General features: G+C 56.3%; 42 protein-coding genes (2 of these 42 cut by a window edge). 20 read left to right on the top strand and 22 right to left on the bottom strand.

Annotated features, from left to right (window positions below):
* From DYY88_RS20570 to map, 4 genes are all read right to left on the bottom strand, one after another.
* On the bottom strand, positions 1 to 2,305 hold the 5' portion of the coding sequence (locus DYY88_RS20570; RefSeq protein ID WP_039727245.1) for an EAL domain-containing protein. 599 nt of this gene lie to the left of the window's left edge; only the first 2,305 of its 2,904 coding nucleotides appear in the window; its start codon is at positions 2,303 to 2,305; the stop codon falls past the left edge of the window.
* The gene (locus DYY88_RS20565) at positions 2,305 to 3,723 is read right to left on the bottom strand and encodes an extracellular solute-binding protein (protein ID WP_052288449.1); all 1,419 of its coding nucleotides are present in this window, start codon (positions 3,721 to 3,723) and stop codon (positions 2,305 to 2,307) included. Before DYY88_RS20565 ends, DYY88_RS20570 begins: the two co-directional genes overlap by 1 nt.
* 187 nt (positions 3,724 to 3,910) lie before the next feature.
* Positions 3,911 to 4,330 carry a RusA family crossover junction endodeoxyribonuclease gene (locus tag DYY88_RS20560; RefSeq protein WP_039727240.1) on the bottom strand — a complete coding sequence of 140 codons (420 nt, stop codon included), beginning with the start codon at positions 4,328 to 4,330 and terminating at the stop codon, positions 3,911 to 3,913.
* Between the two features lie 239 nt (positions 4,331 to 4,569).
* The gene (gene map, locus DYY88_RS20555) at positions 4,570 to 5,364 is read right to left on the bottom strand and encodes a type I methionyl aminopeptidase (protein ID WP_039727233.1); all 795 of its coding nucleotides are present in this window, start codon (positions 5,362 to 5,364) and stop codon (positions 4,570 to 4,572) included.
* A 146-nt stretch (positions 5,365 to 5,510) separates the two neighbouring features.
* On the opposite strand from map, the gene DYY88_RS20550 reads away from it, so the two are divergent.
* Positions 5,511 to 5,876, top strand: coding sequence for a hypothetical protein (locus DYY88_RS20550; RefSeq protein WP_039727231.1), 366 nt, complete (start codon positions 5,511 to 5,513; stop codon positions 5,874 to 5,876).
* Positions 5,877 to 6,061: 185 nt separating this feature from the next.
* On the opposite strand, the gene DYY88_RS20545 is transcribed toward DYY88_RS20550, so the two are convergent.
* Positions 6,062 to 8,167, bottom strand: coding sequence for an EAL domain-containing response regulator (locus DYY88_RS20545; RefSeq protein WP_039727230.1), 2,106 nt, complete (start codon positions 8,165 to 8,167; stop codon positions 6,062 to 6,064).
* 9 nt (positions 8,168 to 8,176) lie between these two features.
* Positions 8,177 to 10,006: a PAS domain S-box protein gene (locus tag DYY88_RS20540; protein ID WP_052288448.1), complete on the bottom strand. Its 1,830-nt coding sequence runs from the start codon at positions 10,004 to 10,006 to the stop codon at positions 8,177 to 8,179.
* A 251-nt stretch (positions 10,007 to 10,257) separates the two neighbouring features.
* On the opposite strand from DYY88_RS20540, the gene DYY88_RS20535 reads away from it, so the two are divergent.
* From DYY88_RS20535 to mnmE, 4 genes are all read left to right on the top strand, one after another.
* Entirely contained in the window at positions 10,258 to 11,184 is a 927-nt protein-coding gene (locus DYY88_RS20535) for an ABC transporter ATP-binding protein (RefSeq protein WP_039729943.1), read from the top strand.
* Positions 11,185 to 11,259: 75 nt separating this feature from the next.
* Positions 11,260 to 11,475: a hypothetical protein gene (locus DYY88_RS20530; protein WP_039727229.1), complete on the top strand. Its 216-nt coding sequence runs from the start codon at positions 11,260 to 11,262 to the stop codon at positions 11,473 to 11,475.
* The gene (locus DYY88_RS20525; RefSeq protein WP_039727227.1) at positions 11,472 to 11,804 is read left to right on the top strand and encodes a type II toxin-antitoxin system PemK/MazF family toxin; all 333 of its coding nucleotides are present in this window, start codon (positions 11,472 to 11,474) and stop codon (positions 11,802 to 11,804) included. Before DYY88_RS20530 ends, DYY88_RS20525 begins: the two co-directional genes overlap by 4 nt.
* A 155-nt stretch (positions 11,805 to 11,959) precedes the next feature.
* Positions 11,960 to 13,345 carry a tRNA uridine-5-carboxymethylaminomethyl(34) synthesis GTPase MnmE gene (gene mnmE, locus DYY88_RS20520; protein ID WP_039727225.1) on the top strand — a complete coding sequence of 462 codons (1,386 nt, stop codon included), beginning with the start codon at positions 11,960 to 11,962 and terminating at the stop codon, positions 13,343 to 13,345.
* A 436-nt stretch (positions 13,346 to 13,781) separates the two neighbouring features.
* On the opposite strand, the gene moaA is transcribed toward mnmE, so the two are convergent.
* Entirely contained in the window at positions 13,782 to 14,768 is a 987-nt protein-coding gene (gene moaA / locus DYY88_RS20515) for a GTP 3',8-cyclase MoaA (protein WP_039727224.1), read from the bottom strand.
* A 92-nt stretch (positions 14,769 to 14,860) separates the two neighbouring features.
* Between moaA and cbiD the strand changes: the two genes are divergently transcribed.
* A complete protein-coding gene (cbiD, locus tag DYY88_RS20510; RefSeq protein WP_039727223.1) occupies positions 14,861 to 16,009 on the top strand; it encodes a cobalt-precorrin-5B (C(1))-methyltransferase CbiD in 1,149 nt (382 codons plus the stop codon).
* Between the two features lie 206 nt (positions 16,010 to 16,215).
* Entirely contained in the window at positions 16,216 to 17,829 is a 1,614-nt protein-coding gene (gene guaA, locus DYY88_RS20505) for a glutamine-hydrolyzing GMP synthase (protein WP_039727222.1), read from the top strand.
* Positions 17,830 to 17,993: 164 nt separating this feature from the next.
* Here guaA and DYY88_RS24555 read toward each other — a convergent pair whose 3' ends face one another.
* The 7 genes from DYY88_RS24555 to DYY88_RS24325 all read right to left on the bottom strand — a co-directional run bounded on the left by DYY88_RS24555 (position 17,994) and on the right by DYY88_RS24325 (position 27,322).
* Positions 17,994 to 18,698, bottom strand: a complete 705-nt coding sequence (locus DYY88_RS24555) for a PEP-CTERM sorting domain-containing protein (RefSeq protein ID WP_201279010.1) — start codon at positions 18,696 to 18,698, stop codon at positions 17,994 to 17,996.
* 669 nt (positions 18,699 to 19,367) lie between these two features.
* A complete protein-coding gene (gene clpP / locus DYY88_RS20495) occupies positions 19,368 to 19,973 on the bottom strand; it encodes an ATP-dependent Clp endopeptidase proteolytic subunit ClpP (protein ID WP_039729942.1) in 606 nt (201 codons plus the stop codon).
* Between the two features lie 156 nt (positions 19,974 to 20,129).
* Entirely contained in the window at positions 20,130 to 20,327 is a 198-nt protein-coding gene (locus DYY88_RS20490; RefSeq protein WP_039727219.1) for a hypothetical protein, read from the bottom strand.
* A 227-nt stretch (positions 20,328 to 20,554) separates the two neighbouring features.
* Positions 20,555 to 22,579, bottom strand: coding sequence for an HAD family hydrolase (locus tag DYY88_RS20485; RefSeq protein ID WP_039727217.1), 2,025 nt, complete (start codon positions 22,577 to 22,579; stop codon positions 20,555 to 20,557).
* Between the two features lie 772 nt (positions 22,580 to 23,351).
* Positions 23,352 to 24,683 carry a serine hydrolase gene (locus tag DYY88_RS20480; RefSeq protein WP_039727215.1) on the bottom strand — a complete coding sequence of 444 codons (1,332 nt, stop codon included), beginning with the start codon at positions 24,681 to 24,683 and terminating at the stop codon, positions 23,352 to 23,354.
* Positions 24,684 to 24,794: 111 nt separating this feature from the next.
* Positions 24,795 to 27,122: a hybrid sensor histidine kinase/response regulator gene (locus DYY88_RS20475; RefSeq protein WP_052288447.1), complete on the bottom strand. Its 2,328-nt coding sequence runs from the start codon at positions 27,120 to 27,122 to the stop codon at positions 24,795 to 24,797.
* 44 nt (positions 27,123 to 27,166) lie between these two features.
* Entirely contained in the window at positions 27,167 to 27,322 is a 156-nt protein-coding gene (locus tag DYY88_RS24325) for a hypothetical protein (protein ID WP_160299559.1), read from the bottom strand.
* 132 nt (positions 27,323 to 27,454) lie between these two features.
* On the opposite strand from DYY88_RS24325, the gene cobN reads away from it, so the two are divergent.
* Both cobN and DYY88_RS20465 read left to right on the top strand, forming a co-directional pair.
* Complete coding sequence (gene cobN / locus DYY88_RS20470; RefSeq protein WP_039727213.1) at positions 27,455 to 31,324, top strand: cobaltochelatase subunit CobN; 3,870 nt, start codon at positions 27,455 to 27,457, stop codon at positions 31,322 to 31,324.
* An 82-nt stretch (positions 31,325 to 31,406) separates the two neighbouring features.
* Positions 31,407 to 31,760, top strand: coding sequence for an ArsR/SmtB family transcription factor (locus DYY88_RS20465; RefSeq protein ID WP_039727211.1), 354 nt, complete (start codon positions 31,407 to 31,409; stop codon positions 31,758 to 31,760).
* 323 nt (positions 31,761 to 32,083) lie between these two features.
* On the opposite strand, the gene DYY88_RS20460 is transcribed toward DYY88_RS20465, so the two are convergent.
* From DYY88_RS20460 to proS, 3 genes are all read right to left on the bottom strand, one after another.
* Positions 32,084 to 32,776 carry a GerMN domain-containing protein gene (locus DYY88_RS20460; RefSeq protein ID WP_039727209.1) on the bottom strand — a complete coding sequence of 231 codons (693 nt, stop codon included), beginning with the start codon at positions 32,774 to 32,776 and terminating at the stop codon, positions 32,084 to 32,086.
* Positions 32,777 to 32,909: 133 nt separating this feature from the next.
* Positions 32,910 to 33,713: an LmeA family phospholipid-binding protein gene (locus DYY88_RS20455; RefSeq protein WP_039727207.1), complete on the bottom strand. Its 804-nt coding sequence runs from the start codon at positions 33,711 to 33,713 to the stop codon at positions 32,910 to 32,912.
* A 197-nt stretch (positions 33,714 to 33,910) separates the two neighbouring features.
* The gene (gene proS / locus DYY88_RS20450) at positions 33,911 to 35,716 is read right to left on the bottom strand and encodes a proline--tRNA ligase (protein ID WP_039727205.1); all 1,806 of its coding nucleotides are present in this window, start codon (positions 35,714 to 35,716) and stop codon (positions 33,911 to 33,913) included.
* Positions 35,717 to 35,803: 87 nt separating this feature from the next.
* On the opposite strand from proS, the gene DYY88_RS24320 reads away from it, so the two are divergent.
* The 5 genes from DYY88_RS24320 (at position 35,804) to DYY88_RS20430 (ending at position 47,134) form a co-directional block, all read left to right on the top strand.
* Positions 35,804 to 35,944 (top strand): hypothetical protein, encoded by a 141-nt coding sequence (locus DYY88_RS24320; RefSeq protein WP_160299558.1) that lies wholly within the window; start codon positions 35,804 to 35,806, stop codon positions 35,942 to 35,944.
* A gap of 238 nt (positions 35,945 to 36,182) precedes the next feature.
* Positions 36,183 to 41,531 (top strand): AAA family ATPase, encoded by a 5,349-nt coding sequence (locus DYY88_RS20445; RefSeq protein ID WP_039727204.1) that lies wholly within the window; start codon positions 36,183 to 36,185, stop codon positions 41,529 to 41,531.
* Between the two features lie 196 nt (positions 41,532 to 41,727).
* Positions 41,728 to 43,803, top strand: coding sequence for a carotenoid oxygenase family protein (locus DYY88_RS20440; protein WP_039727201.1), 2,076 nt, complete (start codon positions 41,728 to 41,730; stop codon positions 43,801 to 43,803).
* A 62-nt stretch (positions 43,804 to 43,865) separates the two neighbouring features.
* On the top strand, positions 43,866 to 45,260 hold the full coding sequence (locus tag DYY88_RS20435; RefSeq protein ID WP_039727200.1) for an FAD-dependent oxidoreductase: 1,395 nt from the start codon (positions 43,866 to 43,868) through the stop codon (positions 45,258 to 45,260).
* Between the two features lie 377 nt (positions 45,261 to 45,637).
* Positions 45,638 to 47,134 (top strand): glycosyltransferase family 39 protein, encoded by a 1,497-nt coding sequence (locus tag DYY88_RS20430; RefSeq protein ID WP_160299556.1) that lies wholly within the window; start codon positions 45,638 to 45,640, stop codon positions 47,132 to 47,134.
* A gap of 45 nt (positions 47,135 to 47,179) precedes the next feature.
* Here DYY88_RS20430 and DYY88_RS20425 read toward each other — a convergent pair whose 3' ends face one another.
* Positions 47,180 to 47,974, bottom strand: coding sequence for an HAD family hydrolase (locus DYY88_RS20425; protein WP_039727199.1), 795 nt, complete (start codon positions 47,972 to 47,974; stop codon positions 47,180 to 47,182).
* 478 nt (positions 47,975 to 48,452) lie between these two features.
* Here DYY88_RS20425 and cysE point away from each other — a divergent pair, with 478 nt between their 5' ends.
* From cysE to DYY88_RS20400, 6 genes are all read left to right on the top strand, one after another.
* A complete protein-coding gene (gene cysE / locus DYY88_RS20420) occupies positions 48,453 to 49,187 on the top strand; it encodes a serine O-acetyltransferase (RefSeq protein ID WP_039727197.1) in 735 nt (244 codons plus the stop codon).
* Positions 49,180 to 49,452 carry an Asr1405/Asl0597 family protein gene (locus DYY88_RS20415; RefSeq protein ID WP_039727195.1) on the top strand — a complete coding sequence of 91 codons (273 nt, stop codon included), beginning with the start codon at positions 49,180 to 49,182 and terminating at the stop codon, positions 49,450 to 49,452. Before cysE ends, DYY88_RS20415 begins: the two co-directional genes overlap by 8 nt.
* A 70-nt stretch (positions 49,453 to 49,522) precedes the next feature.
* Positions 49,523 to 49,669, top strand: coding sequence for a hypothetical protein (locus DYY88_RS24315; RefSeq protein WP_160299555.1), 147 nt, complete (start codon positions 49,523 to 49,525; stop codon positions 49,667 to 49,669).
* Positions 49,670 to 49,729: 60 nt separating this feature from the next.
* Positions 49,730 to 50,878, top strand: coding sequence for a homocitrate synthase (gene nifV / locus DYY88_RS20410; protein WP_039727194.1), 1,149 nt, complete (start codon positions 49,730 to 49,732; stop codon positions 50,876 to 50,878).
* Between the two features lie 286 nt (positions 50,879 to 51,164).
* Positions 51,165 to 51,368 carry a putative nitrogen fixation protein NifT gene (nifT, locus tag DYY88_RS20405; RefSeq protein ID WP_039727193.1) on the top strand — a complete coding sequence of 68 codons (204 nt, stop codon included), beginning with the start codon at positions 51,165 to 51,167 and terminating at the stop codon, positions 51,366 to 51,368.
* Positions 51,369 to 51,543: 175 nt separating this feature from the next.
* The gene (locus DYY88_RS20400; RefSeq protein WP_039727190.1) at positions 51,544 to 52,158 is read left to right on the top strand and encodes a (2Fe-2S) ferredoxin domain-containing protein; all 615 of its coding nucleotides are present in this window, start codon (positions 51,544 to 51,546) and stop codon (positions 52,156 to 52,158) included.
* Between the two features lie 346 nt (positions 52,159 to 52,504).
* On the opposite strand, the gene argJ is transcribed toward DYY88_RS20400, so the two are convergent.
* The 4 genes from argJ to zds form a co-directional block, all read right to left on the bottom strand.
* Complete coding sequence (argJ, locus tag DYY88_RS20395) at positions 52,505 to 53,746, bottom strand: bifunctional ornithine acetyltransferase/N-acetylglutamate synthase (RefSeq protein WP_039727188.1); 1,242 nt, start codon at positions 53,744 to 53,746, stop codon at positions 52,505 to 52,507.
* Between the two features lie 1,337 nt (positions 53,747 to 55,083).
* On the bottom strand, positions 55,084 to 56,946 hold the full coding sequence (locus tag DYY88_RS20390) for a DNA methyltransferase (protein WP_039727186.1): 1,863 nt from the start codon (positions 56,944 to 56,946) through the stop codon (positions 55,084 to 55,086).
* 3 nt (positions 56,947 to 56,949) lie between these two features.
* Entirely contained in the window at positions 56,950 to 57,381 is a 432-nt protein-coding gene (locus DYY88_RS20385; RefSeq protein WP_367889314.1) for an SRPBCC family protein, read from the bottom strand.
* 30 nt (positions 57,382 to 57,411) lie between these two features.
* On the bottom strand, positions 57,412 to 57,671 hold the final stretch of the coding sequence (gene zds / locus DYY88_RS20380) for a 9,9'-di-cis-zeta-carotene desaturase (protein ID WP_039727183.1). It continues 1,177 nt past the right edge of the window; only the last 260 of its 1,437 coding nucleotides appear in the window; its start codon lies off the right edge, out of view — the gene reads right to left on this strand; the stop codon is at positions 57,412 to 57,414.

Here is a 57,671-nt window from a genome sequence, read left to right as displayed (position 1 = left end):
TAATCAACCCCGTCTCTTCAGCCAGGGGAATGAACTGATCGGGCGACACTAAGCCCCGGTCGGGATGCTGCCAACGCACGAGCGACTCGAACCCGATGATCTTGCCCGACGCGAGATCAACAATGGGCTGATAGCGCAGACAAAAGGCCTGGTCGGCGATCGCCCGCCGCAAATCGGTTTCCAAATTCAACAGCTGCATGGCCCGAGCGTGCATTTCAGGATTAAAAATTTCGTAGCCCGATTCGCCTTTGGCCTTGGCCCGATACATCGCATTATCCGCGTCCCGCAAGATATCGTGCCCTCGTTGATAGGTGTTGTTGCTGAGGGCAATGCCAATACTCGCAGAGGTAAACATCGTGTAGCCTCGCAGCGTCATGGGCCGTTGCAGCTGCGTTTGAATGCGTTCGACCACGTGGATGACTTCTTGCACACTTTGCACTTGCTCTAGCAAAATCACGAATTCATCGCCGCCTAACCGCGCCACGGTGTCAACATTGCGCACTTGTGCCAACAAAATTTTGGCCACTTTGATCAACAGTTGGTCGCCGATCGCGTGGCCCAAGCTGTCGTTAATGACTTTAAAGCGGTTGAGGTCGATAAACAGCACAGCACACTGCTGGTCTGGCTGGCGACGGTTTTGCTGCAGGGCATGTTCGAGCCGTTCGACCAACAACGTGCGATTGGGGAGGTTGGTCAAAACATCATGCAGGGCGCGGTGGCGCAGCTTCTCTTCGTTGTGCTTGCGCTCGGTGATGTCACTAAACGTCACCACCACCTGCTGGAGGGTCAATTGGTCGTCCAGCACTGGAAACGCATTGACCAAGACCCAGACAGTTTGCACAGGGTCGCCTTGTTGAATGCCGACAACATAGTTGTGCAGCGGTTGTTGGGTGCTGATGACCTGATTAACCGGGTATTGATCAACGGTCAGGGGAGCTTCCAATTCGTCAATCAAAGGCCAAGCGAGGTGCGACGCCCCCCGACCGAGCAGCTGGTCGGCAGCAATGCCCAACAGTTGGGCGGCCATTTGGTTGCACAACACAATGTGGGTATCACGGTCATGCACCACCACGCCCGCTTGCAAATGTTCGAGGAGCGATCGGTAGTTATTTTCGCTATCTCGCAGTTGTTTGAGGGTTTGTTCTAAGGACTGAGTTTTTTCTTCGAGCGATTGATTCGAGGTCTCCAGGGCCACGGTTCTTTCCGCAATGCGGGTTTCAAGATCAACGAGGGTATGGCGGAGTTGCGCCACCATCTGGTTAAACGTCGCCGCGACGATCGCAAACTCATCTTGGCTAGCGAGCTGTAGCTGGGTATTTAAATCTCCAGCACTCACCCGTTCTGCCGCTGTTTTGAGCGCGGTGATGGGCCGCAAAATGCGACTACTCAACCACAGGCTGGCCCAGACGGTCAGTCCCAATGCCGTGAGCGCGGTGGCGAGGAGGGCGGCGTTGCTTTGACGGGCGGTTTTGGCCAGCTCTAGGCGGGCTTGTTGAGCGCGGGTCTGGGTGATGGCTTCAATTTCATGAATGATGCGATCGATATCGCGGTTGATGCTGTCGGCGACAATGGTGTTGACTTCAATTTGCTGTTCTAGCAGCAGTGCGGTGTTTAAGTCGGCCAGGTAGTCTTCGACTTCGCGGGAAAGATCAGGGGCGGCAGTGGGTGAGTAGGCGGTTGCCAGTTGCTCCAGTTCATTGCGTACATCGGTGAGATATTGAGCATCCCCCGAGTTGAAATAGGCTTGTTCTTTTGCGGCAATCATCCAGAGCGTCGTTTGCCAATCGCGATCGGCATTGTTGTTGGTGGCGGCGATCGTCGCAAATAGCTGCTGCAGGCGATCTTCCAAAGCGTAGTCTTGAGCGCTCGTTTGAATCTGGAGCGTGGTGGTTTTAAAGGCCGACTCGTAATTCAAAAACAGGGATTGCAGCAATGCCAGTTCAGGAGCCAGGTCAGAGTCTGGCCCCTCTAACTGGGTCAGTTCGGCCAGATTGGCGCGGGCCGCGCTCAAGGCTGCCTGGTTTTCTGATACGAGGGTTTGGGCGTCGGTGGGGGCGGTGCGGTCTTTCCAACTGTTGAGGTAGACCTCTTCGGTGTGCCGAGCGGTCAAAAAATTGCGCTGGAGTTCTAGACTCAGCTCACGCACTCGCGCTGACCGTTCGAGCAGGGTTTGGCTGGTGTTGCGCAGTTGGGCCAAGCTGCGATAGCCGATCGCCGAACTGGTGAAGCTGACCAGCAAAATCGCCCCAAAGCCAAACAGCAGTTGTGACCGAATTGTCTTTAACCACCGCAACGACACCAACATCAAGCCTCCTGAGCGATGAGTTGCTCTACCCGGGCTTGCAGTTGGGCGGCGGCGGCGGATCCGTCCGTACCTTGATAAATCGCTTGAATGGTGTCAGCGATCGCCAGGGCAATTTCGTTCCAGCGGGGATGTAAAACGGCGGTGGGGCGGGAGGTTTGCATTGCTTTTTGCACACATAGCGCGTATTCAATGTTCATCGCTGCCGTGTAAGGAGACGCATTAATCCAAGAAGAAAAGCGCGGGGCTCCGCCAGTGTTGACGGAGATGAGCGGTTCCATTTGGGGGCTGGTAGCCCATTGCACAAACAGCCAGGCAGCCTCTGGCTGGCTCGATTGCTGAGCGATGCCAAGCCCCCACAGCCAGTGCCCGGTCAGACTCGCCGACTGCACGCGGGGCAGTCGCGTATAGCCCACGTTGCCCGCGATCGCGGAATCCGGTTGCTCATACCCTGGCCCAAACAGACTGGCATCAATATAAAAGGCGGCCTGCCCGTTTTGAAACAACTGCGTCGCCTCCGGCCAGTCAATCGCCTGAATGTTGGGCGGCCCCGCCTGCATGAGCTGGGCGTAGGCCGTGAGTCCCGCCACAATTTTGGGGTCGGTAAAGCGGGGGCGTTGCCAGTCGCGATCGAACCACACGTTGTAGGGCAGCGGCGTGGCTGGACTGCCCCAGCTATTCAGCACTAGCCCCGTCACAGTGTCAATAATCGTGTCTGAGCGCACCCCCCGCATCACCGCCCCAAACACCTCGCCTTGGCCGCGTTGATTGATGGTTTGGGCCGCGCTAATCAGGTCTGGCATCGTTTGCGGCACCCTCCCATCTAGATACTGGTTCACCAGCTGTTGGTTATAAAACAGGATGTACGACTCAAAGGTGATGGGAATGCCAAACAGCTGCTGTGACTCCGCCTCTGGGGGATACATAGCCGCCAGCCGAAAGCCTTCGGGAAAGTCAAACAGGTTGTAGCTGGGCTCAGTGAGTCGCACATCGTTCAGCAAAGGCGTCAGCGGTTGCAGCAGCGACCCTTGCCACAGCCGATAAGCGGTGGAATCCATCGGTAAGAAAAAGACATCGATCGCAATCGTCTCATCTTGTAGTGCCGTTTCCATCACCTGAAAGTAGTCCGGCTCAGGCACGATAGTGAGGTTGGTTTGGATGCCGGTTTGGGCTTCAAAATTCGCTAAGTAAGGCTGTAATCCCGCCGTCCACGGATGCCTGTTTAATAACAGATGGAGCGTTTGTCCTTCACAGCAACGCCAGTCAAAGGCGTCGTTGGCTGGCGCGATCGCATCGTCAGGCTTGGGGGCACCGGACTGCTGACAGTTGGCGAGCAGTTGGGCCGCTCCCGCCGCCGCGAGGACAGTTTGTAAAAAGCGGCGGCGCGATCGCTCAAAACACCACGGTGAAGATCGACTCATAAACCTTCCCTAAGCATCATCCCGATCTAGAAGAATGCCTATTAGCATGCCCATTGACACCAGGGATCTTGGATTGTGCTTATCAAACTTATTGTTTTTCCCGGTGGGCGGCGCTTTGCAGCTCTGGGATGGAACTGCCCAGCCCCAATTTAGCAACCACTTACCAGATTTGTTGGCCATCTTTGGCTTACAGCAAGCTGTCTGGATGCCTCAAACAGTCCACTTTGACGTGTAAAAACTCGTCGCCTTGGCAAAAACCCTCAGCCAGGGCCACCGATATGCCTTTGACACGAAAGGAGCCGTTGAGGTTACGTCGCCGCGTATCCAGTTCAGCAATTTGATAGTCGTCTTGATAAATCACGCCATTGAGGGCGTCTAACACGGGTTTAATGGTGCGCTCGCTGTCGAGATCGGGGTCGGGTTGTCCCACGGGCTGATCGTAAAAATGAGTGATCTGGAGAAATAATTTTGTCGTTAAGGGGGGGCGATCGCCCCAACGAGCCCGCGCCGTCGCGGCCACATGACCGCGCCAGAGTTTCAGCGCTTTTTTGTCCTTCGCGCGGTGGGGCACCGGTCGACCAATAATGACGAAATCAAAAGGCAGCACAACCCCAATCCCGGGTGATCATCCCCGCCGCTCTCAGCGCCGTCGTTCCTTGAACCGCAATCGCTCAGGGGGACGATGCCCTTAAACAGGATGCGACAGGATCGGTGGATCCGTCAGGGGCACCGTCCCCTCTATGCGCCAACGTGGTTTGTGATGCAGGAGTCGCGATCGTAGCTAGCCCTCATTCACCATGGCCGATAAAGTAGGCAACCGACTCTGAACAGACTGTTGCGAGGCGTTTATGCCGGTACTTTGCTTTCAGCTTGGGTCAAAACCTCGACGCCAGTTTCGGTAACGGCGACGGTGTGCTCAAACTGGGCAGAAAGTTTGCGATCGGCAGTCACGGCAGTCCAGCCATCGGCCAATACCTCGACTTCGTAGGTGCCCACGTTAATCATCGGCTCAATGGTGAACACCATGCCTTTACGCAGTTTCTTGCCTTTCCCTGCTGTGCCATAGTGGGGAATTTGAGGCGCAGTGTGGAAGATGCGATGGACGCCGTGACCCACAAAATCGCGAACGACCGAAAAGCCTTCCGCTTCCGCATATTCTTGAATGGCCGCGCCGATATCGCCGATGCGTGCCCCCGGCTTTACCGCCCGAATGCCGCGCCACATCGACTCCTCTGTCACCTCCACCAGCTTTTTGGCCAGGGGGGAAGGGGTGCCGACAAAAAAGGTGCGAGAGGTGTCGCCATGGTAGCCATCCACAATCGGCGTGACATCGATATTCATAATGTCGCCATCGCGCAACACCTGATCCGCACTGGGGATGCCGTGACACACCACTTCGTTGATGCTGGTGCAGATGGAGCGGGGAAACGGGTCAACCGCGCCAGGATAACCAAGGGGCGCGCTCTTGGCGCCGTGCTCTTGGGTCCAGGCTTCAGCCGCATCATTCAATTCTTGGGTGCTTACCCCTGGTTTCACCATGGGTTCTAGGTAGTCCAGCAGTTGTGCGGCGAGGCGGCCAGCCTGACGCATTTTTTCAATTTCCCGACGCGATAGCAGCGTAATGACCTCTTGCTGTTCCACAGTGATTCTTTGGGTGTTTGGACAACGACATTCGTTTTCTACTGTAACGTTGCCCGGTCAAATTGGGCAGGGTGGCGGCTCTTGACAACCGGGCGGAATTCGCTACCCTTCTGTTGTCAGAGTGGGTTTGAGTAGCGATCGCGTTTATGGCTCTTTGGTTGCTGTGCTGCATTTTGCTCTTCATCACGTCACGGGGCTATGACTGGCTGAGTCAGCAAAGCTGGTTTGGGACGCCCGAGCTTTCGTTGCCGTGGCTGGTTTTGGGCGGCTTGGGATTGGCGATCGCCTCTAACTACAAAGCTTGGCAATCCCTGACCACCCCCAAGACGGCGGCTACCGTCCCTGGCGATCCTCTTGTCCCACCAACCCGCCCAACGCCTCCCACCCCGACCGATGCGCCACTGTCGGCTCCGCCGCGGTTAGCTCCGCCACTGTCATCGAGTCCAGCCAAGCGCTCCGCTTCAATTTCCTTTGAGGTAACCACAACCAAAGCGGGCCCGTCAAAAACATAGTTGTCAGCCCGCTGGGTTTGAATCTTGAGGCGCTTTAAAGCGTTCTCTAGAAATCAATTTCCCATCGTCGGTGAGTATCGAGGAACGAGACCAACCGGCTGGAATCCTTGATGCTGTTGGGTTCCCTGACGTCAACGCAACCGACGCTGCACCTTCTTGCAGGTAATTGCTTTTTCAGAGATCTCCTAATCGCGATGGGTCGCCGTCGCCGGATCGGTGTCTAACCACGCGGGGATCTGATCGGCCGGGAGCGGTGGCGCAAACAAATAACCTTGGCCCTGTTGGCAACCCAGATCCATGAGCAAGCGGCGTTGGGCATGGTTTTCGATGCCCTCGGCAATAACGGCTTTGTTGAGCGTGTGGCACAGCCCCACGATCGCCCGCACGATTGCCAGTTTGTTGGGGTCGCTATCCATGCCAGCGACAAAAGACCGATCAATTTTCACCCCATCAATGGGCAAACGATGCAAATAGCTGAGGGATGAATACCCCGTGCCAAAGTCATCCAGACAAATTTGCATCCCCCAGGCTTGAAAGCGCTGAAAGAGTTCGGTAGCGCGATCGATATTTTTAATGAACACGCTTTCTGTGACTTCAAGCCGGAGATGCTGGCGAACGCTGCCGAGCGTCTGCAACACAGTCTCTAACTCATTCAGAGAGGCATTTTGGTTGATTTGCTGGCTCGACAGATTGATGCTGATTTTGAGCGGCGGCGCATTTTCAGGTTGTAACTGTTGCCAGGCTTGCAGTTGGCGACTGGCGGTTTGCAACACCCACTGATCAATCGGCGCAATGAGTCCCAATTCTTCAGCGAGGGGAATGAACTCATCCGGGGGCACCAGGCCACTGCCTGGTTTTTGCCAGCGAATCAGGGCCTCAGCGGACACAAGTTGGCGCGTCGCTAAGTCCACAATGGGCTGATAGTAAACCTGAAAATCGGCCTGGGCGATCGCCCGTCTCAGTTCTTGCTCCTGCTGGATACGGTCTTTGGCCTGGTGATGAATGCTGCTGTCAAACAACTCGCAACCGTTACCGCCGCTCGCTTTAGCCTGGTACATCGCGATATCGGCATCGCGCAACAAATCAGACGCATTCGTGTAAGTCGGCGTGCTTAACACAATGCCGAGACTGCTGGTAACTTGCAAGGTATGAGCGGTGAGCGGCAGCGGTTGACTAATCGTGTGAATAATGCGCTGAGCCGTTTTTAAGGCGACATTAGGGTCGGTCACATCTTCGAGCAAAATGGCAAACTCGTCGCCGCCCAGCCGGGCCACCGTATCGACCGATCGCAGTTGCTCTAGCAGGCGGGGCGCCACCGCCACCAAGACTTGATCGCCCACCGTATGGCCAAAGGTGTCGTTGATAAACTTAAAACGATCAATGTCTAACAGCATGACCGCAAAGCCGAAGGTCGGCGATCGCTGGGCCCGCTCAATGGCTAGTTGCAGGCGATCGAATAATAAGGCTCGATTGGGCAACTGGGTTAGCGAATCGTGCATGGCATTATGTTCTAACTGCGCCTGTAGCTGATGCTGTTCGCTCATATCGCGAAACACCACCACAGCGCCTTGAATCTGGCCTTGTGACGTCTGAATCGGTCCAGTACTGGGAATCACAGGGATCGTGTCGCCAGCGCGATTGGCGAGAAACATGCTGGTATCGGCGTTGACTATCGTGCCCCGTTTTAGCGCCTGCATCACCGGATTTTCCACTAATTCTTGGGAAAATTCATGCACCAGGCGTAAGACTTCTTCGGGGGACTTCCCGATTGCCTCAGCCTCTGACCAGCCCGTCAATGCTTCCGCCACGGGATTGAGAAACTTAATCAACCCCTCGGCATCGGTCGCTGCCACCCCTTCGCTGATACTGGTGAGAACCCCTAACAACCATTGCTGATTGTCTTTGAGCAGTTGATCAAACTGGTGTTTGTGGAAGGCGATTTCTAAATTAGCTTTGAGTTCCCTCGGCTCAAAGGGTTTGAGCACATAACCAAACGGCAGGGTGGTGCGGGCTCTCGTGAGGGTCGCTTCGTCGGCGTAGGCGGTGAGATACACGATGGGAATCTCTAACGTCTCGACAATCTGCTGGGCGGCATCAATACCGTCGAGCCCCTGACCCAGGTGAATATCCATCAAGACAATATCCGGCTGCAGGGCGATCGCTTGGTGAATGGCGTCTTCTCCTGAGGTGGCGATCGTTGGCACGTCATAACCCAGCTTGATTAAGGTCGCCTGCAAATCCATCGCAATGACGACTTCGTCTTCGACGACAAGAACAGTACAGCGTGGCATGGGTCACCCTTATGGTTGTGGAAAAGAGAGCTCAAATTCGGTGCCGAGAGAGGAGGGAACAATCTGAATTTCACCGCGCAGCTGCTTAGCTAAATTCCTGACCAGTTGGAGGCCCAAAGAAGATATCTGTTGTAGATCAAAGCCCGGGGATAAACCAATCCCGTTATCTCTAATCGTCAGGACAATGCGTCGGGCATCCGAACTCTTTGACTCAATGGACAAGATCCCGGGTTGGCCCTGGGGATACGCATATTTTAGTGAATTGGTAATGAGCTCGTTGAGGATTAAGCCGCAAGGAATTGCGGTCTCAATGTCTAGACAACAGTGAGCAATCTTAATGTCAAGAGAAACTTTACTGACTTCAAAGCGATAGGTTTCGAGCAGACTTTTGGCCAAACTGGTCACATAGTCAGAGAGCTCGATATGAGCTAAATCACTCGATTGATAGAGTTTTTCGTGAACCAGTGACATGGCAATAATGCGATTCTGACTCTCCCGCAGGGCCGCCTTGGCATGGGCATCGTCTAAATTATTGGCCTGTAAATTAAGTAGGCTAAAGATAACCTGTAGGTTGTTTTTGACACGATGGTAGATTTCCTTAAGTAGGAGTTCCTTTTCTTCTAAAGAGGCTTTGATTTGGGCTTGAGCTTCAGCGGTTTTACGATCGCTAATATCCTGTTGCACCGCCACCAGCACAGTGCCATAGTCCGGATGGTCAAACACGGCGGTGGTCGCTTCACACCACACCGGGGTGCCATCTTTTTTGATGTTGTAAACCTCATAGGTGGCTTCTTTTTTCGCCAACACCAGATCTCGAATTGAGCCCATGACGACCTCTGGAGACATCGCCGCATCGGGATGATTCACAACGGCGACGGGTTGCCCATTCAGCTCACCGGAATCGTAGCCAAACATCCGTTCAAATTTGGGGTTGGCGTAGACGATGATGCCGTTGTCGGCCCGCACTAAACAGATGCCTTCGGCCATGTTGCGAGTAATCACGGCTTGCAGTTGCAGGGCCTTTTCGGCTTGGATGCGATCGCTAATATCCCGCCCCTCAGGAATCAGCAACACGACTTGTCCCGCCTCATCCAACACGGGCCGCAGCGAAAAGTCGATCGTAATCACAGCGCCGTTAGCGCCTTGCACTTCCACTTCGTAGCGCACAAACTCGCCCTGGGCCGCTTGGGCGATCGCCTCCCGTAATCTTGCTTGAGTTTGAGGCGAGATTTGCCACCAGACAATCTCCCAAAACGGTTTACCCCGCACCGCCTCGATCTCGGTACCGCCAAATTCGAGGGCCGCACGATTCGCCTCTAGCAAGATGCCCTCGGGAGTCAGCAGCCCGATGAATTGATACATCTGGTCAAAAATGCCGCGAAACTTGAGTTCGCTCTTTTTTAGGGCAATTTCGATCTGCTTGCGATCGTCGATTTCTTGTCGCAGGTTTTCGTTGAGGTTACGCATTTCGGTCAGGCTAGGCAGGGCCAGCGCCTTACGCAGCGATGGTAGAAGCCAAATCGCGGTCGTGATGGAAATCCAAGCGGTAAATGCTTTGGCGGCACCCGACAGCCAATAGGTGGGGTGCCAGAGCGTCCAGATGGCAAACAGATGGGTAATGCCGCAGGACACAATAAAGCCGCTGAACAGCCAAAAAATTCCCGGAAAAGGTAGATCACGGCGCTGCCGGATAAAGTAAATCAGCAGAAGGGGAATGGAAAAGTAGGCGATCGCAATCAAGCTATCCGCAGCGACATGCAGCGTTACCAACGGTGTTTGCCACAGGTAACAATGCCCATGGGGGATATAGCTCGCAGTATTGGGCAAAAGGGCAAGCATCACGGCAGGACACTCCTTGGATGATCTGGTTTAAGGATGCCCGAATCGATCAGCGTCCGCCTAGTGGATGGCGACTCATCATCGTGATTCCACGGACATTAGCGACTGGCCAGCCCGAGTGAAAAAGCCGACAGTTGGGGGCTACCACGGGTCTGAATGCAGCCGCCCCCACCAGTCAGCACGAGCTGAGCGTGATAGCCTTTTTCTCTAATGGGCAACTTTGCGCCCGGCTCATCAGTCAGGAACAGGCCATGCTGTCGATTCGCAATTTGAGCAAAACCTATCGGGGGCGGCAAGCGCTGCAAAATCTGAGTTTAGACATTTTGCCGGGGGAAGTTTACGGGCTATTGGGGCCAAACGGTGCCGGCAAAACCACCACCATTAATCTGATTTGTGGGTTGTTGCAGGCAGATGAGGGGCAGGTGCTGGTCAATAACCAGGTGGCGGGAAGCGCGACGAAACCTTGGATTGGCGTCATGCCCCAGGAAAATTTGCTGTATCGATCGCTCACCTGCGAAGAGAACCTCCAATTTTTTGCCAAGATTTATGGGCTGCCCCGACGACGGCGATCGCTCCGCATTCAAGACTGTTTGGCGGCGGTGAGTTTGAGCGATCGCGCCCACACCCCAGTGGAAAACCTGAGCGGCGGGATGCAGCGGCGGTTGAGCTTGGCGGTGGCGATCGTCCATTCGCCCAAATTACTGATCCTCGACGAACCCACCACCGGGCTAGATATCGAAGCCCGGCACGAAGTGTGGAACTTGATTCGGCTGCTGAGTCGCGAGCAGGGCATGACCATTTTGCTCACGACTCATTTATTGGACGAGGCGGAACGACTGTGTCAACGCATCGGCATTATTAAGCAGGGCCAGCTGTTGACTGAGGGGACCTTGCCCGATCTGCGGCAGCGCATTCCCGCCTGCGAAATTATGACGGTGGAAACGAAGGAACCGGAGGCCGCGATCGCCCGCGCCCAGGAATTGGGCTTCACGCCTCGTCGCTATGGCTCAGAGCTGGCCTTCTGGGTGCCCGACGAGCTGGAACTGCGCGATTTGCTGGCGCGGTTCGACGGGGTGCCCCTCGATGCCATTTCCCGTAGCCCCGTCAAACTAGAGCACATTTATTTAGAGGTCACCCAAGGCACTATCCAGACTGAGGAGGCGATCGAAGTGGAGTAACCGAGCCCAAACATTTAAGCTAATCGATTTGAGTCGGTGCACTAAAATTAAGGCAAATGAGTCACGTGCAGACCCATGACTATCCAAGAAATCTACAGCCAAGTGACTCGGATTCTGTCACCAACGGATCGTTTACGTTTGGCAACGCTGATTCTGAATGACTTGGTTCAAGACAGCAGAAATATTGTTGACGACAATGATGCTTGGACGGAGCAGGATCAACTTGACCTATCGGCTTATGCCTTACAGCATGCGGTAGCTGTTTTTCCTGATGAGGAGATGACTGAGTGAGCATTAATCCAGGCGACGTTGTAACCGTTGACTTCCCAGGAGTTACAGGCACTAAACGTCGTCCCGCTGTCGTCCTTTCATCAACTACGTACCACACCCATCGTCCTGATGTGATTATTGGACTAGTGACTTCGCAGACCCAAAACATGGGCGTCACTGATTACGAGCTACAAGACTGGCAAATCGCTGGACTAAGGGTTAAGTCAATTTTCCGCAGCTTCGTCGTGACTTTGCCCCGCTCAGCCAACCTAGTCGTAATTGGTCAGTTATCCGAACGCGACTGGCAAGGTGTGAGCGCTTGTATCAGGGCTGCTATGGCGACTGTCTGAGCGCATTTCACTGTGAATGGTGAGAGAGCCCCTGATGAATGCCATCGATAAGCAGATAAATCAACTCATCAGGATCTTACTTTTCCGTACATCACTCAATACCGCCGCCGCTTACTGCTTAACCGAAAGATTAAATCTGTTTGCAAGAGAAGGGTATGGGACAGGAGATTGTGCAGGGGGAAACGATCGCGGCGATCGCGACGGCGATTGTGCCCCAGCAGGGCAGTGTGGGCATTGTGCGGCTGTCGGGAGCGGCAGCGGGAGCGATTGCCCAGACGCTGTTTCACGCGCCGGGACGACAACAGTGGGAAAGTCATCGCATTTTGTATGGTTACGTCCGCGATCCGCGCACCCAGCAGACGGTGGATGAGGCCCTCCTGCTGCTAATGGCGTCGCCCCGTTCCTACACCCGCGAAGATGTGGTGGAATTTCACTGTCACGGGGGCATCATGGCGGTGCAGCAAGTGCTGCAACTGTGTTTGGCCCAGGGTGCGCGATTGGCCCAACCGGGAGAATTCACCCTCCGCGCCTTTCTCAATGGTCGGCTCGACTTGACCCAGGCCGAGAGCATTTCGGAACTGGTGGGAGCCCAGTCGCCCCAGGCAGCCCAAACCGCGCTGGCTGGAGTACAAGGCAAACTCACAACCCCGATTCGCGAATTGCGATCGGCCTGTCTCGACATTTTGGCCGAGGTCGAAGCCCGCATCGATTTTGAAGATGACCTGCCGCCACTGGATGAAGCCGCAGTGGTCGACCAACTGGCACAGGTGTTGCAGTCAGTAACGGCGATCCTGGCGACAGCACACCAGGGAGAACTGTTGCGAGATGGGCTGAAGGTGGCGATTGTGGGACGGCCTAATGTCGGCAAGTCGAGTTTGTTGAATGCTTGGAGTCGCAGCGATCGCGCCATCGTCACCGACTTACCAGGCACCACCCGCGATGTGGTGGAATCGCAACTGGTGGTCGGCGGCATCCCCATCCAAGTGCTCGACACAGCCGGGATTCGCGAAGCCAGCGATCAGGTCGAAAAAATGGGCATCGAGCGATCGCGATCGGCGGCGCAATCTGCTGACTTGGTGCTGTTCACTATCGATGCCCAACAGGGCTGGACTCCCGCTGATGAGCAGCTTTATCAACTCATTCGTGAGCGCCCCATTATTTTGGTCATCAACAAACAAGATTTACTCGAATCGGCAGCATCCCTCGGCTTGCCAGACCGGGAGTTGCCCCAGGTCTATACGGCAGCGGCGCTCAACCAGGGCATTACCGATCTCGAAACTGTGATCTTGCAGGTGGTGGAGGGCGATCGCCTGCAAGCCAGCAATGTTGACATCACCATCAATCAACGTCAGGCTGCCGCCCTGACCCGGGCTCGCGCGGCGCTAGAGCAAGTGCAAACCACGATCGCCGATCAACTCCCCCTCGACTTTTGGACAATCGACCTCCGCGCCGCCGTCCATGCCCTGGGCGAAGTGACAGGCGAAGAAATCACCGAATCCATGCTGGACGAAATTTTTAGCCGCTTTTGCATCGGCAAATAAGGTGAGTTCATCTCGATGCTGAAATAACTCCGTAGGTTTGGGATCTCTTGCTGTCGTCGCCGCCTTGCGCTGTTTTCTCCACAAAAGTCACTCTATTGCTTATTTAACAAAGGTCTCACAACCAGTTGGGAGTACCAAGAAACCTAGAAGCCTTATCCGATTGCTCTCAATAGTTTGTGTAAACTCCCACACGCAACCTAATCTGCGAGGTCCAGGACGGCAGTTCGTCCTGGTCGATGGGGGTCTGGGGGCAAATCGAAATTGCCCCCAGTCGCCACAACCTAACGGAGTCGACATCTTCGCCTTACCAACCCCTGTCAGTCATGAGCAAAAGCCTTGCGATTCAAATCTTGACCAGACTCTTGCTAGACAAATAGCTGGTCAGCAGAAGCTCTAAGCCAACTGGATATGCTGCCATAAGTTCGCAGAACTGGTATTACCCGCCAATTTGCGACATAGTGCGGCTGTAGGCCCCGGTAGTGCCCGATTCTCGCATTTTGAAATTGATGTCGGGTTTCGCCCCCACCAATTCGGCCACTTGGGCGCGGATATCGGCCAGGGGGACGCCGCTGCGCAACTGTTCCCGCAAGTTGATTTGCCCGGTTTCGTTCAGCAGACAGGGGCGCAGCCAGCCATCTGCCGAGAGCCGCATCCGGTTGCAGCGATCGCAAAAGCACTCCGACATTTGGCTAATGAAGCCCAGCGTGCCCTGCGCTCCAGGAATCTGAAAAACATCCGCTGGGCCATTGCCCCGCACGCGACTTTCCACCAGGCCCCAGCGATCGCGAATCCGCTGCCGCAGTTCCTCCGACGGAATCCACCCGCGATGGGCAAACAGGTCGCCGTTCCCGATGGGCATGAATTCGATAAACCGAACATGCCACTCCCGCTCCAGCGTTAGCGCCGCCAGATCCAAAATTTCGCCATCGTTGACGCCTGGAATCACCACGACATTGAGCTTCAGCGGCGCAAAGCCGACGCGGTGAGCCGCTTGAATGCCCGCCCAAACCTCATGCCAGCGCGATTTGCCCCGTCCCCCAATAATGGTTTGAAAGGTGTCGGGGTCGAGGGAATCCAGGCTAATGTTGATGCGGCGCAGTCCGGCTTGCCACAACGCCTCGGCCTTTTGAGCCAGGAGGAAGGCGTTAGTGGTCATGGCCAGATCCTGGGTTTGGGGCAACTGGGCGATATCGCCGACAATTTCCACCACGTCGGGTCGCAGCAATGGCTCGCCCCCAGTCAGGCGAAAGCGGGTGAAACCGACGGGGATAAACACGTGTTGCAGCAAGGTGCGCAATTCGTCTCGGGTGAGCCAATCTTGCTGGAGGACATACGTGAGGTCTGCCCCCTCCGGCATACAGTACTGACACTGAAAGTTGCAGCGATCGATCAGACTGATGCGGAGATAGTCGATAGGGTTCATAACCAGGCAATCCGACGGACAATACACGAGACTTGCGATCGCACTCAGAGCGCGATCGCCCTATACTTTAGCAACATTTTGATTGTCAAAGTATGCTGCCCGATACGAATCTATCGCCAGACCCCAGAGCCGGATACACCTTGCCCGTGTTTGCCTGTGCCAGTGCGATCGCGGCCTTGCAGAAGTTGATCGCCCCCGACCAGACGCTAGATACTGTCGAGGTGAATTTGATTAACCCAGAACGCACTGCCAGCATTCCCGTCGAGCAAGTGGCGCAGTTGCCCGATGGATCAGCCCTGGCCATTACCCGCAGTGATCCTGGCGACAATCTCGATTTGACACGCCACACCCCTATCTGGGCCGTGGTGAGTTGGGGTTCGGCACGGCAGCCCGATCGCATTCGCCTTGAGGGCGGCGAGGGGGTAGGAAAACTGGAAAATCAGGGCGATCGCCCCGCGATCTATGCCTATGCTCAGCAGGTGATGCAGGCAAATCTAGAGCCGCTGCTCCCCCCGGACAAATCGCTCCAGGTGACGATTATTTTGCCCGAGGGGCGATCGCTGGCCCTGCGAACTTCCAATGCCGCCTTTGGCGTGGTAGACGGCCTGTCTTTGCTGGGTACGTCGGGCATTTCCGAGCCGCTCAGTGCGCCGGGGCAACTCGAAGCCTTTCGCCAAAATGTGCGAGAGCAGGCCCAGCAGTTCGATACACTCGTCTTTTGCGTGGGGGAAAATGGCTTGCAGCGGGCGCTGACGTTGGGCATTGCCGCCGAGCGACGGGTCAAAACGGGCAACTGGCTTGGCCCGCTATTGATCGAAGCGGCGCTATGCGGCGTCCAGGGCATTTTGCTGTTGGGCTATCACGGCAAGCTAATCAAACTGGCGGGGGGCATTTTCCACACCCATCATTATGTCGCCGACGGTCGCCAGGAAATTTTGAGTGCGATCGCTGCCGCCCAAGGACTACCCACCGCCGACGTCCAGCAATTGCTCGCCGCTGCAACGGTAGAAGCTGGATTGACTCACCTGCGGCAACTGGATCAAGCTCAATCGCAAGACTGGGTGCAGCGCATTTATCAGCCTCTCGTAGAACGGATTGATCAACGGGCGATCGCCTACATCCAGGCCAACGCCGATCGTTCCATCACGGTGGGAGCCGCCGTCTTTGATCGCCAGCGAGAAATCGTGGCCCAGAGCGATCGAGCCACCACACTCCTGCAAGCTCTTTTGGTAAGCTGTTAGGAATAACTTTTTTGAAGCCAGTTACACATTCTGCGGCTGAATGATTGAGACCGGATGAGACCCGCTATCATTCGGTGCAACTTCTAAAGATCAGCGTTAACGATAATTTTTTACCTCTAGTCCAGTTGTGTTAGTCGTTGTCGGTGCTTGAGAGGTGCGTCCTCCAAGTTGCCATTGTTGTCGTTTTTAACCACAGGATTGCTGCCGTGACTTCCCAAACTCACACTCCCACGACCCCTGCCGAGCCCAGCACCACTGCCCTCAATCGGCAGATGTTGGTAATTCTTGATTTTGGCTCTCAATATTCCGAACTGATCGCCCGTCGCATTCGCGAAACTGAAGTTTATTCCGAAGTTTTGTCCTATCGCACCACGGCGGAACAGCTCAAGCAGCTCAATCCCCAGGGCATTATTTTGTCGGGTGGCCCCAATTCGGTATATGACCAAGGGGCTCCCCACTGTGATCCCGAAATCTGGAACTTGGGCATTCCCGTACTGGGCGTCTGTTACGGCATGCAGCTCATGGTGCAGCAACTCGGCGGTCAGGTTGAGCGGGCAACCCGGGCCGAATACGGCAAGGCGTCCCTGTTGATCGACGACCCGACTGATTTGCTCACAAATGTGGAAGATGGTTCCACGATGTGGATGAGCCACGGCGACTCGGTGACTCAAATGCCCGCTGGCTTTGAGGTGCTGGCTCACACAGAAAATACGCCCAGTGCAGCGATCGCCGACCACCAGCGCAAGTTTTACGGCGTGCAGTTTCACCCCGAAGTGGTCCACTCCATCGGGGGCCAAGCGCTGATTCGCAATTTCGTTTACCACATTTGCGATTGCCAGCCCACCTGGACGACGGAAGCCTTTATCGAAGAGGCCGTGCGCGAGGTGCGGGCTAAAGTCGGCGATCGCCGGGTGTTGCTGGCCCTCTCCGGCGGGGTTGATTCTTCCACGCTGGCGTTTTTGCTGAACAAAGCGATCGGCGACAAACTCACCTGCATGTTTATCGATCAAGGGTTCATGCGCAAAGGGGAACCCGAACGTCTGGTCAAGCTCTTTGAAGAGGAATTCCACATTCACGTGAGCTATGTGAATGCCCGCGATCGCTTCCTGGCCAAGGTCGAAGGGGTCACCGATCCCGAGGTAAAACGTAAGCGCATCGGCCACGAATTTATCCGCGTGTTCGAAGAAGAATCACGCCGTCTTGGTCCTTTCGATTACTTAGCCCAAGGTACGCTGTACCCCGACGTGATTGAGTCCGCCGACACGAACGTCGATCCCAAAACAGGTGAGCGTGTCGCGGTGAAAATCAAGAGCCACCATAACGTCGGCGGCCTGCCCAAAGACCTGCAATTCAAGCTGGTCGAACCGCTCCGCAAACTATTCAAAGATGAAGTGCGAAAGTTAGGGCGATCGCTTGGCTTACCCGAAGAGATCGTGCGTCGTCATCCCTTCCCTGGACCAGGTTTGGCGATTCGCATTCTAGGCGAAGTCACCGCCGAGAAGCTGAATATCCTGCGCGATGCCGACTACATCGTGCGCGAAGAAATTCGGATTCGCGGCATGTACCACGATTTTTGGCAGGCGTTTGCCGTGCTGCTGCCGGTGCGCAGCGTCGGCGTCATGGGCGACCAGCGCACTTACGCTTATCCCATCGTGCTGCGCTGTGTCTCCAGCGAAGATGGCATGACAGCGGACTGGTCCCGTGCTCCTTACGACCTGCTCGAAGCGATCTCCAACCGCATCGTCAACGAGGTGAAAGGCGTCAATCGAGTGGTGTATGACATCACCTCTAAGCCCCCTGGCACTATCGAGTGGGAATAGAAGCTGATTGGGAGCTCCTTTTGAGGCATCAGTCAAGGAATTGATCAATGCCGTCAGACGAGGTTTAGGAATCACCCAGTTAGCGATTAACCTCTCCCAAAGGCGCAATTAAAAAGCCCCAGGCCAAAACCTGGGGCTTTCGCGTGACTATCTAGCTCAAAAATTTAAGCTGATGCTTTCTTCTTCAGCACGCTCCCCGCACCGACCGCACCAACCGCCAGCAAACCCAACATAGATGCGGGTTCAGGGACATCAGCGACGCCCGCAGTCTCAGTCAAAGAGACCTTAGTCCGGAAAATAGTGTACATGTCAGCCCCCCGCTCAGCAGTCTTAAGCCAGTCTGCATCACTATCGATTCCGGCAATGGTATTCCAGGGCCGAATACCATTCTTCCCAACTGTGGTACCGTCTTGCCAACCCCCGGCACTAATGGCTGTTCCGAGTTCATCGGCCTCAGGCACTGGGTTGCCAGCGCGAGTAAACGGGTTATCTTCGTTGAAGATATATTCCCAGTCTTCTGCGCTCGACAGGAGTTTCTCACCATCGACTTCAAACTCGCCAATCCAGGCTTCAGCGACAGAAGCATCGTCCCAAGTTACTAAATACAAATAATCGTTATTGTTCACCTCAAAGTTCCAGGTTTCGGGCAGAGACCAGTTATACCGACCTGGAGCACCAGAACCGCCTGTTTCGTTACGCCCTACAAAGTTCAGGATGCTGCCATCTTCGTTGCCATAAAACAATCCATAAAAGTTATCTGCTGTGACGGTCGCTTTTACACTGGCAGCTTCTGCTGACTGCGAACCCGCCATTACTAAACCAGCGGTGAGCGCGACGCCTAGAGTTAAGCCAGTAAGGGATGATTTCATATCTTTAAACGCTGAATCTGTGACATCCTTATCTTTGCCTGGTCCCCTCATCCTTTAGTGATAAGTCAGCTGATTATTGATGCAAAGTTAACAATTCTCTTCTCCCAAGTGAAGTGACTTTTAATAGAGGTAAAACGATTGCTTAAATCAGTCAGTCTTTAGTTATGAATACTGATACTCATTCATTCTTTTTAGAGGGTGCAAAAGTTTTCTGTGCGTGGTTTCAGCGGAAACATGGACTATTGCCAACAGTTTTACCAACTTCACATGGCTGTAGACCGTTAAATTTCGGAGCAACGCTCAGGGTTCTCCGGAATTTCTCTGCCCTAATAGAATGAGCACGTTGGCATTCTGTCTGCGAAGGCAAAACGATGCCACCTGAGCACCGCGCAGCATGAATTTTCCACTACTTTAAGCATAGGAAAACTGAGGCACGAAGAGTCTCAACGGATAGAACGACTGCTGCCTTAAAGTCATTACATTTGGGCTCTCAGGCTGATCTCAGCGCACTTACAATAACGGCCTACTCAAATTACAGACGCGGTATAACGACACTGAGCTAACTGAGAGGCTTATATTTAAACAACAAAAACGCTGGAGGCTTTGCAGCATTCCAGCGTTTTGATCATGAGCACTTTATCCCTAATTTAAGCCCTTCAATCTTCCAACCTAAGAGACTGGAGTGGGACGGCTACCGACGGAATGGCGATCGATCACCTGGTCGATCAGACCATATTCCATCGCCTCGTGGGGCGACATAAAGAAATCGCGCTCGGTATCCGCAGCAATCTTATCGAGGGGTTGCCCCGTATTTTCAGCCAACGCCTTATTCAGCAAATCTTTGAGATAAAGAATTTCTTTGGCTTGAATCTCAATATCGGTCGCCTGGCCCTGGGCACCGCCCAACGGTTGGTGAATCATAATGCGAGAGTTAGGTAAGCTCATGCGCTTGCCCTTTTTGCCAGCGGTGAGCAAAAACGCCCCCATGCTGGCCGCCAAACCAACGCAGATGGTGCAAACATCGGGACGAATGTGATTCATCGTGTCAAAAATCCCGAGTCCCGCTGACACTGACCCGCCGGGAGAATTGATGTAGAGGTAGATATCTTTCTCCGGGTCTTCAGCTTCCAGAAACAGCATTTGCGCCACGATCAAGTTCGCCGAGTCGGCGGTGACTTCTTGGCCCAAAAAGACGATGCGCTCTCGCAACAGACGAGAATAAATGTCAAAGGCGCGCTCACCACGGCCAGACTGTTCAATAACGGTTGGGATCATCGACGTCAATTCCATCTACTGCTTTCTATGATTCTACCGATTTGTTAGGGCGGTCGCGGGTCAGATTCCCGGCCAGCCGATGCAATTTTGAGCAATTGGCAACATTGTAGGGGTGACTGTCGATGCCGAGGCGATCACAGCTCATCATCAGGCCAATCACATTACCGTGGTAATGGCCGCGATCGCCTGATTGATATGGTCAGCCACTTGCGGCTTTGTTAAAAACTCTCCATAGTCGGCCACCGTATCCATGCCAATCAGGCCCAATACTAATTCGGACGACAGCCACAGCGTTCCTTTTAGCAGAGTCTTGCGCCATCTCGCTTGAGCGCTCGCTTGAATCTTTTTTGCCATCGTACTTAACCACTGACTTTATGATTAAGAACTGTAAACAGATGTGTGCCCCCAAGCAATCCGGTTCTTACACCCGGCAGGTGCGGAGATCGCGCCACCCAGTTGACCAGATCGCTGCGCAGCGCTGCTCCAGCATTTTTTCGATAGCAATGTGCCATATTGATTTGGTCGGCCCAGGCCCTCATCCGCGATCTGAGCCCTAGAGCGGCCAACATCAAGCCTTTGGGTTAAGGAGTAGAAGGCTGTAACAGCACCTGTACTGTCCCCTTGAGCACCTGTTTCAGGCTTCGCTGTTGCTGGGCTTGGGCGGCGACGGCCCCCGCCAGTCGTCTGAGCCGGAAGGCTTGTCTGAGTAATGGTGATGTCTGCGCCAAGGCTCCTTCATACCACCAATGGCGGTGCTTATTCAGCACAATCACATCGCCCCAGCGGTAGGGCTCTGCCAAGGTCAAATAGCAGGCTGCTTTACCCCAACCATCTTCGAGGGGAAAGGCACCCCAAGCAGCGGCTTCGGCCGGGGTTGGGAATTGCCAGAACTGGGAAAAGGCTTCTAGTAACGCCTCACACAAATTAGCCTGAGGATTGAGCAGCGCCGCATCGAGCAGCAGTTGATCGGCTACGCAGCACATGGTTTCTCGCACCAGTGGAAAGCCCCAATCCATAATCCGCTCGTTAGACTCGGCTGCCAACAGGGGCTCGACCCGATCGCCCTGAACCTGATAGCCGATGACCGAACCGTGGTCTGCACTACACACAGATTCCAAAAATCCCGTCAGGCCTGGGCGATCGAGAAAGCCAAGCTTGAAACGGGCGTCATAGAGGTAGACCTCAGGCAGGGGATAGCGCGTTGGCTTCACCTCGGCACGCAAGCCCAGGTAAAAGCTTGCCGGTGGCTCGATCTGGGCAGTGGCTAAGACTGTGGCGAGGGCCAAGTGTAGAGTTGCCCCCGTCCCTAGATCGATAAAGCCCACCTGTTGAGTCTCTAGCAGACCTTCCTGCTCCAGATACTGCATCATCACTGCCCGCTGCTGAGCCGCAGACTGCAAAATTTGCTGTCGCAACTCAGGCTCCGTCAATAGCGCTTGGCGCAAGCGCTGACGCTCTGCCGCACTCAGATTGCGCTCCCAGTTTTGGGCGGATAATCCGAGACGCTCCAGCGGTTCGGCGATCGCCTCAGGTTCGAGGGCAAACCGAGCTAACACAATCCGCACAGAGAGGTAATCAACGTCCTTGCTGAGCGGGAAAATGCCGTCTAACTCGGTTTCATCCAAAGTAGTAAGACTGGGCAACAGCCAAGCCTGGCGACTGCCGTAGAGATAACAAAGCTCGCAGTCAAAATCGAGTTTGGGTAACAGTCGCCGGGCAATTTCTAGCAAAATCTGGCCGTCACGAGCGACAAAGTAAAGTCGCTTGAGCCCCAGCTGCTGAGCTCGCTTGAGCGTCCAGAGCGTAAAGCCAATCAGCAAGGGGGCAGCGACCCCCGCCGCCACATCTCGTAAAGCCTGGGTGCGCTTACAAGGGGCTGGCACCGTGAGTCGGGCCAGACGGGCCGCCCCGGCCACAGCTGACGACAACCCCTCCGTTTGCCAGGTGTAGGATTCCAAGATCTTCTCATAACGGTTGAGATTGCCCTGGAGAAAGGGCTCAACACGGAGCCCAGCGCGCTTGGCCGCACCCACGTCTGACCATTGGCTGTTGCCGCAATGAGACGCCGCAGCGGGTTCGATCGCTTCGCGCTGGAGCATCGTGTCATAAAGCTGGCCCGAAGCCTTGGACTGAGCATAATCACAGGAGACATAGAGGCGATCGCCTGGCAAAAAGAGGCCATGGCGTTCCAGTTGGCTTTGGATAAAGCGATGACCGATGTACATGTCAGACAAAAACAGAATCTTCTCGCCGCGATCGCGCGCCGCCTGTAGCTTGGCCCGGCAGGCAGGAATCGGCTGGAGCAAGGCTGCCTCTAACTGCTCTTCTACCGCCATCAGCTGGTTGCAGTGGGAGGCAGGCAAACGCAACACAACCCCGACTTCGCGATAGATCTGCTCCAGGGTGACATTGGAATCAAGCCCCCCCGCATTGTCGAAGGCGCGTTGTTCAGCGGCCTGCCGAATCCGCGCAAAGGCTTCGGCTGAGCAATCGATCAAGGATAATTGCTGCAGCTTTTTGCCTAGCAACAAAAAGCTCGACTCCGGTGAGCCCACCGTCCGCGTCAAGACGGTATCAAAAACATCAAAAGAGGCAATTTTAACCATGCTAATTATCTCCGTCCGTCAATTAAACCTTCACTACAGAAAGATTTCGGAATGCTCTTTTCAATTATTTTTCTAGAGAATAAAGGGCCATTTTCGTGTACACACATCGATAACACTAGGCAGAATTGTTGGAACAAGCGATCAGAAAAATCTCTGTGCCTTGCTGTAAAATCTCGCCGCGTGGAATGGCAATGCAGATTTGGCGCTGTTTCACTCAGCGGATTGCTGAAATAGCAACGGTCGAATTTGATGCCACGCTCGCAACCGCGATCGCCGCCGACCTTGACGCTTAATCCATAGATTTTTTGAAATACAAAATATAAATGCGTGCCACGGTCACGACAATGGCTAAATACAAACGTAAATATCTAGACCCTTAAAGTTTTAGCTAAACTACTTTCTCAAAGCCAATGTATCAGTTAGTAAAATCACTGAGAAAGTCAGGAATTCTAATTCATCTAATCTTCATAAAACTGACGAAATTGACGCTCTTATGGACATTAGAGTTCATCAACTGAGTACTCCCTGGCTTTGGGGTAAGGCAACGCCCGGACTGACACCTCCAATCTGGTGAGGGGTCCCATGGTGGCCCAATTCCGCAGATTTTCCGCAAGGGTTATAGCAGTCCGCAGTAAGGTACCAACAGGCAAGGGGCTTAAGCCCCTTGTTCCGCAGCATGGGGATGTACGGAGCTATTTACGCGGCGCTATAACAATGAATTGAGTTTGATTTTGGGCCATTAGCCAGTCGGGGGCAGACTTGCTTTACACGGTCAATCTTGCTGACTTGGCTGTGTGGATGGGGCGGCTGAACGCTCAGGGAGAGTTCGGTGAGTAGCGGCGCGGCGGTACATTTGGTCGTAAATGTGGCGAGCAATCGCGGGCAAGATGGTCTCGTGGGCAGAAAAGACGGCATCGTTGGCAAATACCACCAGGGCAAAGCGTACTGTTTGGTCAGGTGAGGCAATGATGGCAGCTTCTTGGCGACCATCGTCAAAGGTGAAACCGAGTTTGGTGTATAGCAGGGTGTCTGGAGGCAGATATTCCCCAAAAAAGCCCGCGATCGCATTGTCCTCTTCCCATTGCCACACCGCTGGGTCAGGGTTGTGATACAGGTGTTGCTTGATGCGATCGCTGGCAGCGGGGGAGATGGCTTGTCCGGTCTCAATCTCGTAAAGCAGTCGGGCCACCGCCGCCGTGGTGAGATAGTTGCGGCTGAGGGCACCAGAGGCGGCTACGGATGCGCCATTAGCAAACTGCAAGTCGCGCCCAGTGCGTGTTTCCATCTCTAAATCCGGGATGGGAAGGGTTTTGTGGGCAATATTCAAGTCTGGGTAATTGGCCCTCAGAAAATAGTCATTTAAGCGGGTTCGGGCGGCCACCCAAGTCGGCAATTCGGTAGAAGATAGAGCCTCCCCAGAGGTTGTCTGGGTCAAAGCATCCACAATGCGGCTCGATGCCCCATTGTTGGAATAGTGGGCCATCAGCAACTCATCATCGCGGTAAACATCGACCTCAGGCTGCAAGATATCAGCGTCGTAGAATCCATACAGCGCCACCAGCCAAAACAGCTTGACAATGCTGGCCGGATAGCGGGGCTGTTGATCTTGGTAGGCCGCATAGTCACAACATTGGTCCGTCAAATCGACCAAGCTGATGGATACGGCCTCTGTCGGTAAGTCTTGGGCAGCAATCAACGCCACGGCCTCATCCACAATGTGCCTGAGACTCGGCGACGGCGTTGGCGTACTCGCTTGAAAAAAGGGGGGTTGAACGGTCACCGGATAACGGGGGCGATCGCCCATTGTTTGCACATCATCCAGCCCCACAAAGCTGCGGGTGAGCATTGAGGGAGTGATCGCGGAGATGGCCGAAACGCTCGTTGCTGGGACCGCGATCGGGCCACAATCGCCCGATGCCAGGAGCCGCCCGAAGAATGGAGCCGCATCACAAACCGCTGTTTCTACCGCCGTTGGGGTCAGCCAGTGGGCACGGGGCAGACTGTGGACGCTGAACGCTGTAAGCATGCCGACGACAAAGCCCGCCAGGGGCAAATCTCGCCACAGGGTGTACTTTGACCATCGATAGCGAAACGGAATGGCCATAGCAGCGCAGAGACCCCTCAAATAAACTGCCGCTGATTATAGAAGAGCTTTGGGGTAATGTGACGCTCTCTCCTCTCATGATTGGCGGGCGCAGTTCTCACCCATGCCTAACTAGGGGTTGGCGGCGGCATTGCCCAACTCAGCCGCGATCAGCGCATTAACCTGCTCTAGCAGCATTTCAGGATCAAGCGGTAGAGGGGCGATCGCGTCTACATGGTGCGTCGCGGCTTGGGCGACCTGATTGTCCGTCAAGGCCAGAATTTTCACTGGCGCGGTGACCAGCGAATCCCGCAGGGCCGTAATCATGCGCTGACCGTCGATGCTGCTGAGATGCATATTCAAAATCACCACGGTGGGCTGCAAGAGGGCGACTTGTTCCACCACTCGCGACCCCTCAATCATCCAGATCACTTGGTAGCCCGCTGCCGTCAATAAATCACAGAGCAAACCGGCCCGATCTTCCTGGTCTTCTACCAGCACGATCCGTCCGACCACTGGCTGCACCAGCGCCGTCTCCAGGGTGGCCGTCTCAGAGCCGGGCGAGGGCGATGACCCCAAGCGTTGGGCTGGCAGGCGTACGGTAAACACGGAGCCCACCCCCACCCGCGAGTTGACCGAGACGGTGCCGCCATGAAGTTCGGCCAGTTGCTTGGTCAACGCCAAGCCCAGACCCGTGCCAGAATATTGGCGCTGACGGCTGGCTTCTAATTGCTGGAAGGTCTGAAATAGCTGCGACAGTTGCTCTTCAGAGATACCAATCCCAGTATCTTCAATTTGAAAAACGGCGACCTGCTGTTCGCGCCAGACCCGCAGGTTAATCCTGCCGCCTTCGGGAGTGAATTTCAGGGCGTTGCTGAGTAAGTTTTCGAGAATTTGCGTGATGCGGCGCGGATCGCCCGTAAACGAATCTTGGTTTTCGAGCAGGGTGGACTCAAAGTTGATGTCGATGTGGCGATCGCGGGCAGTTTTGCGAAAGGGGTCGAGCGATCGCTGGCCCAGGCGCGTCAGGGAGAGCGCTTGGATTTCCAGAATGACCCGACCCGACTCGATTTTCGCCATTTCTAAAATGTCATTGATGACCGCTAACAGTCGCTCACCACTGTCATAAATGGTCTGCAAATAGGTGCGTTGCCGCTCGTTCAACTCTCCCAATGACCAGCGCAGCAGCGTTGCTGACATCCCAATAATGCAGGTCAGGGGTGTGCGTAGTTCGTGGCTCATGGTGGCCAAAAATTCGCTTTTGGCTAAGTTGGCCGACTGGGCCGCCGCCAACGCATCTTTGAGATCTTGAGTGCGGTTGATCACACACACTTCCAAAGACTGGGCTTGTTCCCGCAGTCGGGCATACAGCTCGGCCTGTTGAATCGCCACGGCCAAATGCTCAGCAATGCCCTGCAAAAACTTGAGTTCCTGCTCTGTCCAGACGCGAGACCGGGTGCATTGATGGGCAATGAGCAGCCCCCAAAGATCTCCTTTCACTAGAATGGGTGCGATGACTTTGGCCCGAACCTGGGCCTTTTGCAGAAAGTTTTGCAAACAGGGGGTATCCCGGTACGCCTGCGCTATGTCATTAATCGAGATCGGCAAACCGGCACTGTATTTTTCACGACAGTAGGTTTGATCGTCAAAGCAATATTGCTCGTGAAAATGTTTGACTGAGTCAATCGTGGGGGCGGCGAGGGACTCATAGGTAATGTAACCGGGGCCGGGAACGGCGGGTTCTCCGGCTGCCATAGCTGACAAGGCTGACGGCGGCGGTGCTGGGGGAAACTGATAGATCAACAGGCGATCAGTCGCTAAGGACTGGCGCACCTCGGCCACAGTCGTAGAAAGGATCACCTCTAAATCTAAGCTGTCGCGGATTTTGGCAATCACTTGACTGAGCAGTTCGCCCTGCTCTAGCTGACGGTCGAGACGGTTTTGGACATTGCCCGACGCTGCCACTGTCGCCTCAAGGGAAGCAACCGCCTGAGACGTGGGTGCCGCCGTCAACAGTGGCAGCAGGGTCATCAGCAACTCGGTGCCACCCGCTCCTGAGCGATCGCGCAGGCGATGTTCGGCTACGGCCAATGGCTGCGTGATTGGCTGTGCCCAAACACTATGCGACCAGTGGTGGATGACGCCCAAAATTTGCTGCGGCTCGGTCATCAGGCCAACCGTTTCCGTAGCCTCTGGTTGGGCCATGGGGTCAGGCTCTCCCCCCGGTTGATGCACCAGTAGGGCCTGCGTGGTGGGCGTCACGATCAGAAGCCAGCTTTGCCACTGGAACGAGGCTGAAGGGCCATCATGCCCCAGGGTGGGAAAGCCCCGATCCGCGTCTGAGAGGCGTAAAGACTTGGGCGCATCCGCCAGGTGCCAGAGGGCTCGCCGCAGTTGCTGATAGGCCGACTCTGAGAGAGTCCGCACTATCAACTCTGAATTTTTGGGAAATAGAGTCATAGTTTCTGCGGTGAGAGCGCCCGTTGCTGAAGCTGCATGGCAATTTAAGCTAACTGCCGGGTCAAGAAAACTGGCGCATCCTCAATGACGGTGAGGGCATTGAGCAGTGCCGCGTCACGGTCTGCTGTTCGGTGACATTGGCGGTGATCGCCTTCGCCCAGTTGGGCAATTAGGGATAGCCAGATCAGTCGAAGATGCACCGCTCTGGACTGCCAAGCACATGACCTGGAGACTCAAAGCAACGTCCCAAACATGGTAGCGGTCTAATTCGACATCCCTGGGCAGATGCTAGAGTTCCTTCAGATTTCGTGGTTGAGCGTTAAGGAATTGGCATGCATAGATTAGCGGCCACACCCGGCGGGTGGAGTCCCGAGGTGGATGGGGTGATTTTTGTCGAGCAGTCCCCGGCCCCAATCGTGGTGCTAACCGCGGCGGACACCGATATTCAGTGTTTGGCACGGGTGGCCGAGCATTGGCCCGAGTCGGCCCCAGCCCTCCGAGTCGCTAATCTGCTCCAACTCCAGCAGCAGTTGGCGATCGATGCCTATGCCGACACGGTGTTGAGCCAGGCCCAGGTAATTATCGTGCGATTGTTGGGCGGACGGGCCTACTGGTCATATGGGCTAGAGGTAGTTAAGGCGATCGCCGCCGAAAACAAGACAGCGCTGATTGTCCTCCCCGGTGACGATCGCCCCGATCCTGACCTGATTAGCCATTCCACCGTGCCGCTGACGGTAGCCCACGAGTTGTGGCGCTACTTAAATGAGGGCGGCATCGACAATTGGCGGTATGGCTTGATGGCCGTGGGAGATCGCTATCTGCATACCGATTTGCGCCCCCCCGAGCCGACCCCCGTGCCGCCGTTGGGTCAGTACCCTTGGGATGCGGCCCAAGGCCCGTCCCCCCTGGCAACTCCCCCAGCGCAACGGGCATCGGCCACCGTAGCCCCGGCCAGGGTCGGCATTTTGTTTTACCGGGCTCACTATCTGGCGGGCAATACCGCCCCCATTGACTCGCTCTGTCAGGCGTTACAGGCGCGAGGACTGCACCCGCTGCCGCTGTTTGTGTCATCCCTGCAAAGTCCTGACATTCAGGCCGATTTGCGCGATTGGCTGCGCCCCAAAGACGCGCCTGGGGTGGATTTATTGTTGAATACCACCAGCTTTGCGATCGCCAAGCTCAACACGGCGACGCCTCAGCTAGATCTCTGGCAGCAGCTCGATGTCCCGGTGCTGCAAGTCATTCTCAGTGGGGGCACACAGGCAGCGTGGCGGCAAAACCCGATGGGACTGAGTCCCCGCGATATCGCCATGAATGTGGCCTTGCCGGAGGTGGATGGCCGCATCATCACGCGGGCAGTGTCGTTCAAAACCGCCGCCCAGCGCAGCGATCGCCTCGAAACCGACGTGGTCACTTATGAGCCCGTGGGCGATCGCATTCAGTTTGTCGCCGATTTGGCCGCCAACTGGGTCACGCTCCGCCGCACCCCCGTGGCCGAGCGGCGCATCGCCCTGGTGCTGGCCAACTATCCCAACCGGGACGGGCGACTCGCCAACGGGGTGGGGCTGGATACGCCCCAAAGCTGTGTGGAAATCTTGAAAGCGCTGCAAGCCGAGGGCTACACCGTTACGGACATTCCCCAAGATGGCGACGACCTGATCCAACGGCTGACGACCGGGGTGACGAACGACCCCGAAAGTTGGGCCATGCGTCCCATCACCCAAACCCTCTCGATGGCCGAATACAAGGCAGTTTGGGCACAGTTGCCGCCATCGGTGCAGGCAGGCATGAAGCAGCAATGGGGAAGGCCGGACGAGGAGCGATCGCGCTATTCCCCGCCGCCGGATGATGCCTGGCCCATCGCGGGATTGCAGTTGGGCAATGTGTTTGTGGGCATTCAGCCCAGCCGGGGCTACGACCTCGACCCCTCGCTGAACTATCACGCGCCGGATCTGGTACCGACCCATGCTTATCTGGCGTTTTATACCTGGTTACGACAACAATTTGGCGCGCAGGCGATCGTCCATGTAGGCAAGCACGGCAATTTGGAATGGCTCCCCGGCAAGGGCATCGGCCTGTCGGCGGACTGCTATCCCGAAGCAATGTTGGGTGCGATGCCGCACCTGTATCCCTTTATTGTGAATGATCCGGGGGAGGGTGCCCAGGCCAAGCGCCGCGCCCAAGCGGTGATTGTGGATCACCTGACGCCGCCCCTCACCCGCGCCGAACTCTACGGCCCGCTGCAACAGCTCGAAGGCTTAGTCGATGAATATTACGAAGCGCAGAGCCTGGATCCGAGTCGGTTGCCAGCCATCCGCGATCGCTTGCTCGACATCCTCAAAAGCAGCCATTTGCTAGAGGACTTCGCGGGCGATCGCTCGGCCACACTAGCCCCCACCACAGCTTGGAACGACGACCAATTTGCCACCCTACTGCCTTCGGTCGATGGCTATCTCTGTGAGCTGAAAGAAGCGCAGATCCGCGACGGGCTGCATATTTTGGGGCGCTGCCCCACGGGTCGGCAACTGCGCGATTTAGTGGTGGCGATCGCCCGCCATCCTGCTGGGGAACGGGTGGGCCTGACGCGGGCGATCGCCCAAGCCTGGCACCTCGACCTCGACCCGCTAACCGACGACTTAGGCCAAACCTGGCAACTGCTTGCCGATCACGCCGTCCCGCCATCCCAGCGCGATGAACTCGCCTCATGCCGGACAGTTGGCGATGGAGTCGCCATCCTTGAAGCGCAAGCCCAGCAATGGGTCGAAGCGCTGATTGCGGATCGTCCCCTCCCGGCAGATAACTCGCCGCTGGCCTCCGCTCTGGCGACAGAGCTGCAATGGCTACAGACATCACTGCTGCCCCACCTGCGGCAAACCGATCGCGAAATTTCCGCTCTGCTGGCAGGTCTGGACGGGCGCTATGTGCCCAGTGGGCCAGCGGGTGCCCCCACCCGTAACCGCCCCGATGTCTTACCCACCGGACGCAACTTCTACTCGGTAGATATTCGCGCCATACCCACCGAGAGCGCGTGGGACGTGGGTCGGAATGCTGCCGAAGTGCTGGTGGAGCATTACACCCAGGAAAATGGCGAATATCCTCAAAGTTTGGGGTTGTCGGTGTGGGGCACGTCCACCATGCGCACCGGGGGCGACGACATCGCCGAAGCCCTGGCCCTGCTCGGCGTGCGTCCCGTGTGGGACGGCCCGTCGCGGCGGGTGGTGGATTTTGAAATCTTGCCGATCGCCCTCCTCGGTCGCCCCCGCGTGGATGTCACCTTGCGGGTGTCAGGCTTCTTTCGCGATGCCTTTCCCAACCTGATTGACCTGTTTGACCAGGCGGTGGAGGCTGTCGCTGCCCTGCCCGAAACTGCCGACGAGAATCCCCTGGCGGCTAAAGTCAACGCGGAAACAGCAACTTGGCAACGGCAGGGATTGACGGCAGCGCAAGCGCAGGCGCGATCGCGCTATCGGATCTTCGGCTCTAAACCAGGCGCCTACGGAGCCGGTCTCCAGGGCCTGATCGAGGCGCAAAATTGGACGACGGATGAGGACTTAGCCCGCGCCTACGTCAACTGGAGCAGCTACGCCTATGGTCGCCACGCCCAGGGCCGCTCCGCCCCGGAAGCCTTTCAGGCTCGCCTGGAAACCATGCAGGTCGTCTTGCACAATCAGGACAATCGCGAACACGATCTGCTGGATTCCGATGATTACTACCAGTTCCAGGGAGGCCTGACGGCGGCGGTGAAGGCCGCATCGGGGCGATCTCCCCACACCTACTTTGGTGACCATGCCGTGGCCGAAAATCCCAAAGTGCGATCGCTGGCCCAAGAAATTGCCCGTGTCTACCGTTCCCGCGTGGTCAACCCCAAATGGATTGCCGGAGTCAAACGCCACGGCTACAAGGGCGCGTTTGAAATGGCGGCTACGGTGGATTATCTATTCGCCTACGATGCCACCACCCACTGCGTCGCCGACCATATGTATACCGGGGTTGCCCAGGCTTATGTACTCGATGATGACACCCGCGCCTTTGTGCAAAAGGTTAATCCGTGGGCTTTGCGTGACATGGCCGAGCGCCTGCTCGAAGCGCACCAGCGCCAACTCTGGGCCGATGCCCCAGCGGAGATGCTGGCAACCCTACGCGATATCGTCCACACCGCCGAAGCCGACATTGAAGGCCATCAACAAGCCTTCGTAAACTAGCCTGTCGTCCCCTAGGCAATGCCGGATTCACTGTTAAAATAGCGGGGATCGTTCCTTTCACACACAGTTTGGAGTTAAACCCATGGAGCCTGTATCCACTGACGTGGTTCAGCAGGTCGCGGCCTACTTCAGCATTCTGGGCGAACCGATGCGGCTCAAGATTTTGAATCTGCTGCGCGATGGCGAAAAATGCGTTCAGGATCTGGTGGAAGCCACCGCAACGAGCCAGGCCAATGTCTCCAAGCATCTCAAGGTGATGCTGCAAGCAGGCATGTTGGCCCGACGCTGCGAGGGCACTGCCGCCTACTACAGCGTGACCGACGATCTGACCTACGAGCTGTGTACCCTGGTGTGCGATCGCCTCGCGACCCGCATTGAGCAGCAAGCCCAGAGCATTCGCGCCTTTAGCCTCTCCCCGTCTTCTCGTCAAAGCTGACTTTGTGGCCTACCGGTCAAAGGCGTAATCGTTGGGGTTGGGCAGTGCCCAAGTATCTGATTAGCGTCAATCCACTCATTCAGTAAGAATCCCTCTTGGGAGGGGCGAAGGGGTGGGTCGGCCCGGTAAAACTCAACGGGGTAAACCCACCCCGCCCTGCGGCCACCCCTCCAGTGGAGGGGATACTGCGGAACGCTAAACAACGTGCCCCACCCGTACAGCTTCTTGGTGGGTCTGGAGAGGTGATTTCAGCGCCTTGTTCCTGAGCAAGAGAGATGCAAGGAACTCTCTGCGCGACACTATAGCCGCGATCGCAGGTGTCTCTAACCTTCCGGCGGCGCTTCAACGCCAAAGTCGGTAGCCAAATCATCGCGAGTCATCGGCTGTCGCACTTCTAAGCCTTCACCCCCGAGCAGCGTCAGCGGCTCACCTTCGACATCAATCCATACCGCCTCATCAGGGTCAAAGGCCGTGGCGGTGTAGATGATCTGAGCCAAGCGGCCAATCATCGAGGCACTGCCGCCACCGAAGGTGAAATCTTCCGACAGATTGACATGCACCCCATCGGACTCCACCGAGAGGGCCAGCAGTTCGGTTTGCTCAGGAATGCCAGTGGCGAACCCCTCACTGTCCGGGCCACCCATGAGATTGCTGAAAGCCAGTTCTAGGGCATCCGCATCGCTCGCATTGACGGGGATTTCAATGGTGGCGGGGTTCAGGGCGACAGTCGTACCGTCTGCCGAGAGCCAGTAAAGCGTTCCCGACTGATCGGGATTGACCGCCACCTCCGATTCCGGTGGATCGGGGACTTCGATCTGGTCGGTAGCGGGCGGATCAAAGCCCTCGGGGACGGCGTCGCCGTCGATTTCGAGTTCCGGAAATTCGGCGGTCGGGGCCGTCGGGGCGATCGCTTTCCAGGTAAACCAGGCGGTGGCACTACCAGCACTGAGGACGATCGCGGCGAGGGCGATCGCAATCCCTAAGGGGGGTCTCCGTCGGGTCGTTTTATCTTCCATTACTGAAGCCCTCAACACACTATCTATAGCTTGGCACGGCGGCCAACTTTACCGGGGCTATATTATGACACTTCTTCTCAGTGGGAATGCGCAGAGTCGTGGAATGACGGCGCTTCAAGCCGCTGCTGGGGGATCACTCGTCGGCCAAATCGAGCAGCGGCGAATTCGGATCAACCCGCACGTAAACCACCAGGTTGATCTGTTCCGGCTGCAGCTCAAACTGCAAGACCCGCGCGACCACCGCTAGGGCATCAAACTGCTTGAGGGTGAGTTCTGACGCAATGCCTTCAGTAAATGCCTTAATCAGCTGCTGAGGCACCGCCTGACCATCAATGACGATACTGGGGTCTAGCAACACCAGCTGATGACCATCGACAACTTGAATGCCGGTTTCGACGAGGGCTTCGACCTGTTCTTGCTGCACACGATCGGCCAAATCCACCGTCACGCGCACCCGATTGCCTTCCAGGGCAGTGACCTGTGGATTGCTCAAGCCATAGCGGTTGCGCTCCCGTTCGGAGGCTCCGGGCAGATTGAACTCCAACCTGTTGAGCAGTTCTTGCACACGGGGCGATCGCAAAAAGGCGTTGATATCCTCGGTGTTGAGCACCACATGCATAGCAGCCTGAATCGGCTCATCCAGCGCAAACTTGCCGTCTTGCAGAGCGGGCAAGTCAATGTCAATAGGATCCGTTTCCACATCGAGCACGTCAATGCGCAGTTCGGGAATCGGGGAAATGCCCCGTCCGGCAAAGCGGACGCGATCGACCCGACCTCCAACAAGCCGGAAGTTGGGCGTATTGTCGATCCGCACATCGATGAGTTCAGCCTGATAAAGATTGTCGCGAATCAAGCCCTCAGCGATCTGATCCGCCACTAACCCGACGGGTGAGATCAGGGTGAATAGGCTAGAGATAATGATGGTGATCCATTCCATCGCGATGACCTCTTTGAGCGAAGTAGGGGTGCGGGAGGAGCCGGGGGCTCAATCTCATCGAGACGCAGACAGATGATTGGGGCCGCTGCCAACCTCACCGCCTGCGGCACCTCCCCTTGCGAAGGAGAGGTTTATGAAGACTCCGGTTCCTCTCCTTGAGTCAGGAGAGGTGAGGTGAGGTTAACGCAACTTGCCGCCTACAGAGCATCGGCGACCCACTGTTGGAGGGTAGGCACCACGTCGGCGATCTCGATTTCTTGGGATTCCCCGGTGGCTCGCTGCACCACTTCGACTTTGCCACTTTTCAGCGATCGCCCGGTGACAATCCGGAAAGGAATGCCCACCAGTTCGGAATCCTTAAATTTGACCCCGGCCCGTTCGTTGCGATCGTCCAGCAGCGTCTCGACCCCGGCGGCGTTGAGATCGGTATAAAGCTGCTCGGCGGCGGTCATCTGGGCCTCATCGCTGACGTTGGGCACCACGACGATCGCGTGATAAGGGGAGATCGCTACTGGCCAGATAATGCCGTTCTTATCGTGGGATTGCTCCACCGCTGACTGGGCGAGACGCGAAACGCCGACGCCGTAGCAGCCCATCCACAGGGGCACCTCTTCCCCCGATTCGGCGGTGTAGGTCGCGCCCATGGCCTGGGAATATTTTTGTCCCAGTTGAAAGATATGGCCGATTTCGATGCCGCGTGCAGTTTTCAGCGTTTGGGTCGGATCATGGGTGGCGCGATCGCCCGCTTGGGCTTCCCGCACATCCACCACCAGCGACGGTTTGGGATAATCCTGATCCCAGTTGCCGCCGACCGTGTGATAGCCCGACTCATTCGACCCGGTGACAAAGTTCTGCAAATCAACGGCAGTCTGATCCACCATTCTGAGGAACTTCGGCTCCACATCTTTGAGCCCCGACTGGATGTAGTCATCCGCCAGATCTGGCGCAATGTAGCCCAGCGGCAGCGGTTTGGCGGCCCACTTGCCCTGCATGTCTTCATCGGGAACGTCCAAGGCAATCACTGCGCTGGCCCCATAATTGCCCGCCAGCTTCGACAGCTCATTTTGCAACTTGGTGTCGTTCACATCCTGATCGCCGCGAATGTTGACCAGCACGAGCACGGTGCGCCCCGTGTCGTACACCACTTGATACAGTACGTTCTTCACGATTTGGGTGGGCGAGCATTTGAGTAGCTGGGATAGCGATTCAATGGTCGGGGTGTTGGGGGTGTCCAACTTTTCAAATTTTGTGAACGTGGAGGGCACGGCATCGGCGGGCAACGAAATCGCCTTTTCCACGTTGGCGGCGTATTTGCCGTCTTCGGTATACAGCACCTCGTCTTCGCCCGCATCCGCCAGGACCATGAACTCGGTCGAGCCGGAGCCGCCGATCGCCCCCGAATCCGCATCCACGGCGCGAAACTTCAGGCCGCACCGCTGCAAAATGTTGGTGTACGCGGTGTACATATCCTGATACGTGGCTTTCAGGCTGTCTTCATCAGCGTGGAAGGAGTAGGCATCCTTCATGATGAATTCGCGACCGCGCATCAGACCAAACCGGGAACGGATTTCGTCGCGAAACTTGGTCTGAATTTGATAGAGATTCAGCGGTAATTGGCGATAGGAGCGGATCATGTCACGGGCGATCGCGGTAATCACCTCTTCGTGGGTTGGCCCCAGCCCCATTTCCTGATCGCGGCGATCGATCAGCGAAAACATGATGCCTTCCGCTTTGGTGTAGGTATCCCAGCGACCCGACTCCTTCCAGAGATCGGACGGCTGCAGTTGGGGCAACAAACATTCCTGCGCCCCGGTGGCATCCATTTCTTCGCGCACAATGGCCGAAATCTTATTCAGCACCCGCCACAGCAGCGGCAAATAGGCATACACCCCACTGGCGATGCGCCGCATATACCCCGCCCGCAGCAGCAGCTTATGACTGGGAATTTCCGCCTCAGCGGGGTCTTCTCGCAGGGTAACGAACAACATCTGAGAGAGGCGCATGGGGCAATCTCCTGCCTACAACATTCCATCCCAGCATTGTAGAGACTTTTGGCCTGAGGCTAAAGCGTTCTTCGCGATGAGAACACGTTGTTTAGGACACCCAAAGAAGCCGTACTGAGTTCCCGGCGGCGACCGATTTGCGGCGGGCCAGGACAAGCGAATATCGGTCAGGCGTTAGCCACGCCCCAAAAGTCAAACATCATTAAGCAGGGCAATATTAACGGCTAAAATCTGTCAATCCTAATGCAGATAGACGAGGCGCAGCTCTGGGAATATTCGTCCCAATCATTAAAATGTCGGCAGGGTAATCGGCAGGACAGACCATCCCGAAACATGATTCATTCGCTTGAATAGAAACGAAGAGTTGAATGAGCTGAGAAACTGCTCCTCTGAGCGCATTCTGACTTCATCAACCAGTCGCTTAGACCTCGTCCATCCCCTCTAGATAGCAGGTTGTCACGTCGTAATGCTCAGCGTCGAAGGTTATCAAGATTTAGACTTGATTCACAGCGGTTTCAACTCTCAGGTCTATCGCGCCGACCGGGCCTCTGACCAGCAGCCGGTCGTGCTCAAAATTTTGCGTAAGTCCTATCCGACGCCTGAAGAAGTGGCGCGCTTTCGGCTGGAATATGACCTGACGAAATGCTTGACAACGCCCGGCATCATTCAAGCCTATGGCCTAGAGCCCTACAACAATACGTTGATGCTGGTGCTGGAAGACTATGGCGGGCAGTCTCTCAAAGTCCTGATGGAGAGCGTGCCCCTGACCGTGCCCGCAGTGCTGGAAATTGCGTTGCAGGTGGCCCAGGCGCTAGCGGTGATTCATCAGCATGGCATCATTCACAAAGACATTAATCCCGCCAATATTCTGCTGAATCAGGCCACGGGCAAAGTCAAAATTATCGACTTTGGCATCGCCACCCAGCTCTCGCAGGAAAACACGCGCCCCGGCAATCTGGACAGCCTGGAGGGCACCCCGGCCTATCTCTCGCCGGAGCAGACGGGACGCATGAACCGCTCGTTGGACTACCGCAGCGACTTTTATTCCCTCGGGGCGACGCTGTATGAGTTGCTAACGGGGCAGCCCCCCTTTGTGAGCGAAGACTTGGCGGAATTGGTGCATAGCCACATCGCCCGCCAGCCGATCGCTCCCGCCCAGATCGAGCCCACAATTCCCGACATGGTGTCGCAAATCGTCATGCGACTGCTCGCCAAAAACGCCGAAGCGCGGTATCAAAGTGCCCACGGGTTGGCCCATGATTTGCAGCGCTGTTTACAAGCCTGGCAAGCAGCCGGACACATTGAACCGTTTGAACTGGGCCAGGCCGATCGCAGCGATCGCTTCCAAATTCCCCAAAAGCTGTACGGTCGCGAGGCCGAGGTCGCCGCCTTACTCGCCGCCTTTGACCGCGTGAGCCAAGCCGATACTCCGGCGGAACTGGTGCTCGTGTCGGGCTATTCGGGCATCGGCAAATCGGCCCTGGTACAAGAAATCCATAAGCCGATCACGGCGAAGCGGGGCTATTACATCAGCGGCAAATACGACCAGTTTCAACGCAACCTGCCCTATAGCGCGTTGATTCAAGCGTTCACCACGCTGGTGCGGCAGTTGCTCACCGCCAGTCGGGACGAGATTGATCGGTGGCGCGATCGCCTCAACGCTGCCCTCGCCCCCAATGCCGCTGTGCTGATTGAAGTGATCCCCGAGTTGGAGCTGATTTTGGGGCCGCAACCCGAGGCTCCCACCCTCAGTGCTGACGCCGCCCAAAATCGGCTGAACCTGGTGTTCGAGCAATTTATTCGCGTCTTCAGTCAGCCCCAGCATCCCCTAGTGCTGTTTTTAGACGACTTGCAATGGGCCGACAGTGCCTCACTCCAGCTCATTCAGGTGCTGATGCGGGCCGATGCCCAACAGTCCCTGCTCCTGGTAGGGGCCTATCGCGACAACGAGGTGGATGCGACCCATCCCCTGCGGGCCACCCTGGCGGACTTGCAGCAAGCCCAGGTCACGATTCACGATTTTCACCTGACAGCCCTGCAGTTTGGGCAGATTCAGGCACTCTTGCAAGACACGTTTGTGGGCGTCAGTGCCGAGGACTGTCAGGCCCTCGCGACCCTGTTGCAAGCCAAAACCAACGGCAACCCGTTCTTTATGGGGGAGTTTTTGAAGTCGCTTTACAGCGATGGGCTGGTCTATTTCGAGCCCTCCAAAGGCTGGCAGTGGAGCCTCGACCAGATTGAAGCGGCGCAAATCACCGATAACGTGGTCGAGCTGATGGCCGACAAATTGCAAAAGCTGCCAGAGGCGACGCAACAAGCCCTGCAAGTGGGCGCGGGCATCGGTAATGTGTTTACGCTGCATTTAGTCGCCGCAGTGCGGCAAGCCGCCCCCCAGCAAACGGCGGCGGCCCTGTGGGAAGCGGCTCAGCAGGGGTTGATCATCCCTGAAGACGACAACTACAAACTGTGGCAGGCGATCGCGGCCCATGACGATGACCCATTCACCATGACCGCTGGGGTCAGCTACCGCTTTTTGCACGATCGCGTGCAGCAGGCCGCCTACTCGCTGATTGATCCCGCCCAAATTAATGCCCTGCACTTGCAAATTGGGCGCACCTGGCAGCAACAACTCACCGCCGAGCAGCAGCAAGAACGCCTGTTTGACCTGGTGAATCAGCTCAACTTTGGGGTCGAGTTGCTCACTGCGGATGATGAGCGGCAAGCCCTGGCGGAACTGAACTTGGCAGCAGGGCAAAAGGCGATCGCGGCCGCCGCCTATGTGCCCGCCTATGCCTATCTGAGCGCCGGACTGCGCTGCCTGTCGGCGCAAAGTTGGCAACTGCAATACGACCTGACCCTGCAACTGCACCAAGCCGCCACCGAAGCTGCCTTTCTAAGTGGCGACTTTGAAGCGATGGATCGGCTGGTGACGACCGTCGTCAGCCAGGCCCACGACGTGTTGGATTGCGTCGCGGTGTATACCGTGCAGATTCAGGCGTTGATGGCCCGCCACGAACTCGCCGCCGCCGCTCAGCTAGGACTGCGGGTGTTGCAACAACTGGGGGTGAAACTGCCCGCCGCGCCGAATCAAATGCAGATTTTGCTGGGACTAGCGCGGACGAAGCTGGCTCTATGGGGCAAACCGACCCCGAACCTGGCACAACAGCCGGATATGAGCGATCCCTACGCGATCGCGGCCACCCGGATTTTGGCCAGCATTGCCTCAGCCACCTATTTGGCGGTGCCGAACCTGTTTCCCCTGACGGTGTTCAAACAAGTAGAGCTATCGGCTCGGTATGGCAATTTGCCGCTGTCGGCGTTTTCCTACGCCATGTATGGCCTGATTTTGTGTGGAGTGGTGGGCGATCTCAAGGGCGGCTACGGCTTTGGGGAACTCGCCATGGCCCTGCTCAACCGCTTTCAGGCTCAGGCGTTGCCCCCCCGCACCCTCTTCGTGGTGAATTCTTTTGTGCGGCACTGGCGGGATCCCCTGCCGGAGACCCTGCCAGAACTACAGCGGGGCTTCCAAGCCGGGTACGAAACCGGCGATACGGAATATGCGGGCTTTTGTGCTCAGCTCTCGACCATGCACGGCTTATTTGCAGGGGAACCCCTGCCTGAGTTGGCCGAGCGAGCGCAAACTTTTGCTGAGGCGATTCTCAAGTTTAAAAAGCTGCCCATCTATGAATTGATTCAGCAGTCGCGACAGACGATCGCCAATTTGCAGGGGACGAGTGAGCAGCCGACCGCATTAGTGGGCGAATTTTATGACGTGCAGGAGAAGCTGCCGCAACATCTAGACGCCAACTACCGCACCGCCATTTTTTACGCCTACTCTTATCAGCTTATGCTGCACTACAGCTTTGGAGACTATGAGGGGGCGATCGCGGCCGCTGATGCTGGTCAGCAATATCTCGAAGCGGTGGTGGCGCTGTATATTACCGGCTGGTTTACGTTTTACAGCGCCCTGACGCAGCTGGCCTTGGTGGCGACCGCTGCGCCCCAGCATCGCCGTCAGCTCATCCGGGCGGCGAAAAAAAATCGCCGTAAATTAGCGACATGGGCCGCTTCTGCGCCGACCAATTACGCCCACAAACTCGCCCTGGTAGACGCCGAACTTCAGCGGGTGCAAGGGCGCTATCAACAGGCGGAAATCGCCTACGATCGCGCCATTCACCTGGCGTTAGACCATCAGTTCATCTCCGAAGCCGCCCTCGCCAACGAACGCGCCGCGCTGTACTACCTCGACCAGCAGCGCCCCAAAATTGCCACGCCCTATCTACAAGAGGCGCACTATCTCTATGGCCAGTGGGGGGCCACCGCCAAGGTCAACGCCCTCGTCGACGAGTTTCCGCAGTTGACGTCGCTGAACACCGACCCTACCAGTCGTAGTGTCTATTCCACTCTGGGGAATACGGTGTCGGTGCATACCACCGGGGGCAAAAGTAACGACAATCTGGATTGGATGACCGCCATGCGCGCCTCCCAAGCCCTGTCGGAGGAAATTCAGCTCGACAAACTGCTGAAAACACTGATGCGGCTGTTGATTGAAAATGCCGGGGCGCAGCGGGGGCTGCTGCTGCTGGAAACCGATGGCGACTTTCGCATTGAGGCTCAGGGCAGTGTCGATCAGGCCGAGGATGAGCAAGCCGATGTGGAAGTCACGGAGTCGATCGCGATCGCCGACATCGCCGATGCTGACGTGCTCTCTGTCGGCATCGTCAACTACGTTGCCCGCACGCAAAACAGTGTCGTACTCAACGACGCCACCCAAATCGGCGACTTTGTGCAAGATGCCTACGTGCAAGCCCATCAGCCCCAGTCCATTCTCTGTGCGCCGCTGCTGAATCAGGGCAAACTGGCGGGCATCGTTTATCTCGAAAACAACCTGACCACGGGGGCGTTCACCCCCAAACGGTTGGAACTGCTGAACCTGATTTCGACCCAGGCGGCGATTTCCATTGAAAATGCGCGGTTGTATACCGACCTAGCGACGTTGAACAAAGCCTATGAGCGCTTTGTGCCGGGGCAATTTTTGCAGCTCTTAGGCAAAGACAGCATCACCAAGGTGGAGCTGGGCGACAGTGTCCGCCAGGAAATGTCCATCCTGTTTTCCGACATTCGCGACTTTACGGCCCTATCCGAAAAGCTCTCCCCCGAAGATAACTTTGCCCTCATTAACAGTTTTCTCAGTCGCATGGATCGCGTCATTGCCGAGCACAACGGCTTTATTGATAAGTACATCGGCGATGCGATCATGGCGCTCTTTAGTGGCTCTGCCGACGAAGCGGTGCAGGGCGGCATTGCCATGCTAGAGCAGTTGCGCGCTTACAACGAGCATCGTTCCCACAACGGCTATCAACCCCTGCGCATCGGCATCGGCATCAATACTGGCTCTTTGATGCTGGGCACGGTCGGCGGCCAAAACCGCATGGATAGTACGGTCATTAGCGATGCCGTCAACCTGGCCTCGCGCATTGAGGGACTGACCAAGGTCTATGACGTGCCCCTGCTCATTGGTGAAGGCACCTTTTTTAACCTGACTGACCACGATCGCTACCACCTGCGCATTGTGGACAAAGCCAAAGTCAAAGGCAAGTCGATCGCCGTGACGGTGTACGAAGTGTTTGACGCCGATGAGCCGGTAATTAAAGCAGGCAAAATCCAAACGCGATCGCAGTTTGAGCAAGGCTTGCTGCTCTACTACAACCAAAAGTTTGGTGAAGCCTACCAACGCTTTCAAGAATGCCTCACCTATAATCCTGGGGATTCCGTTGCCCGAATTTATGTGGAACGCTGTCAGTCACAACTCTGATCCCCTTGGCTGGTGCGGGAGCGATCGGTCAAATCCTTTCCTGAAAATTCGTCGTCCCTAGAAATCTGCGCTTGTCCGTACTGAATGTGTGGGCAAGCCGCTGTGCGTTTAGGGGTTACCTACCACCCATCCACCCTGCCACCCTGCCACCCATCCACCCCGTCACCCATCCACTCTTTCTTCCCACGCTGACCCTATGCCTGATCTCAGTTTCCCAAAAGCGGCGATGACCGCCGATCGCATCGACCACATTGGCGACACCCTGCTGACCCTGAACTGCATCGAGGGCACCGTCCCGACTGACTGGTACGGTTCCTCCTTTTTCATTGCCCCCGTCGGCACCGTCGCCTCTGACGGGTTGCCCAATCCCAACGGCACCCACATTTTCAACAGCGACGGCATGGTTTACCGGCTCGATCTGGGCGCGGGCGAAGTGAAGGCAGCGAATCGCCTCATGCGCACCCCTTGCCACTACGCCGATCGCGCCACCTTTGATGATCCGGTCTTTCAGCCTTATCAGTTTCGCGACTATGGCATGTTGCGGTTTTCCTTTGCGTTGGGCCTGCGGGATGAGGTGGACATCGCCTTTTTGCCCTTCAAAGCAGCGGGGGAAGACCAGGATCGGCTGCTGGTGACTTACGAGGCCGGTCGCCCCTACGAAATTGATACCTACAGCCTGGAGGTCATCACCCCAGTCGGTCAGCAACAAGACTGGCAAGCCTTTTTGCCGATGAACTATCCTTTTGCGCCGTTGATGACCACCTCGCACCCCGCCTACGACGGCTACACCCACGAGGTGTTCATGGTGAATTACGGGCGATCGCTCAACAACTTTTTGGAGAGTGCCCGCTTTGTCTACGGGCTCGAAGGGTTGCCCCAAGAAGTGGAGCAAGTGCTGCATCACTTAGCCGAAATTCTCAATGCGCCTTTGCTCAAAGGGCCGTTGGCGAGCCTGGTGAGTTTGGCCGAAGGGGTCAGCCAGCACCTGTGGGAATGGGTCGGTCACCTGCTGGGAGAGGTGCTGCCTAACTTTACATACCTCGTCAGTTGGGATGGGCAGGGCGACATTCAGCGGTGGCAACTGGTGATGCCCGATGGCACCCCCGTCCGCATTGAGCAGAGCATGCATCAGGTCGGCGTCACCCAAGACTATGTGGTGATTATGGACACGTCGTTGAAAATTGGGCCAGAGCAAATTCTCAACAATCCCGTGCCCGAGAGTCCTGAAACGGAGCGCCTGCTGCGCCAGACGCTGACTCGCCCCCAGCAGCCCGACTCGCCCACCTACATTGTCAAACGGGCCGACCTTGAGGCCACAGCCACCCCCAACGCCGACGGCACGATTCCCACGGTGACGGCCCAGTCCACCCGCATTCCGATGGAGATCGTCCATTACCTGGTGGATTACGACAATCCCAACGGCGAAATCACCCTGCATGCGGCCCACCTCGCCGCCACCGACATCGGCGAATGGCTGCACGACTTCGACGTATTCAAATTTGACCCGCCCCACGGGCCGCCCGCCTGGCTGCGGGGCATGATTGCCAACGGGCAAATGGATATTGGCCGCGTTGCCCGCTATCGCATCGACGGCGACACGGGACGGCTCACCGAGGCCAAAATCACCTACGACAGCAAGCGCCACTGGGGCATCGGTTTCTACGCCTATCAGGAGCGCACCGCCGAGGGGATGCCGCCCCGCCAACTCAAAAAGCTGTACTGGCAGTCCCTCGGCTTTTGGCCGGAGTTGCTGACGGAGTTTGTCTACGACCTCTACACCGACTATCCCTATCGAGCGATCGCCCTCTCAGAGCTGCTCGACCAGGAAGCAGATCGCCCCTCGTCTTTATTCCAGGTCGATGCCGCCACGCTGGACATCACCGCCGCCTACGATGCGCCGCCCGGCTACTTTCTCAGCTCTCCCCAGTTCGTGCCCCGCCAAAACGGCGACGACAGCGGCGAAGACGGTTACATTATTTGCACCGCCTTTGGCACCGATCCCCAGGCGGAAGAGACGGTGGATCGCGATCGCAAAGAAATTTGGGTCTTCCGCGCTGACGACATCGCCGCTGGCCCTGTGTGCAAACTGAGCCATCCCGAGTTTCAGTTTGGCTTTACCATGCACACCGACTGGCTACCCGCGATCGCTCCCCGCACCGCCACCTACAACGTCCCCGTGCGCCAGGATTACGATCCCCTACTCACTCAACCGGAGATCCGGCGTCTGTTCAACGAAAAGGTTTATCCTCACTTTGAATCCCCAGCCTCTTAATGCGTTTGAATCCCCAGCCTCTTAATGCGCCCGACTGTTCATTGTTCATCAGGTGAATGCCCATGGTTTCTAAGCGCGATCGCATTTGCATTGTGGGAGCTGGTGCCGCCGGACTCTCCACTGGCTACTACCTCAAGCAAAAGGGTTACCACAACGTCGTCGTGCTGGAAAAGCAGGGCCGCGTCGGGGGCCTGTGCTGTTCCGTCACCCATGAGGGCAAATCCTTCGATTTAGGGGCCAACTACCTCACCCCAGCCTACAAAGAGGTGTTGGCGCTTGCCGACCAAGTCGGCGCTGACCTCTACACCGAGGGGCCAGGCCAGGTTTACAACCCCCTAAAGTCCCAGCCGGGGCAACCCGCGTATCAGTCCATCATGAGTGCGGTAATGCAGGGCACCGACCCCATCACCTATGCGGCGGCGGTGGCGCGCTACACCTGGGAGCGACTGCAACTGGAACCGATGGTGTCCGTGCCGGGATTCCGGGGCATTAGCCAGCATCCTGAGCTCACCCAATCCTTTGCCGCCTGGCTCGAAGAAAAGGATCTGAGCTGCCTGGGCACCCTGTTCGAGATTCCGATTACGGCGATGGGCTACGGCTATCTCCACGAGATTCCCGCCATCTATGCCCTCAAATACATGACGCTGGAAACCTTTGGCACCCTGGTCACCTATGGGGCGGGGCTGGAATGCGGCTGGCCCAAGCGCTTTGTCCAGGGCTTTCAGCGCTTTTGGGAGCGCATCGCCTGGAATTTAGATGTGCGGCTGAATGTGGATATTCACTCGATTCAGCGGGGCGCAGGCATTGAAGTTAAATTCTCAGAGCGGGAGCAGGTGATTGATCGCTACGGGCGATCGCACCACCACGAAACCTTCGACTGGCTCATCCTCGCCTGTCCCCTCACCCTCGATGTGCTGGCCGAGGGCGACACCTCACTCCACCTTGATCTGTCAGACCATGAACGCGACTTGTTTCAGCAAATCGTGCTCAACCCCTACGCCCTGACCACCTACGCCATCCCCGACCTGTCGATGCCTACGAGCGTCACCAACGTCGTGCCACTGGATGCCATGGAAAATCCCTGGTTCATTTCCCAACAGTTTCCCGATAATGACCTGATCGCCTTTTACAGCCGCATCCCCGGCGAAGACTGGGCCACTTTGCAAACTACCGAAGAGGAGCAGCCAGTCTTAGAAGACTTCAAGCAACGCATTCTGGCGGGCATCGCAACAACCGTGACAAATCTGGGGGGCGAACTGCCTGAACAGTATTTCACCTACGACCTCTGGCCCTACTTCCCCCACGTCACGTCTGAGGCTCTAGCCAACGGCTTTTACGACCAGCTAGAAGCTATGCAGGGCCAGCGCCACACCTTTTACGTCGGCGGGCTGATGAACTTTGAACTGGTGGAAACGATCGTGGAATATACCAAAGCCCTCGTCCGCGACAAGTTTTGACCCTCAGGGGACGCACCCCTTTGGTACGTGTTTAGCGTCGATTTAAGCAGCGCGATTTTGCCGCACCATGGCTTGGGCGACTTGTTCGATGAACGAGTCGCCTCGNNNATCCTATCAGCGCGATAGTCACTACCTTAAGCCTCCTTTTCTCTGCTGGGAGGAATGACAACCGAACACAGACGCTAAACACGTACCCCCTTTGAGGGGTGCGTCCCCGGAACTCGCCGATGCCACTTTCGGATAAGGGGCAACTCGGGCGAGAAGGCTTTCTGGGCTTTGGTATAACGGTGGGGTGCAGTCCCAACTAATCAAGCATGATCACCCGATCGCCTTCGTCTACCAACACTGTCGTGTCCTCGCGGTGGTCACCCCCTTTTTTGTCTCAACTATTGACCTGGGGGGCTTTGGTCTATGGTGTGGTCTTGCGTTTAGGGTATTACAGCACTAACCGCTCCCTGTGGCACGACGAAGCGGCTGTGACCTTAAACATCCTCAACCGCAGCTATGGAGAGCTATTGCAGCAGCTCGATTATGGACAGGCTGCTCCGCCGTTATTTTTGTGGACGCAAAAGGCAGTAACGCAGCTTCTCGGCCCCAGTGAATATGCGTTGCGATTGTTGCCCGTCACAGCCAGCGTGCTTTCTCTGGGACTCTTTTACCATCTCTTGCAACGGTATGCCTCGCGCTGGGCCAGACCCATTGCGATGACCCTATTCGCCACGATGGGTTACGTTCTATATTTCGCGGCTGAAGTGAAGCCCTATGCCGGTGATCTGGCGATCGCCCTCGCGCTATTTCTGGTACTGATGCCCCTGAGCGATCGCCAGTTTTCCCGCCGTCAACAGGTCGGTTTTAGTTTGCTGGGGGCGGCATCTATCTGGCTGTCCTACCCCAGCGTTTTTATGCTGGCAGCGACGGCTGTTGCCACCGCCATCGACACCCCGCGATCGCGCCGCTGGTCTCAATTGCAAAATCGGTTGCCCGTTTACGGTGTCTGGCTGGCGAGCTTTTTGGGGCTGTACTTGGGCGTCATCCAGAACACCCTCGAAGCCGGTGAACTGGAGGCGGTATTTGAAAGTCGCTTCCCCAGTTCTGTCTGGGATGTTTGGTGGTTGGTGGATGCCTTAGGGCGAGTGTTTTACCGTCCCTTAGGTTTTTTGGGCATTCCCGAAGGATTTGCCGCGATCGCCTGTCTTACAGGTTGCATCTGGCTTTACCGCTACCAGCGTCGAACCTTAGTGCTACTGCTGTTGCCGATTGGGGTCACATTACTGGCCGGATATTTGCAGCACTATCCCTTTCGTGATCGGTTGATTTTGTTCCTGGCTCCCTTTGGTTTTCTGCTGATTGCCGAAGGCATTGCCTGGCCCCTGCGACAGCCGCGCTGGTGGGGTAAGGCATGGGGCTGGCTGTTGGTCGCAGTGCTACTGGTGCCGGTGACCTGGCGGACGACGACTCAGGCATTCCAAACAGATACGACCCCGTTATTCCATGCCTTTGCCATCCGACCAGCGGTGCAATACATCCAAAGCAACTGGCAGGAATCAGATGTGATTTTTGTGGAGTCGCGGGGTCGGCGGCCATTTCAGTACTATGCTCAGCGCTTTGACTTTGCATCAGACGATCACATTTTGAGCGACGCTCGCCTACCGGCAGCAGCGGATGTCAGCGTGGAGTATTTTGACGAGATTCTGACGCCCTTTGCCGATGCCCCTCGACTCTGGCTCTTCTTTGTGCTCCAGAGTGACTCGCTACCCGCCCCAGACGACTTGCTCACGGTTTTGAATGATTATTTTCAAAGTGAACCTTTGGATGTGCTCAAAACTTCTAATACCTTGACCTGCCTTTATGAGCCCGCTTCTGCCACCCCGTAAGTGGGAAGTGGTGAGTGGGGTGTGTGGGACGATCGCGGCAGACCATCAAGCCGATATCCAGTTAGCAAATTCGTCTGCAAATTGGGACAGCAATAGGAGATGGACACGCGGATCACTGGTTGCGCGATCGCGTTCTGCCGCCGTGTTATAGCCCCAATCCGCCAAAAATAACGTGATGTCATTTAATGCCGAATCTGCTTGCACCTTATCTAGCGTTTTCAGGCGATCTTCGACAAACCAGATCGGTTGGGCAGCAGCGGCAGCGATCGGCGGCTCGGCTTGCAGTTGCTTGAGGGTGGTGGTTTTCGGTTGTTGAATTTCTTTGCCGATAATTTGCTCGCGGGGCAACTCGACCCCAGCTTGAGCCAACAGTTCCTGAATGAAGCGCCCCTCTTTGGTGGAAATGATGACGGGAAAGACGCCCGCCGCGATCGCCCCTTGCAACCGCTCAATCACGCCGGGATAAAAGCGATGGAGGCTCAGCCAGCCCGCTAAGTCAGACTGCATCCAGCGATCGCGCACGCCATCCACCGCCGCCATTGCCACATCTGATGGAATTTTCGTCTCTGCCAAAATTTCCTGCACGATCGTGGGCCAGTGGTCCAACACGGCGGCATCTTCGACTCCCTGCTGGAGTGCGTGAAGCAACAGCGGCATTTCCCACCCGGTTTCAATCACGGGCCGCAGAGGGTAAAAGCGCTCGGCTAATCCCGCCGGGGGGACCGTAGGCGATTGGTCAAACAGTTGGCAATAGGCTTGCCAGGCAGTCTGAAAATATTCCACCAGGCCATCGCAGAGCACACCGTCAAAGTCGAGGGCGAGAATTGCAGGAGTCGGCATAGGGCGCACCAGGTCGTTAGGGCAGCAAGTCATCGAAGCGGTCGGGAGGCGGTATCCCGACCACACTATATTCGTTGATGAGACAATAACTTTGTTAAGGGATGCTGAAAAAGCCGATTTTCACTTTGCATAATCGGATACGTTTTGAATGGCCGAAACGTTGCGGCAGTCGCCATCGTCGGGGATTTGAGTACACCTTGTGCCCGTCTTTGCGGTAGACAGCAAACGGCCTCAAAGCCTGCGATATCAAGTGATTTTACTGAGTACACAATACCTGTCGCAGGCTCTCAAAATACGTGTACTGAGGCAGCAAAATACTCGTGCCTACCCCTCCAATAAAGTCGAGACCGTCGCTAGGGTCAGCGATCGCCCACCTGAGTACATCACTAATATCCTTAGTAAGTTTGGACGGCCGACGGCGGCTGATTGTTAACTGAGGCGGTTGGTATAAGCAAGGAAACCAAGCCCCTTGCGCGTCATGTCTCTTTCTTCCCCTCGTCTAACAACTACTCAGTGGCGATTGTCTGGACTTTGCGGGTTCCGTACCCTACCGCTAGTCGCAGATTTTCAGGCGATTTTTGAACGAGACCCCGCCGCCACCCACTGGCTGGCAGTCTTACTGTGTTCTGCCGGACTGCATGCGATCGCTCTCCATCGCTTGGCCCATGCCCTTCATCGCCAACAACTGCCGCTATTGCCGCGACTCATTAGCCACCTCAGCCGCTGCCTGACGGGCATCGAAATTCATCCCGGTGCGCAGTTGGGGCGCGGCCTGGTCATCGACCATGGCATGGGTGTCGTGATTGGCGAAACGGCGATCGTGGGCGACTACGTGTTGATTTACCAAGGCGTCACCCTGGGCGGCACGGGCAAAGAGACCGGCAAGCGACACCCCACCGTGGGCAACCGCGTCGTCATCGGAGCTGGAGCCAAAGTCCTCGGCAACATTCACATCGGTGAGGGTGCTCGCATTGGGGCCGGTTCCGTTGTTTTGACCGCCGTGCCCGCCAACTGCACCGCCGTCGGCGTGCCCAACCGCATCGTTGGCCGCTGCAACATCGCCGATGCGCCGCTTAACCATGCCCAGTTGCCCGATGCCGAAGCCGCCACCATCCGGCAATTGCTCGATCGCATCGAAGCCCTCGAAACCCAGGTTCAGCAGCTGGCGGCGGCCCGCGCTCTCACTCCTTCCCCGGTTCTCTCCCATGAATAATCCCCACTCAGCGACCGCTGTCCGCTTTGCGGTGAGTTCGATTCAACGGTGCGATCGCTGGTCGATTTACCACCGATTACAAGAACTCAACATTCCCTGTGCTTGCCCTGCAGACGGCACCCTGCGCCTTGAAGTTAATCATGCAGTGGCCCTGATCTTGGCCCGCAGCACCGTCCAACAGTTCACCACCACCTTCCAAGAACAACGCGACTGGCTCGATCGCTGCTGGCACACCTCTGTTCTCAGCCATCCCCCCGTCCCCTAGCCCTTACTCCCTCACTCCCCTGCCCTCTCTGCCCCCCCGCTCCCCTTACCCTCTACCCCCCACCCTCACCATGTTTACCTCCCTCACCGTTGTCAGTTTCTTCTTCGCCTTTGCCTGGTTACAACAATGCTTTCTCAATCGCTTGATGAAAGCCGATCTCGAAGCCCTGCAATCCCATCCAGCCAATTCGCCGACCCACAGCAATCCCCCTTCCTGACCGCTGCCCCACCCCGTTGCCCGCTGCCCCCTTGCGCTCCACTCTGAGAAGGAAGCCACCATGACTCAGCCCCCCGCAATTGCCATCAATGACACGACCCTGCGCGATGGCGAACAAGCCGCTGGCGTAGCCTTTGGGTTCGAAGAAAAGATCGCGATCGCCAAATTCCTCGATGCCATTGGTGTGCAGGAGTTAGAAGTCGGCATCCCCGCCATGGGTGCAGCCGAAGCCCAGGCCATTCGTGCGATCGCCGACCTGGATCTGAATGCTCACCTACTCGGCTGGAACCGGGCCGTCATCAGCGATATCGAAGCCTCGCTGCACTGCGGGCTCAAGCGGGTCCATATCTCCATTCCCGTATCCGACATCCAGATTCAGGTCAAGTTTCAGGGGCGCTGGGCCCGGATGCTGGAACAGTTGCGCGATGCGATCGCCTTTGCTCGCGACCATGGCTTAGAAGTCAGTGTGGGCGGCGAAGACAGCTCCCGCGCTGATGACACCTTCCTAATCGATGCCGCCCAATATGCCCAGGAATGGGGCGCATTTCGCTTCCGGTTTTGTGACACTGTCGGCATTCTCGACCCCTTCAGCACCTACGACAAAGTGCAGCGACTGGTGGCCGCCCTCGACATTCCCGTCGAGATGCACACCCACAATGATCTGGGCTTAGCCACGGCCAACGCGCTTGCAGGCGTCCGCGCTGGCGCCACTTCGGTCAACACCACCGTTAACGGGCTGGGCGAACGCGCCGGTAATGCCGCCCTGGAAGAAGTCGTGATGACGCTGAAGCAAATCTATGGGATGAAGTTGGGCATCCAGACCCAGCATTTTTTAGAGTTATCCCGCTTCGTGGCGAAGGCGGTGAACTGCCCAGTGCCCCCCTGGAAAGCGATCGTCGGCCAAAACACGTTCGCCCATGAGTCCGGCATTCACGCCCACGGCATCTTGCAAAATCCCAGCACCTACGAACCCTTCGATCCCAAAGAAGTCGGCTGTCAGCGCAGCCTCGTCATCGGCAAACATTCGGGCCGCAGCCTGCTCAATCAGGTGCTGCAAACCTATGGCGTGCAGCTCGATGCCCAAAATGGTCAATCGGTCTTGCAAGCAGTGCGCGATCGCTCCACCCAACTCAAGCGCAGCCTCACCCCCGACGAACTGCTCGCCCTCGTTTCCTATGAGTCTGATCAGACCCAGCCCAGCCTCCGCTAACCCCTAACACGGCACATGATCGAGCCCTGCTCCCCTACTCCCCTACTCCCCTACTCCCCTACTCCCCTACTCCCCTACTCCCCTACTCCCCTACTCCCCTACTCCCCTACTCCCCTCCTCCCCTACTCCCCTACTCCCCTACTCCCCTACTCCCCTCCTCCCCTACTCCCCTACTCCCCTACTCCCCTACTCCCCTACTCCCCTACTCCCCTACTCCCCTACTCCCCTACTCCCCTGCCCTGCCCCTGCCCTGCCCCTCCCATCGAAATCACATTGAGGAAAATTCATGAAAGTCATGCTGCACAACGGTGAAAACGGCCAACTCATGGTTTACGTCGCCAAAAAAGACCTGGAAGAAGCAGTCGTGAGCCAAAGTACCGACGGCGACGCCACCCTGGTCACCCTGTCGAACGGCTGGGAGCTCTCCATCAATGGCCTGACCGAACCCCTGCAACTCCCCAAAACCGTCAACGCCAAACGCCTCAATTGATTAACCAGCAACCGTCCACTTGAAGACAGTAAATGAGTGAGTGGCAGAAGCAGTTCAAACTTCTGATTGTGAGCACTCCTGCTCCTCCGCTCCTCCGCGCCCCTGCTCCTCCGCGCCCCTGCTCCTCCGCTCCCCTGCTCCCCCTGCCTCTCCGCTCCCCTACCCTCTACTTCCCATGCCCACCAATCCCCCCAGCCCCTCGCGCCTGTTCAACCTGGAAGGCACACTCGTTGACTTTCTCGGTGGCAAGCCCCACAAACCCAAGTCACTAGTTTTAGACATTGAGCAAGAACCCATCGCGATTCAACTGCCGAAGGAATTGCGATCGCGCATTCAGAGCTATCTCCAACCCGGCGATCGCGTCTCCTGCGTCGGCTTTACCGAAGTGGACTATAAAGCGGGACTGATCAAGCTCAAAGCCGCTCAGGTCTTTGGCCTCAGTCGCCCCGCGATCGCGCCGACAGCCGCCCCTACGCCCCCCTGCTCTCCTGCTCCCTGCCTAACTCACCCGTCTTCCTCTTCCACAGCTACGAACTCCCCCAGCAAAATATTGGTATGTCGCAAATCGGGTTGCCAAAAACGGGCCGGCAAGTCAGTGCTCGCCGCGGTCGAACAAGCCCTGCAAGACCACCAACTCGCCGATCAGGTCAAAATCCAATACACGGGCTGTCAAAAGCGCTGCTCCAAAGCGCCCAGCCTCACGATTATGCCCGGCAAACACCGCTACAGCAGTCTGAAACCACAACACATTCCCGCGCTGATTGAAGAGCACTTTTGCCCAGCCAAATAGTCCAAGCACAGGCCAACGAGGCAGGGAGATTAGAGCCGTTGGCCCCCTAAGACAGCGGTTCATCACCTATAGCAATCCGCAGTCAGGTGCCGAGAACCCCAAAATTTAAAGCATGGGCATTAAATCTGAGTGTGGACAGCCGTCTCGGCTGTCCCGACGCAGGCAAGATGCCTGCGCAACAAAAGTGGGATTTTATAACATCCTGCTGCTTCAGCCCCTAGTTTGTCTGCCCAAGAGATGAACGGAGCGATCGGCGCAACGCTATCCCAGAAGGCAGCGAAGTAAAAGGGGGAGGAAAATCAGAACAGTGATGCTGATGCTGACTCAGGTTTCTCCATCGGCAGGGTCAGGTCGTATATTCGGCGTTGATGCGGACGTAGTCGTAGCTAAAGTCGCAGCCCCAAGCGATGCCCTGTCCGGGGCCGTGTCCCACACTCACGTCAATGTTGACGGTGTCCGTTTGCAGGTATTCTCCCTCTGTGGCCTGCTTCAAATAATGGCTGGCGGCGGGGCGATCGAAGGGCAACGGTTGCCCGTGCTCCATCAGCAAAAAATCGCCCAGTTGAATGCGCAAATCGCCCTGATCAAAGGGGATACCAGCGCGGCCCGTCACCGCCGCAATGCGGCCCCAGTTGGGGTCGTGGCCAAAGATGGCGCATTTCAGCAGCGAAGAACCGGCGATCGCTTTGGCAATTTGGCGCGCCGCAGCATCGTCCGCCGCTCCACTCACGGTCACTTCCATCAGACAGGTGGCCCCTTCGCCATCACGGGCGATCGCCTTCGCTAAGTGATCGCATACTGCCGTCAGCATGGCCTCCAACCGCGCCGCTTCCGGACCCGATTCGGTGATGGCTGGGGTGCGCGATTCGCCATTTGCCAACGCCAACACACAGTCATTAGTGCTGGTGTCGCCATCCACCGTGATTTGGTTAAAGCTATGGGCGATCGCCCGCCGCAACATCGACTGCCACAAGGACGGCGACACCGTCGCATCGCAGGTAATGAATCCCAGCATGGTCGCCATATTGGGGTGAATCATGCCAGAGCCCTTAGCGATGCCGCCCACCCGCACCGGGCGACCATCTAAATCCATTTCTAACGCGATGGACTTGGTCACTAAATCAGTGGTGATAATGGCTTTCGCCGCATCATCAGAGCCCGTGGTCGACAAGGCCGCCACCACTTGGGGAATGCCCGCTTGCAGCGCGTCCATCTTAATGCGCTGGCCAATCACCCCGGTCGAGGCGACGAGCACCGACTCTTCGGCAATCTGCAATGCCTGAGCCGCAGCGGCACAGGTCGCCACGGCATCTTGCCAGCCTTGGGTCCCCGTACAGGCATTGGCCTGCCCCGCATTCACCACAATCGCCTGGGCATAGGGCTTGGCCTCTAACCGCTGGCGACAGTAATCGACACAGGCGGCGCGGACTTGACTTTGGGTGTAGACCCCAGCAGCGATCGCATTCGTATCAGACACAATCAAGGCGAGGTCTGCCGCGCCCGACGGCTTCAACCCCGCTGCTACCCCGGCTGCCCGAAACCCTTTTGGCGCGGTCACGCCACCTTCTACCACTTGCCAATCTGCCATGTCACTTCATCTGCTTAGCTAGTCGATCACCGTCCCACCACTGCCCAACCGTCTCAAGGCCTCAGGCCTTGCCACTGCAAAGGTTGAACTGTATGGATTGTGCAGCAAGATGTCGGGTTCAGCAGTCCGGATCAACCGTCTCTACATGAACTGCAACATAACTGAAAGCGGAGTTAACCTGGTCTTAAAGTTTGGTTTCAGAGACTGCAAATCGAAAAAACCAGGGTTTATATTATTAGCAAGGAGCTAAAAGCTCCGGTCTGAGATCGAAAGATCAATCCACGTTAAATAGGAGGTTAAGCATCGATTTAGCGTCTGATTCGATTTCGTCTAAGACAGCAGCATCTCATCAGGTTTTTGATATTTTCCTGTCGTGAAAGCTGGGAGCACTGCAATTAAGTATCGCGCCAGTTTAGATAGTTGATTCCGATACGAACGCAACTCCAAATAGTCTCTAAGAAAAAGAGGAAGAATACTTCCAAAAACCGCTCTAGGTGCTGCTGTCACTGTTTCAAAGAACACCTAGAAGGTCAAAATCACTTCAAAGCAGCTATTGCGCCTCCGCAGTAGCTGCTTTTTGGCGTAGGGCAAAACTGCGATGCCGGTCACCCCAACTAATTGATTTGAGCCCCACACCGAGCTGATTGACGCTCAGCTTCACGGCTTGAACCCTTGACGAGTTGTATACTCCCCTGATGCCAGAATGCGATCGCGATGGTACAGAATAAAACCAAAGCAAACATTTCTTAGTACAGCCATAAACATTGATTTTATTCGCCCACAAGGAAGGTATTTGCCCCTATATTAGTAATCAAGGAGCAGTTAGCTCCGAGTTCGAAAGACAAACTAGGCCACGTTAAATAGGAGGTTGAATATCGATTTAGCGTCTGATTTAGTTTCATCAAAGACAGCAGCATCCAAGCAAGTTTTTGATATTTCCTCTCATTAAAAAGCTGAGAGCCATGAAGTAAGTGTTGGTTTCTTACTCTTCTAAGGAGACACACTGAAACATCTCTAAAAAAGCTAAACCGAGCATGAGGAAATCACTCAATTATCTGAATTGGATGCTGCTGTCGTATGTTTAGGCTTTAGATTAAGTGACACTCAGTTGCTGGATTGAGAGGCTGAGAATTCTCGGCACACATCCCCAATTCGCTCAGCATTACGGGTTTCCAATGGTATGTGGCAGAATTTGACTTCGGGTTAGTGGCCCGCTCTGACCAATGATTGGATTTGCCAGTTGAGAACGCATTTGGCGCTTCAAGTTCTTGGTTGTAGCGATGCGTTTGTGTTTTGCCAGATTGTGTGATTTCGATGAAACAGAGGTGGCGATCGCCTCACAATACTTGGGGCACAATGCCGTCGGCTTTGGCTAGCCCAGCGCACCGTTGCCTGAACAAGCTTTTGAGCGAAATCGATCGCCGGGTATTGACCCCACCCGAGTCAGGATAATCGAGGCTGCGGCGGACGCAATCGCGCAGGCTGTTGATGCGTCCTGCGTAGGTGGCCCACAGCGCCGCGAGTTCGGGTCGCTGCTGAAGAATTTGTCGCCGCGATCGTCGAAACGCCGCCAACGAAATGTCAGCCCGCTCAAACAGTGCTTGATGCTGATAGTAGAACGCCTCGACTTGGGGACGGAGGGTGCCCTCGGGGGGGTGGGTAATAATCAGGTCGAAGCCGCCCTGAGCCATGATTTTGTTGAACGCAAAGCCCCAGTGTAGGGGGTGTAATGCGGCCACATCGGCGGGAGTCAGTAGCCGTTTACGGGCACGACCAGTGGCCTGGGGCTCTTTGACGACAATACCGAGTTGGCGACTCCAGGTGGCAAACAGCAGGTCGTTGAGTTTTTGCTGGGCGGCATCGTTGACGGTTGCAATGCGATCGCGCAAAAACTCCCGTTGCACATAGTCGGGAATGCCGCCTTCGGCTCCCATGGCTTGGGTTTGAGCGCGGTAATGCTCAATGCGAATCTGGATTTCCGCCAGGGTGTCGCGATAACTGGCGGCAGCCAGGGGCTGCAAGAGGTTGCCTTGTAAGATGGTTTCGCTCTCGGCCTCAGCGGGCGATCGCTTGGGGGCGATTTGGTCAAAGCTTTCCGCATCCACCCGGATAAAGCCCACCAGGGCATTCCCCATGACGATGTTGAAATCGAGATCGGGCAGTAGGGGGAGTGGCTTCTCAGCAGGGAGGGTAGCCAGGAGGCGGAGCCAGAGTTGGGTTTGCGTGACCGCGATCGCTTCAGGCCGCAGATCCACACCGTAGAGACTTTGAGTGATGATTTGCCGCGTCCAGAACCACTGCGGCGGACAGTCGTGATTTTGGAGCGATCGCACCCAATCTTGCAAAGCTGGATGGCTGGACGTTTGGGCATAGTCCCAGCAGCTTTGGTAAACCGTTTGCAAGCGTTCTAGCGTCATCAGCAAAAAGCGTCCAGAACCGCAGGCCGGATCGAGCATGGAGAGGTTGGGCAAAACGGTGGCAATGAGCTGCTGACAGCGATCGTCCGTCAGTGTGGATAAGAGTTCCGTCAGTTCTGTGGCTGGCTCCGACGTCGGGAAAGCGATGGCCTGGACAATCTGTTGATCCACCGTTTGCTGAGCGATCGCGCACAACTGGGCAGTCGAAGTTGCAGTGGCTTTTGCTCCGGGGACGGTTAGCAAAGCTTCCCACGCTTGGGCCAATGCCTCCCGCGTAATCGCATTGTCCGCAAGGGCCGTTGTGGGGAGGTCTGGATCACTCTCCAGAGATTGGCGCTGCCAGGTTTGCTCAGCGAGCCACCCCAACAGCTTCTCCATGATTTCGTCGGGCACATCGAGCTGCGGATGTTGCTGTTCTAGGGGATGCGGCGTGAATAAGCGGCAGCCCAAATAAGGCAAAGTTCCCAGGCGTTGACTCAGGGCTTTGGGCAGTTCTACCGCTGGCAAGCTCAAGCCCTGATGACACAGCGGTTGGAAAAATGACTGAAAAAAACTGCTTTGACTGTCTGACGGCTGGCGGCCTAGCTGATTGTGCAAATACCAGCGATCGCCCCCGGCTAAAAAACCGCCGACTTGTAGGTCATAAACCAGCACCAAGCGACACAACAGCACATGGGCCAACTGCCGTCGCGCTGCCGGGTCAGAGACACCGCTCAAGGTATTGGCTAACTGGCTGTGGTAATTCGAGAGCACTGAGACCAGCGTCTGAGGACCAAGCTCCATGGGTTACGAACTCGGCGATTGGCCTTGCTGAATATTATCGACGTATTTTTTAAACCGCTTCAAGTCTGCCTTCAACGTGCTTTCCACCAGACGGCCAATGATCAAGTTATCCATCAGCTTGCCGATGAAGCTTGGGATCGAATAAGCCACGGTCAATTTCACCGCGCTTTTTTCTTTGTGATCGTAAAAGCGAATCCCGCCCCGATTGGGCAGCCCATCTACCGCTTCCCATTGAATGAGCTGATAAGGGACTAGTTTCGTCACTCGAGATAGCCAGGTAAATTCAAACCCAGCGGAGGCCAGTTTCCAACGGGACAAGTCAGGATCTTCCTCCAGAATATTGACGGAGTCGATCCACTTCATCCATTTGGGCATCTGTTCCAGGTCAGACCAGAGCTCCCATGTCAGCTGCACTGGGGCATCGACCTCGACCAAGACACTATGTTCTAGCCAGTCACTCATGGGTTATCTCATGCGCTCCAAAATGGCCTGGGCAGCTTGCTTCCCAGACAGGGTTGCCCCCTCCATACTATCGATATAGTCCTGTTGCGTATAACTTCCCGCCAAAAAGAAGTTATCGACCGGGGTGACTTGGCTCGGCCGGTAGGGGTCCATGCCCGGACCTTCGCGATAAAGCGACTGGGCTAACTTGACCACACTCGACCAAGTCATATTGAGTTCGCGGGACGAGGGAAAGAGGTCGTGCACTTGCTTGAGGACGTGTT

This window comes from Leptolyngbya iicbica LK (assembly GCF_004212215.1).
Classification (GTDB): domain Bacteria; phylum Cyanobacteriota; class Cyanobacteriia; order Phormidesmidales; family Phormidesmidaceae; genus Halomicronema; species Halomicronema iicbica.
Note: the sequence above shows the minus strand (reverse complement) of the source record. Positions and strands in the feature narration are given on the sequence as shown.

Excerpts from the sequence above, each read along its gene's own strand:
- DYY88_RS20435 (WP_039727200.1), top strand. The coding sequence starts at position 43,866 with ATGGTTTCTAAGCGCGATCGCATTTGCATTGTGGGAGCTGGTGCCGCC.
- DYY88_RS20490 (WP_039727219.1), bottom strand. The coding sequence starts at position 20,327 with ATGGCAAAAAAGATTCAAGCGAGCGCTCAAGCGAGATGGCGCAAGACT.
- moaA (WP_039727224.1), bottom strand. The coding sequence starts at position 14,768 with ATGAACCCTATCGACTATCTCCGCATCAGTCTGATCGATCGCTGCAAC.
- DYY88_RS20425 (WP_039727199.1), bottom strand. The coding sequence starts at position 47,974 with ATGCCGACTCCTGCAATTCTCGCCCTCGACTTTGACGGTGTGCTCTGC.
- DYY88_RS24315 (WP_160299555.1), top strand. The coding sequence starts at position 49,523 with ATGTTTACCTCCCTCACCGTTGTCAGTTTCTTCTTCGCCTTTGCCTGG.
- DYY88_RS20530 (WP_039727229.1), top strand. The coding sequence starts at position 11,260 with ATGACTATCCAAGAAATCTACAGCCAAGTGACTCGGATTCTGTCACCA.
- DYY88_RS20550 (WP_039727231.1), top strand. The coding sequence starts at position 5,511 with ATGGCTCTTTGGTTGCTGTGCTGCATTTTGCTCTTCATCACGTCACGG.
- clpP (WP_039729942.1), bottom strand. The coding sequence starts at position 19,973 with ATGATCCCAACCGTTATTGAACAGTCTGGCCGTGGTGAGCGCGCCTTT.
- DYY88_RS20465 (WP_039727211.1), top strand. The coding sequence starts at position 31,407 with ATGGAGCCTGTATCCACTGACGTGGTTCAGCAGGTCGCGGCCTACTTC.
- DYY88_RS20390 (WP_039727186.1), bottom strand. The coding sequence starts at position 56,946 with ATGGAGCTTGGTCCTCAGACGCTGGTCTCAGTGCTCTCGAATTACCAC.
- DYY88_RS20485 (WP_039727217.1), bottom strand. The coding sequence starts at position 22,579 with ATGGTTAAAATTGCCTCTTTTGATGTTTTTGATACCGTCTTGACGCGG.
- cobN (WP_039727213.1), top strand. The coding sequence starts at position 27,455 with ATGCATAGATTAGCGGCCACACCCGGCGGGTGGAGTCCCGAGGTGGAT.
- proS (WP_039727205.1), bottom strand. The coding sequence starts at position 35,716 with ATGCGCCTCTCTCAGATGTTGTTCGTTACCCTGCGAGAAGACCCCGCT.
- DYY88_RS20565 (WP_052288449.1), bottom strand. The coding sequence starts at position 3,723 with ATGAGTCGATCTTCACCGTGGTGTTTTGAGCGATCGCGCCGCCGCTTT.
- DYY88_RS24555 (WP_201279010.1), bottom strand. The coding sequence starts at position 18,698 with ATGAAATCATCCCTTACTGGCTTAACTCTAGGCGTCGCGCTCACCGCT.
- nifT (WP_039727193.1), top strand. The coding sequence starts at position 51,165 with ATGAAAGTCATGCTGCACAACGGTGAAAACGGCCAACTCATGGTTTAC.
- cbiD (WP_039727223.1), top strand. The coding sequence starts at position 14,861 with ATGCTGCCCGATACGAATCTATCGCCAGACCCCAGAGCCGGATACACC.
- argJ (WP_039727188.1), bottom strand. The coding sequence starts at position 53,746 with ATGGCAGATTGGCAAGTGGTAGAAGGTGGCGTGACCGCGCCAAAAGGG.
- cysE (WP_039727197.1), top strand. The coding sequence starts at position 48,453 with ATGTCTCTTTCTTCCCCTCGTCTAACAACTACTCAGTGGCGATTGTCT.
- nifV (WP_039727194.1), top strand. The coding sequence starts at position 49,730 with ATGACTCAGCCCCCCGCAATTGCCATCAATGACACGACCCTGCGCGAT.
- DYY88_RS20445 (WP_039727204.1), top strand. The coding sequence starts at position 36,183 with ATGCTCAGCGTCGAAGGTTATCAAGATTTAGACTTGATTCACAGCGGT.
- DYY88_RS20540 (WP_052288448.1), bottom strand. The coding sequence starts at position 10,006 with ATGCTTGCCCTTTTGCCCAATACTGCGAGCTATATCCCCCATGGGCAT.
- DYY88_RS20440 (WP_039727201.1), top strand. The coding sequence starts at position 41,728 with ATGCCTGATCTCAGTTTCCCAAAAGCGGCGATGACCGCCGATCGCATC.
- DYY88_RS20535 (WP_039729943.1), top strand. The coding sequence starts at position 10,258 with ATGCTGTCGATTCGCAATTTGAGCAAAACCTATCGGGGGCGGCAAGCG.
- mnmE (WP_039727225.1), top strand. The coding sequence starts at position 11,960 with ATGGGACAGGAGATTGTGCAGGGGGAAACGATCGCGGCGATCGCGACG.
- DYY88_RS20480 (WP_039727215.1), bottom strand. The coding sequence starts at position 24,683 with ATGGCCATTCCGTTTCGCTATCGATGGTCAAAGTACACCCTGTGGCGA.
- DYY88_RS20400 (WP_039727190.1), top strand. The coding sequence starts at position 51,544 with ATGCCCACCAATCCCCCCAGCCCCTCGCGCCTGTTCAACCTGGAAGGC.
- DYY88_RS20545 (WP_039727230.1), bottom strand. The coding sequence starts at position 8,167 with ATGCCACGCTGTACTGTTCTTGTCGTCGAAGACGAAGTCGTCATTGCG.
- DYY88_RS20475 (WP_052288447.1), bottom strand. The coding sequence starts at position 27,122 with ATGACTCTATTTCCCAAAAATTCAGAGTTGATAGTGCGGACTCTCTCA.
- DYY88_RS20415 (WP_039727195.1), top strand. The coding sequence starts at position 49,180 with ATGAATAATCCCCACTCAGCGACCGCTGTCCGCTTTGCGGTGAGTTCG.
- DYY88_RS20460 (WP_039727209.1), bottom strand. The coding sequence starts at position 32,776 with ATGGAAGATAAAACGACCCGACGGAGACCCCCCTTAGGGATTGCGATC.
- DYY88_RS20455 (WP_039727207.1), bottom strand. The coding sequence starts at position 33,713 with ATGGAATGGATCACCATCATTATCTCTAGCCTATTCACCCTGATCTCA.